The following is a 44,552-nucleotide window of genomic DNA, read 5'->3' as shown; positions in this document are numbered from 1 at the left end:
ACTCTTTCACATCACCCACAGGAGTAGAAGTGCCGTGTACGTTCATGTAGTCAATTGGTGTATCAACGCCGTCCATTGCCATCTTCATGCAACGTACTGCGCCTTCACCTGATGGGGCCACCATATCAGCGCCATCTGATGTTGCGCCGTAACCCACAATCTCAGCATAGATATGTGCGCCACGCGCCAGCGCATGTTCCAACTCTTCAACAACAACCATACCGCCGCCGCCAGCAATGACGAAGCCATCACGGTCTTTATCATAGGTACGGGATGCTTTATCTGGAGTTTCATTGTATTTAGTAGACAATGCGCCCATAGCGTCGAACTCGCAGGACATTTCCCAGCACAGTTCTTCACCGCCACCGGCAAACACCACATCCTGTTTGCCCAGTTGGATCAGTTCCAACGCATGGCCAATACAGTGTGCTGAGGTGGCACAAGCGGAACTGATGGAATAGTTTACGCCTTTGATTTTAAAGGGTGTTGCCAGACACGCGGAGACACCAGATGCCATCGCTTTAGTCACCATATAAGGGCCTACGCCACGCAAACCTTTCGCGCGCATGCCATCAGAACCGGCAACCTGGTTACGTGGTGAACCGCCACCAGAGCCGACGACCAGCCCACTGCGGAAATTGGAGACTTGTTCTTCCGTCAGACCAGAATCTTCAATGGCCTGTTTCATGGAAAGATAAGCATAAACAGAGGCATCGCTCATAAAGCGCAGCACTTTACGGTCGATATTTCCTGTAATGGTCTCAGGTGCGAGCTTTACGTCGCCCCACACATGGCTGCGCATGCCTGCGTCTTTAAATTCCTGAGAGAAAGTAATGCCAGAGCGGCCTTCCTGTAAAGATGCCAGAACTTCCTGCTGGTTATTACCAATGCTGGATACAATACCCAAGCCAGTAATGACTGCACGCTTCATTCAATACCTCTTCCACTTATTTTACATTCGGGATTTTGCAACGCACTTTAGCGTACAGTTGTACGCCGAACAAGTCCGATCAGCGTAATATACCCAGATAATTTTACGATTTGCACGCAGCGGGTCACATAGTTAGAATCGCCCTACCCCTTGAGATATGAGTCTTTCAACGTGAGCCACCCCCCAATTCAAACGGCAACATTAAGCTGGAATGAACAGGGTACACCTGTATCGGAACAGTTTGGTGACATCTATTTTTCTAATGAAGATGGATTAGAAGAGACTCACTACGTTTTTCTCAAGGGAAATGGCTTTCCCGAGCGCTTTGCCCAACATCCGCGTGATAACTGTATTTTTGCCGAAACTGGTTTTGGTACTGGGTTGAATTTCCTGACATTATGGCGTGACTTCGCCCAGTTTCGCCAGCTTCATCCCGCAGCTAAACTGCAACGTTTACACTATATTAGTTTCGAAAAATACCCACTTCAGGTCGCTGATTTAGCCGCCGCCCATCAGCGCTGGCCAGAACTGGCCTGTTTTGCCGAACAACTCCGTGCTCAATGGCCGTTACCGCTGGCCGGATGCCACCGCATTTTACTGGCTGAAGGAGCTATCACGCTGGACCTGTGGTTTGGTGATGTGAATACCCTGCTGCCCCAGTTGGATTCCAGCTTGAATAATCAAGTGGACGCGTGGTTCCTTGATGGTTTTGCACCGGCTAAAAACCCTGATATGTGGAATGATGCGCTGTTTAATGCCATGGCACGGATGGCAAGGTCCGGCGGCACATTCGCCACTTTTACGGCGGCAGGATTTGTGCGCCGTGGCTTGCAACAAGCAGGGTTTGATGTCGCTAAAATAAAAGGTTTTGGGCAGAAACGTGAAATGCTGACCGGCATACTGCCACAACGCCTTAATACCCAATCTGAACCTTGGTATCACCGGCCATCGGCCACCCGTTGTGATGATATCGCCATTATCGGCGGAGGGATTGTCAGCGCCTTAACCGCACTAGCGTTACTGCGCCGTGGCGCTAAAGTGACACTTTATTGCGCCGACGCACAACCTGCCCAAGGTGCATCAGGCAACCGACAAGGCGCACTCTACCCACTGCTTAACGGCAAAAATGATGCACTGGAAATCTTTTTCACCAGTGCTTTTACCTTTGCCCGCCGCCAATACTCTCAATTGCTTGAGCAAGGTATCCACTTTGATCATCAGTGGTGCGGCGTCAGCCAGTTGGCCTTTGATGCTAAAAGCCGTGGCAAGATTGATAAAATGCTGCAAACCGATTGGCCGGCATCACTTGCCGCAGCGATGAGTCGCGAACAACTCAGTGCGCTGGCTGGGTTAGATTGCGCTCACGATGGTATCCACTACCCCGCCGGTGGTTGGCTTTGCCCATCAGACCTCACCACAGAGCTCATGGCGCTGGCACAACAAAATGGTATGACCTGCAACTATGAGCATGAACTGCATCAGCTAGAGCGGATTGACGGGCAATGGCAGCTCACATTTAAGCAATCGATAGCAAACAATAAGCAATCAACAGCAAACAAGCAACCGCAGGCAAGCAGGCAACATGCCACTGTGGTGCTGGCCACCGGCCACCGCTTACCCGAATGGGAGCAAACACAGCATCTGCCGCTGTCGGCTGTGCGCGGGCAGGTTTCACACATTCCCACCACGCCGGTACTCAGCCAGTTGCGACAAGTGCTGTGCTATGACGGTTACCTGACACCAGTAAACCCCGCCAATCAGCACCACTGTATTGGTGCCAGTTATCAGCGCGGTGATGTTACGACTGATTTTCGTGCCGACGAACAGCAAGAAAATCGGGATCGCCTGTTACGCTGCCTGCCTGATGTCAGTTGGCCGCAACAGGTGGATATCAGTGATAATCAGGCGCGCTGTGGCGTACGTTGTGCTATTCGTGACCATTTGCCGATGGTGGGCGCAGTACCGGATTACAGTGCCACACTGGCGCAATACCAGGATTTGCCGCGTAAAATTCAGCATGGCGAAGACATTCCCCTCGCGCCGGTGTGGCCAGAGCTATTTATGGTAGGTGCTTTGGGGTCACGCGGTTTGTGCAGCGCGCCATTGGTGGCAGAGATTCTGGCCGCACAAATGTTTGGCGAACCGCAGCCATTAGATGCAACCACGCTGGCGGCCCTGAATCCTAACCGATTCTGGATTCGAAAATTACTGAAAGGCAGGCCGGTACAACAGCGTACCTCGATATTATCTTAGCCGGAGAATCGCGTGGCTAACTCCTGCGACTCCAAGGACACATGAATCCCCAAAGTCATTGACGTCGCAGGTAGGCAGCAAGCGAGCAAATCCCGATGAGCTTACACCGGTAAGTGATTCGGGTGCGTGAGCGTAGCTAACACCCCTGCGGCTTCAAGGACGAAGGGGGATTTTGGGCGTTTTCCAATAAACGATCCCACAACCCCAATACTAAAGCCTGATCCGGAGGGGAAAGCTCACCGGCTTTGATGGCTTTATCCAGACTGGTTTGGACCCTTGCGTGTAGCTGCTCAGCGGTGTGCTCACCAAACTCTTCAGATTCAGCCACTGCCAATGTCAAATGACCGCGCAGGTAACCGCCAGCAAATAAATCATCATCACTGGCGTGCTCTACCATGTCATCAATCTGCGCCAGGATGTGCGCTTCAAACTCTGCGATCATCGTTTCCTCAATATATTCATTTTTTATATCCAAAAATAATGGATGTTCAGTCAAACAGAAAACTAAGCTAAATCTTCCGGGTAAGGGAAAAGCTCTGCCGCGAATGATGGCGTATTGTAAAACGATTGTAGCGCCTGAATAAAGCGCGCAGGTCGTGGGGATATTCCGTTTTCCAGATGCCACAATACCTGTTCGCGCACTTTTCGTTGAAATGTGATGCGGTCTGGCTCGCAATCACCTTCCAGATTGTCGCAACTGACATTGAACGGGAAACCTGCTGCCACGCAAAACATCCATTCCAGTGCCTGTGGCTTGATCTCAACCACTTCAAACTGGCTTTGAGTTAATGCATCGCGCCCATCGGGGCAGTACCAATAGCCAAAATCGACTAACTTGCGGCGCTCTTCCCCGGCAATACACCAATGAGAGATTTCATGCATACCGCTAGCGTAATAACCATGAGCGAAAATCACCCGATGATAAGAAAACTGTTCATCGGCGGGTAGATAGATGGGTTCATCATCGCCTTTCACCAATTGGGTATTATATTCATCACTAAAACAGCTATTAAAAATATCGATTAATTGTTGATAATCATGAGTCATGCTTGAGTCCGTAAGAGCGGTATCAGCAGCGGCATTCAAGCTCACTGTTCTGTTTGATACTTTCAGTTATGCAAAACAAATTATTAGGCAAAAACGTGTAATCCTAGCCAGGCGGAAATCTCAGCACCGTGGCTGTCATACAGTAGCTTGCAGCTCATGACGAATGACACCACGACAATCATTGGGCGAATCAATTTCTGCCCTTTGGTCAATACCATGTGAGCCCCCAGGCGTGCCCCCAGGACTTGCCCCACCAGCATCACCAACCCGATACTCCACACCACTTTGCCGCCGACAATAAAGAAAATCAGGCTACCGAGATTGGACGTGAAATTGAGCACTTTGGCGTGAGCAGTGGATTTCGCCAGATTAAAACCACACAAGGTCACAAAGGCCAGAGCATAGAAAGAACCGGCTCCAGGGCCAAAGAAACCATCATAAAAACCCACACCACCGCCCGCTATTAGGGCGAAGGGCAGCGCAGACAGACGGCGTTGTTGGTCAACTTCTCCGAGCTTGGGGGTCACCAGAAAATAGACCCCAATACCTATCACCAACAGTGGCAAAATTTGCCGCAGAATATCGGCCCGCATATGCTGGACTAAAATGGCGCCTAACATTGATCCCACCACAGTGAGAGCAATGGTAAGCCTTTGTTCCTTCAGATTAACCGCTCCACGGCGGATAAAATAAAGGCTAGCGGAGAATGATCCACCAACAGATTGTAGCTTGTTGGTCGCCAACACCTGCGCCGGAGGTAACCCCACCGCCAGCAGTGCCGGAACGGTTAGCAACCCGCCGCCGCCGGCGATGGAATCAATAAATCCGGCCAATAAAGCGACTAAAAATAATATCCCTAAAACCGCAGGACCTAGGGTAAACCAATCCATGATTTATTCCGCAGCGAAATGGTTATCCAACAAAGCCTGACAGGAAGGTGGCAATGGTGGTGGTAAGGTTTTGCCCGGTTTAGCACTTGGCTGATGAGGCTGGAACCAACTTTCCAATTCAGCACCACACCCATCACCCGGTGGTGGCGTATCTTGGTCCAGACATTCCAGGCTATCGGCCGGGCAACGCAAACGCACATGCATATGGGCACGATGCCCAAACCACGGCCGCACCTTATGCAGCCAGGTACGATCCGCACCGGCATCTAAACAAAGCTGCTTTTTAATCGCCGGATTAACGAAAATACGTGTTACTTCATTATCATTAGCAGCCAGTTTAATCAGGCTTTCAACTTGCGGCTGCCACAATGCTGGCACCACGCGTTTACCGTCGGCGGCAACCAAATCAATGGGTTGTGGTTTTAATAATTGCTGCTGGCTCCAACGTTGCTTCGGCAGTTGCAGCCAAATATCCACATCCAGGCCAGATTGATGGCTGGCATGACCGCTGCTAAAACGCCCGCCAGCGGGCATCGCCATATCACCAATCAACAGGGTACCCAGCTGATTTTTCTGGGCTTTATCACTCAGGCGATGGATAAAGTTCAACAAATCCGGATGTCCAAAATAGCGGCGCTGATCCGGGCGCATCACCTGATAATCGGCTGACTCAAGTGGCAACGGCATCGCACCAATAACACAGCCATTGGCAAAACCACCAATTGCCTGCGGAGATCCTGCCACCGGGTGAGTAATCTGTTGCCATGGCGTCGCTGCCATAACCGGGCTGATGGCAATCAGTGCCAATAAGCCCGCTATCCATTTTTTCATTGTGCTTACCAGCGCGGAACGTCTGAAACCACATCGCCACACTGTGCACGCTGGCGCAGTAGGTGATCCATTAACACAATAGCCATCATCGCTTCGGCAATCGGCACGGCGCGGATGCCAACACAAGGGTCATGACGACCACGGGTAATCATCTCAACCGCTTCGCCCTGCCGGTTAATAGTTTGCCCCGGAACCGTGATACTGGAGGTGGGTTTCAACGCGATATGTGCGACCACTGGCTGCCCACTGCTGATGCCACCTAAAATGCCGCCAGCATGGTTACTTTGGAAACCTTGTGGCGTAATTTCATCGCGGTTTTCGCTACCACGTTTGGTCACCACAGCAAAACCATCGCCAATTTCCACCCCTTTCACCGCATTGATACTCATCAGCGCATGGGCTAAATCAGCATCTAAACGATCAAATACGGGTTCCCCCAGACCGACAGGCACATGTTCAGCCACCACGGTAATTTTGGCACCAATAGAGTCACCCGCCTTTTTCAGCTCGCGCATCAGGGCATCCAGTGATTCCAATTTGCTGGCATCCGGGCAGAAGAAAGGATTTTGTTCAACTTGATCCCAGTCAACCACGTCACAACTGATATCACCGATTTGTGCCAAATAACCACGCACCTGCACGCCAAATTTCTGCGCCAGATATTTTTTCGCTATAGCACCGGCAGCAACACGCATCGCCGTTTCACGGGCAGAAGAGCGACCACCGCCGCGATAATCACGCACCCCGTATTTCTGCTCATAGGTGTAGTCGGCATGGCCTGGGCGGAACACATCTTTAATTGCGCTGTAATCTTGCGAACGTTGGTCGGTATTTTCAATCATCAAGCCGATACTGGTACCGGTGGTGATCCCCTCAAACACGCCAGACAGAATGCGCACTTGATCCGGTTCACGGCGTTGAGTGGTGTAGCGAGAGGTACCTGGCCGACGTCGGTCGAGATCCAACTGAATATCAGCCTCGGTGATAGGAATGCCCGGTGGAACACCGTCTATAATACATCCCAAGGCGATACCGTGAGATTCACCAAAAGTGGTGACGCGGAAAAACTGCCCTATACTGTTCCCAGCCATCACGGCTCCTTGAATTCTCGAATAAGCACTTTATCAGGGCAATACTCGTCACCCTGACAGGTTTAAAAGTCAATGATCAATCGCGATACATGCTGAAATGTGACGCACAATCAATTAGTTGCTGTTTGGTCAGCATAAAGACGCCATCACCGCCATTGTCAAACTCCAGCCAAGTGAACGGCACATCTGGATATTCATCCATCAAATGCACCATGCTGTTGCCCACTTCACAAATCAGCACGCCATCATCTTGTAAAAAGTCTGGCGCACAAGCCAGAATGCGACGGGCCAGTTTCAAACCATCGCTGCCCGCAGCCAGACCCAGTTCAGGCTCGAAGCGGAACTCCTGTGGCAAATCAGCCATATCTTCAGCATCAACATACGGCGGGTTGGTGACAATCAAGTCATATTTGATAGGCGGTAAATCGCGGAACAAGTCAGAGCGAATAGGCGTGACCTGATGCTCCATGCCGTGCTGCTGAATATTGTGCTCAGTCACCGCTAACACGTCATTGGAGATATCGACAGCATCCACTTCCGCTTCCGGGAAAGCGTAAGCACAAGCAATAGCAATACAGCCGCTGCCGGTGCACATATCCAAAATATGCTTAGGTTGCTGACGAATCAGCCCAGAAAAATTGTTATTAATCAGTTCACCAATCGGTGAACGTGGTACCAATACACGCTCATCAACGTAATATTCCATGCCACAGAACCAGGCTTTATTAGTCAGGTAAGCAACAGGAATGCGCTCATTTACCCGGCGAATAACTCGCTCAACAATACGATGACGCTCGCTGGATGTCAGACGCGCACTGCGCATATCTTCTGGAATATCTATCGGTAAAAACAGGCTTGGAAAAACCAATTGCACCGCTTCGTCCCACGGATTATCAGTACCGTGACCATAAAAAATATTGGCCGCGTTAAAACGGCTGACGGCCCAACGCAACATATCCTGAATGGTGTGCAGCTCATTTACTGCTTCATCGACGAAAATCTTGTCCAAGGTATTCTCCAACTGGGGCTTAAAATCATTATCTATGCCCCTAGTTTGCCATGAAGCCCGCCACAAATCAGCAGCAATACATCAGTTGAATGATAACCAAATAATGAAATAGACATTAAAGCCATCAATCCTACCGTTACATTTATTTAGACAGATGAATCTCAACAGGTAAACTGGGGGAATTGCATAAGTACGATGAACAGATAATGAAAAATAAATATCACCTGACAACAGATGAATTACAGCTATTTAAAGAGTCGATAGCCGGAGCAAAGAAGCTAAAACAAGACACGATTGTCCATCGCTCGCCACCCAAACTGGGTAAAAAAATTGCACCAGAGCGGTTGCTGCAAGAACAAGTGGATGCCAGTTATTATTTTTCCGACGAATTCCAACCGCAGTTGGATACCGAAGGCCCCACACGCTATGTGCGACCCGGTGTTGACCATTTTGAAGTGAAAAAACTGCGACGCGGCGATTACTCACCCGATATGTTTTTGGATTTACACGGATTAACGCAGAAACAAGCCAAGCAGGAGTTGGGAGCATTAATTGCGGCTTGCAAACGCGAACATGTACATTGTGCCTGTGTGATGCATGGGCATGGCAAGCATGTTCTGAAGCAACAAACACCGCTATGGTTGGCGCAACATCCAGATGTGCTGGCATTTCATCAGGCCCCGAAAGAATGGGGAGGCACGGCAGCATTATTGGTATTAATCGAATTAGAACAGTAGCCGAATTGGCTGGTGGGATGCATTTTTGCTAACGCTGTATACATACAATCTACCCGTTACAAAGAGTAGAAATAACAAGAGCGCGACAGTGACGCCGCGCCCATTGATCATTGGCTCAAATGATACTTAGCCGTGACAGGCTTTAGCTAAAAGCTGTGTCGGGCTAACCTGCCAGTCAAAAGTCCCTTTACCCGTCTCATCATCCAAATCAACACAAGCGATGGCCGACGTCGCAAACATCGGCGGGCATTGCCCCGGACAAAGTTCAGCAACTAAATAGCCGACCAGTGGCAAGTGTGAAATGACTAGCACCGCAGCGCAGTCTTCTTTTGCCAATGCTTGTAAATAGCAACTAACAAAAGCAGCATCCCCACCTGGCGTTAATTCTGGCATCACTTCCTGTTCAGCCGGAAGGGTCAGCACTTCACGCACCACTGCCAATGTCTGCCCTGCGCGTAAATAAGGGCTAACTAATACCCTATCAACATCAACGGACTGGTCGTTTAACCAGCTCGCGATCTGACGTGATTCATCTTGACCACACAGAGTCAGAGGCCTTTGCGCATCACTGGCTGCGTCAAGAGCCGCGTCGCCGTGACGCATAATGAAAACTTGCATATTGCACCGTTTTTGTTAACAAAATAACGCTATACAGAAACGCTTTGCGTGCTGTACCGCCGAAACCTTTGCTTGAGAGCAAAGAAACTTCATAACGATAACGCGCCGTCTCTCTATGGCGGCCGGGCATTTTGCCTGAAACTTAAGGTAAAGAAAATGGCTGTTTTTACACCAGTAACACCGACAGCCAACCTTGATTGGTTACAGAGTAACCATATCAACAGCTTAATCCAAACTCTATCACCTATGCAATAAGTGACAATTCATTCATTTTGGCATGAATAGTCACTTTACGTGATTCTAATTTAAGGTAGCGCGGGTAGCTCCCGATGTATAGCGGCCTTATCCGTTAGAATTGCAGGTGGTGATCTTGTTCACACTCTTAATTATGTGCGGTAATAGCCTCTTCATCCATACTGTTTTCAGGCGGATAAAACCTTTTTTGCTGTTCAGCCATCGTGACCAATAATGAGCAAGGCTCAAAACGCTCGCCATATTGCTGGGCAAGTAAATTCAGTGTTTTTACCACTTTATCTGCGCCCAGCCTGTCCATATAGCGGAAAGGCCCGCCCAAGAACGGAGGGAAACCAATCCCGAACACTGCACCAATATCCCCATCACGCGGATTACGGATGATGGATTCATCCAGACAACGCGCGGCTTCATTCAGCATCATCATCGTGCAACGCTGTGCTATCACCGCAGATTCGAGATGCGTCTTCGGTGTGACACCCAGTAAGGTATACACGCTGGTGTCCACTTGCTTACCGGGGCTTCTTTTCCACTTAAAACCGCTACTTTTAGCGGGATAAAGGTAGAAACCGCGACCATTTTTACGCCCTTTCCGCCCATCCTTCAATATGACATCAAAAGAAGGCGGTGCGGCAAAACGTGCCCCTAATTTCTCCACCAAAATAGGCATTATTTTGGTTCCCACATCAATTCCCACTTCATCCAGCAAGGTTATCGGGCCAACCGGGAAGCCAAAATCGATCAGCGCTTTATCAACTGAATCGATAGGTTCACCGTCTAATAGGCAGCGGGCTGCTTCATTGATATACGGAGCCAAAATACGGTTTACATAGAACCCGGCACGATCAGAGACCACAATCGCTGTTTTGCCCTGTTTGCGCGCTAAGGCAACCGTGGTTGCAATAGTTTCTTCACTCGTTTTTGCATGCGGAATAACTTCCACCAATGGCATTTTATCCACCGGACTAAAGTAATGCAGGCCGATAACCTGCTCCGGCCGCTGTGCCTGTGCCGCTATGTCGCTGATTGGCAGAGATGATGTGTTTGAGGCGAAAATAGTGTGAGGAGCCGCGAAATGCTCAATATCTGCCACCATCTGCTGTTTCAACGATAAATCTTCAAATACCGCTTCAACCACAATATCCACATTGCCAAAACCACAATAATCTGTGCTGCCGGAAATCAGCATCATCTGCCGTTGCCGCTCAGCCGGGCGCATCCGTTTACTGCGCACCCGCTTGCCTAAAGCATCCCAGGTATATTTCAGCGCCTGATTAATTCCAGCTGGATTGATATCTTTAATCCGGACTGGCAAACCCGCACGGGTTGCAGTGACATTAGCAATACCACCGCCCATCAAGCCCCCCCCTAAGACCCCTACACGATGGATCGCACGAGGCTTCGCTTTGCCACCGGTCTCTTTTTTCAGCGAGGTGGTGGCAAAAAACAAGCTGCGTAATGCGGCTGACTCAGGGGTCATCGCCAGCTCACCAAAAGCTTTAGCTTCGGCTTCATAACCCGCAGGGCCGCCGTGGTCTAACCCTTTACGCACCACATCAATAATACGCTCGGTTGCTGGATAATGGCCTTTGGTCTTTGCCCGCGTTTTCTTACGAACAATATTAAATAACAGTGCCTTACCTAGCGGGCCGCTGAGTAAACGTTCCTGCCACGGCAAGGCAGACTTATCAAGCCAACCAGCTTTTGCCCGCTGAATAGCCACATCCAGCAAGATGTCCTGTGGCACTACATCGTCCACCAGCCCCATTTTAAGTGCCTGTCGTGCACGAACCTGCCTGCCCGTTAATATCATATCCAGCGCCTTACTGACCCCCACCAGGCGCGGCAAACGCTGAGTACCGCCAGAACCCGGCAGCAGCCCCAATTGCACCTCTGGTAAACCGAGCACGGTTTTATCATCCTGTGAGCAAATTCGGCTATGGCATGCCAGCGCCAATTCCAGACCACCACCAAGACAAGCGCCGTGGATAGCGGCGACTACCGGCACAGGAAATGCCGCGATTTGTGCCAGAATGGATTGACCTTTCTGGGCCAAAACTCGAGCATCCTGCGCAGTGCGACAAGCGGCAATCATGGTGATATCAGCACCAGCGATAAAAGAGTCCGGTTTGCCAGAAATAATCACTAAGCCTTGTAATTGGCTCAAGGCCTGTGCTTGTTGCAGTATTTCAGCAATTTGTTCTGCGAATTCAGCTTTTAAGGTGTTCACTTTATCACCGACAACATCAACAGTAATGATACCAATATTGTCGGGCCGAACACTGAGGGTGAATACAGAATGGGCCGGAGCGACAGCTTCCACCTGGGTCATTTCATCACCACTGTTAAGCGTATTTTCCTGACTCATTACTCCACCTCCACAATCATTGCTGCACCCAAACCACCCGCAGCACATGCGGTTGTTAGCCCTAATCCCCCACCGCGACGACGTAATTCATGCAGTGTTTGAGTAATCATACGCGCGCCAGTTGCCGCAAAGGGGTGGCCATAAGCAATAGAGCCACCTAATACGTTGAATTTGCTCATATCAACTTCACCAATCGCCTGGCTGCGCCCCAGTTTTTCCCGTGCGAAGCTATCACTGGCAAACATTTTCAGATTCGCCAGTGTTTGTGCAGCGAATGCTTCATGCATATCGATAAGGGTTAAATCTGCCAGGGTGATTCCGGCGCGATCGAGTGCTAATGGTGTGGCGTAAGAGGGGCCTAATAACATGTCTTGCCAGACATCAATGGCCGAAAAGGCAAAGCTGCGCAAGTAACCTAACGGCTGGAGACCCAATTCCTTCGCTTTTGATTCACTCATCATCATGACGGCGGCTGCACCGTCAGTCAGTGGTGTACTGTTCGCGGCCGTGACACTGCCGTGTTTGCGATCAAATGCCGGACGTAATTTGGCATATTGCTCCATAGTGGAATCTTTGCGGATATTATTATCTTCAGTGATGGCATCACTAAAAGGTGGAATATAAGCCGTCATCACCTCATCGTGTAATAACCCTTGCTGCCAGGCCTGTGCCGCCATTTGGTGAGAACGCAGCGCTAACGCATCCTGATCCTGACGGCTAATTCCATAGGTTTTTGCCATCTGCTCGGCCGTATCCCCCATGCGCAAGCCCGTTGAATACTCAGCAACCGCAGGTGCTACCGGCAGTAAATCGCGCAGTTTTAAGCGGCTAAACAATTTCAATCGTTGGGATAACGTTCGGGCTTTATTGACGTCAACCAAGGTTCGTGCCAGTGCTTTGCTGACACCAATGGGCAAAACAGAAGAGGAATCCGCACCGCCGGCAATCGCTACCGTCACGGAGCCAGCAATGATGCTTTCCGCCACATTGGCCACCGCCTGAAAGCTGGTCGCACATGCGCGCGAAACACTGTAAGCGTCGGTATGCACACTCATGCCCGTGCCCAATACTATTTCACGGGCAATATTTGGCGCTTCTGGCATCTGTACCACTTGGCCGAATACCAGTTGATCAATCAATTCAGGAGCAACACCACTTCTGGCTAATAATTCACTGACCACAATTTTGCCTAAATCTACAGCTGGCACACCATGATAAGCAGTTGCCTGCTTGGCAAAGGGGGTTCGCAGGCCGCTGACTATGGCAATGCGATCGCCCTGGCGCGTCACTAGCGGTAATGGCTTACTCATAAATGCTCCTGATAAGTCAAAGTGGCTTTGATTAAAACTATAACAAATAACAGGTCTGACCTGATCTAATTATTGTTAACCAAATATTTACATTTGGTAAACCTATAGAACAGGAAAGTGAGAGCAGGAGCAACTTTTCGGACTAAAAATGGGAAGTGAGAAGAACTGACAGGCTAATAACTTATCTGGAGGTGATATATCAAATGTGATGAACTCAGAAGGCAAATCATCCAAAAACAAACGCGAAGCCAAAAGCTCCGCGTTTTTAGGTATTCAGCTGAACTGAATAAACTCACAGCAAGGTGTGAATTAACGCAGACCTAACTGGAAAATCATGGTTTCAGCCTGGCAGGCAAAAGTGAAATCGACGGTTAAGCGCACGCCACCATCAGTTTCTTCCAGCTTATGCTCGATTAGGCAAGGCTCAGATTCCACAGCACGCGCTTTTTCAGTTAGCGTTTTCAGCATCGCTTCAGCTTCTGCACGATTGTCGAATACACAGCTATAGGAGGCGGTGCAATCGGTGTTGTCCATGATAGTACCTACATCGATACAGCAGCAGGCTGCGGTTTCTTCTGCGCTACAGCGGTTGTTTGTTGATCCAACAGTTGCATCTGACATCTTCAATTCTCCTCAACGGACATTTCAAAATAGGTGCAAATTGCCTATCAGATAGCGCAAATAACAATTGGCGCGAACAAATAAGACATAGTGCAAAAAATATTTTCTCTGACGCTATTTTACTACCGTCAGTCATCTGGCACTAGGACTTACTGTTTATAGGCCTATTAAGTGACGGAAATCACACTCAAATTGTTTGTTCAATCATCAATAGTGTAATAATTGCTACCAATTTGTGAGTTTTTTGTTAACTACGTCTATTTTTTGCAATCAAATCCGCTCAAATGTAAAAACATACTTGCAACACCCTCGCTGGTCAGACCTATACTTCAGCCACTGGTCTGCTTTGTCTGACCGATAACGGACCCTACAATCCCGCATTCTCTTGTTACGGTATGTAACATTAATTAAAACAATGAGGTTTTGGTCATGAACCAGAAAAACCTGTTTACCCGATCAGCTCTGGCAGCTGCAGTGGCAATAATTTCTTCAAACGTTTCTGCGGCCGGTTTTCAGCTGAATGAATATTCAGCAGCTGCATTGGGCCGCTCTTTCTCTGGTGAAGGCGCTGTTGCTGACAATGCTTCTGTTGGTAGCCGCAACCCCGCCGCAATGACCTTATTCGACCGCCCTTCATTCTCCGGCGGTTTCGTGTATGTCGATCCTAATGTTGATATCAGTGGAACATCGCCAAGCGGCAGAAGTACCAGCGCCAAAAACATCGCGCCATCAGAGTGGATCCCCAATATCCACTTTATTATGCCACTGAATGAGCAATGGGCAATTGGGGCTTCCGGTACCTCAAACTACGGTTTGGCCACTGAATTTAATGATGATTATACAGCTGGTTTACTCGGTGGTCAGACTGACCTGAAAACCGCAAACCTCAATTTAAGCGGTGCTTATCGCCTGAATGAAAACTTCAGTTTCGGTCTGGGCTTTAATGCCGTTTATGCCGATGCCAAAATTGTGCGCCATCTCGGCGAGGCCGGTGCACGTGTAGGCCTACCAGCCAGTACTGAAGCCACCCGTATGGAAGGAACCAAGTGGGGCTATGGGTGGAATGCGGGTGTTTTGTACGAAGTGGATAAAGAAAACCGCTATAGCTTTACCTATCGTTCAAAAGTGAAAATAGACTTTGATGGCGATTTCAGCAACCAATTACCACGAGCTGTTGGTGGCACAGGTGGTGCAGTAGTTCCAGGCGCCCTAACCCTAAACCTGCCAGAAGTGTGGGAAGTGTCTGGCTACAATAAAGTGGCACCGCAATGGGCGATTCACTACAGCCTGGCCTACACCAGTTGGAGCCAGTTCAAAGAGCTGAAAGCCACCGGAACCAACGGTAACACTCTGTTTGAGAAGCAAGAAGGCTTCCACGACGCTTACCGTATCGCGCTGGGTACCACCTATTATTACGATGATAACTGGACCTTCCGCACTGGTATTGCTTTCGATGACAGCCCGGTTCCAGCAGATAACCGCACTATTTCGATTCCAGACCAAGACCGTTTCTGGATAAGTGCGGGTACCACCTACGCATTTAACAAAGATGCATCAGTTGATGTGGGTATTTCCTATATGCATGGCCAGAACGTGCACATCACGGAAAAAACACCAGCAGCATTGGGCGGAACAACTTATGAGTTCGACTCTAAGGGAACCGCACTGCTGTATGGCGTGAACTTCAACTACGCCTTCTGATAGCTATTATTAGCAACGTTGTTTTCCTAACAATAGTTGCCCACAAAAAAGCGCCTCGCGGCGCTTTTTTATTTATTCAATCCCTGAGAAGAGAGTAGGTGTTCACCGCCAATGAGCGGGATAAGCCTCGCTAACACCTCATTATATAAACCTGATTCTGATTCAATCAGAAATTTAGCCTTACGCTGACGCCAGTCAAAGGTTTGGATTAGGGTCGTTGCCACAACACAAGGCTCATCAAGGTTGGTAACCGGAACTTCGGTAGGTGAGCCACGGACACTGCTACTCACACGGCAACACATCACCAATCCGGTTAAGCGGTTATATGTTTCATGTGAAAGAATAAGAGCAGGACGATATTTGCCAATCTCTTTCCCTTTCGTTGGTTCAAAATCCAACCAACAAATATCGCCTCGCTTTGGTATATACATTAATAATCAAGCTCCCTCTCCGTGGGATGTGTAAGTTCATCAGCATGTGCCGTGTAAGCGCTAAGTCCGGCAAGCAGGCTTTCTTCGGTCAATGGCTTTTTGACGACTTTTTGAATCACTAATCCTTGTTCGCTGATATCGATATCAACAATGTCACCCACCTCAAAATTAGGGATAGTTTTAAGATTACCCGACAACCGTAAGGCAACACTATTGCCCCATTTTTGTAATGTGGCTTGAGCTCGCATAATCACCCCTTCACTTTATGTATCTACAATGAGTATACACCCTTCAACTACGTAGATACAGCAGCAACAAAAAAGCGCCTCGCGGCGCTTTTTTAATTGTCGGAATAGCACATCTATCAGTTAGGTGAATCGATACTTTCCAAATCACCCTCAATAGCTTGAGCATTCGAGTTTGCTTCTGGTTTCAATTGCCCGCCGTTCGCCAGGAAATCATTCCGTTGGAAGTAAGCTTCGCGCACCATCAGATACGGGTCGGAAGAGTTACGCAGCAAGCCATCTGAATCCAATAGCTGGGCACGGGTTTCAACACCATCCAACATCCATTTGCCTGCCGACATCCAGAAAGTCAGATACCCCAGCACTGGATAGACGTAATCAACCGCATTACCACCATCTTCACGGATCGTGAAGCTGCCATAGCCCGGTAATACAACGTAAGGCCCATAGCCGACATTATAGTGCCCCAACGTGCTACCAAAGCGATTCGGCACTTTTTTCGCCAGTTTTGGATTCGCCATACCGGCTACATCTATTAAGCCCCCCATCCCCAAAATAGTGTTGAGGAAGAAGCGGTTAAAGTGCTTCATAGCGTTGTACGGGTCACCGACCAGGAAGCTGTTGACCATGCTGGCTGGCTCTTCAAGGTTACCCAGGAAGTTACTCATCCCATTACGCGCAGGTTGCGGCACATAATCGCGCCAAACAACAGCGACCGGACGCACGACATAAGGGTCAAGAACCTCATAGTTAAAATTGAACATTGCCCGGTTAAAACCTTCCAGCGGATCTGAGCGGCCCTGCTCCATTTGATCCGGCGAGCTACTGGCGCAGCCTATTAACAACATGGTTGCAAAAGCCAGCCCAATCAGGCGGTAGTTCATATCTTTCTCCATGAAATTCTTTCCAGCCCCTTATATTTAAGGGATCTGTTTGTTTATCTGAACATGAATAGTTTGGGGCTGCCCTTTGGTGCCAAAATCCTGCACACCGCTTTCACCAAACCAATCACCTGGCTGCGAATTAGCAGTGCCATCCAGTGAAATACGCGCACGCACTTTCACCTGTTGCAACGAGGAGGGCAAACGCTCCGGCATCATTGCATTGCTATCATCCAGTGTCACGGATAGCGGGAATCGGCTCAAAGGTAACTGTTTTACCGCAACGGGGATCGGGTTTGCGCCATCCGTTACCGAGATAATCAGCGCCCCTTGCTGGGGTAATTTCTGGGCAGCCTCTGGTGACAACGAGATCTCTATTCCCAGTGTAGCTGTTTCCTGCCCTGCCTGTGATTTCGCTTGCGCAATACTGCGTTTTATCACTTCGACACGAGAATCACCAGCAGGCAGCAATTTTAGCATAACTTCCCATGCACCAATGGCTTGTTTGAAATCACCCTGCTCAAAAGCATTAAAAGCTAACAAGCTCATGGCACGTAAGTTGGTGTGATCCTGCCCAACCATAGTACGTAACATCTTGGTTGCCAGCTGATTATCTTGCGGATCATTGGAACGAGTCAGCACTTCAGCATAGCCCAGCCTAACGTCATCATTATCGGGCGCTAGTTGGTAAGCTTTAGCAAAAGCTTGCGTGGCGGTGGTGGCATTATTCAGTGCCATGCCCACTCTGCCAAGCATCATCCAATCATTGACGTTGCCGCTATCTCGTTGCAACGAGGTACGCAATCCCAGCCCTAAACGAGCGACTTCCTCCATAGTCAAAGGCTCTGCCCGCTCATTGGCCACTCTGGCGCGTAACTCTGGCATCTGAGCTTCAACCTGATGCCACGCCTGCACTTGCGCTAAGCCGCCTGTTTTCACATATAACCCGACCGAAACCACCACCAGAATGACTACGCCCGGTAATAAAACCCAACGGTTGATTGGACTGGTGTCTTCAGTGGATTCATGTGGGATATCTGTTAGCAGATTTTGCTGTAATTCCTGAATCAATTCAGGCCGCTGTTCCACTACGCCCTGGGCTTCATCTTCTGCCAATTCAGATAACCGGTCTTGATAAATCGCCTTATTTAGCTCATCTCGGGTAGTTACCGATGAATTGCTCTCTTGTCGCAGCGCCGGAATGACCAACAAGGCACCCGCGACCGTCAGCAAAATAATCACTATCAGCCAAAAAACCATTATGGTTGTTTCCTGTTCGTCTTTTTGTGTGAAGCCGAAGGTTGTTTTTGTTCAGCCAGCAGAATGTCTAACCGCTGCTGCTCCTGCGGTGAAAGTGAGGCCTCTTTTTCCACCCGCCGCCGGGCGCGTAGCACCACAATCACCGCACCAATCAAAACAAACATGGCCGGGCCGACCCACAAAATCAAAGTTGCTGCCGTCACCGGTGGCTCATAAGTGACGAAATTACCGTATCGGGCCACCATATAATCAATAATTTGCTGCTTAGAATTGCCCTGCTGCTGCAATTCGTACACCTTGCCGCGCATATCGGCGGCAATGATGGCATTGGAATCAGCAATGCTGTTGTTTTGACATTTAGGGCAACGCAATTGCTCGGTTAACTCACGATACTGCTGTTCCTGCTCCACGGAGCTAAAGGTGTAAGTATCAATGGCTGCAAAAACATTGGTCGCAAAAATACTCCAACCCAATATCAGGCCCAGTACCAGACTGAATAATCTCATGCGCCCCCCTGATACTTTTTATACAGTGGCAGGATTTCCTGCTGCCAGACGCGATCATTAAGATCACCGGCATGGCGATAGCGAATAATGCCCTGACCGTCGATCAAGAAAGTTTCCGGCGCGCCATAAACCCCCAGATCCAGCCCCAACATGCCATCGCCATCATACAAACTCAGCGCGTAAGGATTACCCAGCGAATTAAGCCACTGCACCGCTTTGGCGCGATCATCTTTATAGTTCAACCCCACCACGCGAATACCCTGCGCCGCCAGCTTATTCAGATATTCATGCTCGGCGCGGCACGTCGGGCACCAGGTCGCCCAGACATTGAGCAACATGGGTTTGCCGTCATGCAATACCGCCTGATCGAAAGTTTTCCCCGGCTGCTCAAGGGGTTCCAGTTTAAAAGCCGGTACCGGTTTGCCAATCAGCGCTGACTCCAGCATGGTGGGATCATCGCCATTAGCATTGCGGGTCAATTGCACCAGAAAAGCCACAACCAGCAGCAGAAAGAGCACCAGTGGAATGAACATCAGCTTATTGAATGAAGATTGAGATTTCATTATTTAGCCTCCGTCGCCGCGCCGCGTTTTAACTTTTTGCTCATCCGATAGCGGGGATCAAACATACAGAAAATGCCACCGATGGCCATAAACACCCCGCCATACCAGATCCAACGAACGAATGGCTTGTAATACAAGCGCACCGCCCATGAGCCATCATCCAGCTCTTCACCCAGTGCAGCATACAGATCACGTGTCAGGCCACCATCAATGGCGGCTTCCGTCATCATCGAGCGAGCCACACTGTAATAGCGTTTTTCTGCATGCAAAGTCGCTTCAGGTTTGCCGTTTCGGGTGACATCAATAATGCCCACACCGCCGGTATAGTTTGGCCCTTTAACGTCATGAACATCGCGGAATACGAAGTGATAATCGTGGATATCAATGCTATCACCGGCTTTCATGCGCACATCACGTTCGACACTATAATTTTGACTGAAGGCAATACCGATCACCGTCACCGCTACCCCAAGGTGCCCCAGCACCATCCCCCAATGACTACGGGAAAGATGGCTCAGACCACGCCAGAAACCATGACGATGCGTGGCGCGTTCGTGCAACTCCATCACAGTCAGGATAATCACCCAGATAGCCATCATCAGGCCAACTACGGTCATTCCGGCAATAGTATCTTGCAGTAACCAAGGGACTAATATCGACATGAGCAAAGTGACCACCAGCGCCACACCCAAGCGCTTGTAAAGCTTGCTCGGCTCATCGCGACGCCAGCGAACTAATGGGCCAATCCCCATTAAGAGCGCCATAGGAGCCATCAGCCAGGTAAACATGGTATTAAAGAAGGGTTCGCCGATGGAGATGCTGCCCAATCCAAGCTGTTTGTGGACCAATGGCAGCAATGTGCCGAGCAATACCACCAACATAGCAGCAATTAACAGCACGTTATTACCCAGCAGGAATGTCTCGCGCGAGAACACTTCATGCTGGGTCCGGCTGCGCACTTGTGCGCCTTTAACCGCATACAGCAGCAAAGAGCCGCCGATAACTATCACTAAATAGGCCAGAATAAACATGCCGCGCGCGGGATCAGAGGCGAAAGAGTGCACCGAGACTAATACACCGGAGCGCACCAGGAATGTTCCCATCAGGCATAAAGAAAATGCGGTAATTGCCAGCAATACTGTCCACGCTTTGAATGTTCCGCGTTTTTCAGTGACGGCCAATGAATGAATCAGCGCCGTCCCTGCCAGCCACGGCATAAAGGAAGCATTTTCTACCGGATCCCAGAACCACCAACCGCCCCAACCGAGTTCATAGTAAGCCCAGGCGGAGCCGAGCACGATCCCCATAGTCAGGAATACCCATGCGGCCTGAGTCCACGGGCGTGACCAGCGAGCCCAGGCACTATCGAGCCTGCCGGCCATTAAAGAGGCAATGGCGAAAGCAAATGCTACCGAGAAACCGACGTAACCCATATAAAGCAAAGGTGGATGGAAAATCAGCCCGACATCCTGCAACAGCGGGTTCAAGTCATTACCATCAATGGGGAAATCCGGCAAAGTGCGGTTGAACGGATTCGAAGTCAGAATAATAAATAGCAGAAAGCCGCCAGTAATCATCCCCAAAACCGACAACACTCGGGCGACCGCATCATCCGGCATGGAGCGGCTAAACAGTGCCACCGCCAATGACCAACAACTGAGTAGCAATACCCACAACAGCAATGACCCTTCGTGCGCGCCCCAAGTTGCCGCAATGCGGTAATAGACCGGCAGATGTGAATTTGAGTTCGCCGCGACATAAGAGACGGTGAAATCATTTACTACAAACGCATATACAAGGCATATAAATGACAGCGCGATGGTGGCAAACATACCGTAGGTCAATGGCCTGCCGGTTGCCATCATACGGGTATCCTGGCGAGCAGCCCCCCACTGCGGATACAAACTCAGCAATAGCGAGATAGCCAGCGCCAGACATAACAAGAAACTGCCAATTTCGGGCATCATGAGGCATTACCTTGCGCAGCGGTGCTGTTGTCGGCCTCAGCCGGGCGGGTATGATTTTCTTTCATCGCCTCTTTGACTTCCGGTGGAGTGTATTTTTCATCATGTTTTGCCAAGACTTCTTTGGCATTGATGGTATTTCCTTCAGCAAACACCCCTTGCGCCACCACCCCCTGCCCCTCACGGAATAGGTCGGGTAGAATACCGGTATAAGTCACTGTGACGGCACCTCGCGCATCGTAAACCTTAAAACTCATTTCTAACGTTTTGTCGTCACGCTTCACTGAACCCGGCATCACCATACCGCCGATACGCAAACGCTGACCGATTTCCGGCTTCTCATGGCGCTCGCCTTTGCCCTGCAAAATTTCGCCCGGCGTATAAAACAAATCAATATTAGAACGCAGCGCATACAGCACCAGTGTGGTGGTCAAACCGATACCGATTAGAACCACCATCGCCAGATAGAGCCGACTTTTTCTACGTGGGTTCACTGTTGTTTCTCCTGCAAGCGGGCTGTATTTTTAACTGAGTGATGCTGAGCCTGATTCGCCTGACGAATACGTTGTTCTCTCGCCTCACGGCGTTGAATATCCGCTAATAATTGTTTGTGCTGCCATACCGTGTGTATCCATAGGCCAAGCAGCGATAAGACCGTTGCTGCTATCGCCAGCCAGACATAAAAGGCATAGCCCCCCATGGCAAAAAATGCCGCCCAAGAATTAAAGGCCGGATTCATACACGAGGCTCCTTACGCAACAAAGCAGCGACCCAAGGCCGATGGCGCTCTTGCTGCAAAATCAGATTGCGCAGGCGCATTAATGTCAGGGTGATAAAGAAGAATAGATAACCAAAAATAGCCCAGCGCAGCGGGGATCGCATACTCGGATCAATGCTTTGCTGCATGTTAGTCGAACCTTGATGCAAGGTATTCCACCACACGACAGAGAAATGAATAATGGGGATATTGACCACGCCGACCAGCACCAAAATACCGGCGGCGCGCCCAGCCAGTTTGCGGTCTTCAAAAGCGTTATATAGGGCGATCACCCCCAGATAGAGGAATAACAGCACTAACTCGGAGGTCAGCCGCGCATCCCAGATCCACCATGTTCCCCACATGGGTTTACCCCAGGCCGAACCGGTAACCAAAGCGATAAAGGTAAATACTGCGCCCACCGGGGCCATGGCGGCCACGACGTTATCGGACATTTTCATTTGCCAGACCAAACCGACAAACGCCGCGATAGCCATCGACATATAAATGCCCATCGACCAAATCGCCGCCGGAACATGCAAGTAGATGATACGGAAGCTATCACCTTGCTGGTAATCCGACGGGGCGAAACCAAAGCCCCACACCCAGCCCACAATCAGGCAGATAACGGCCCCGATACCCAGCCATGGAATAAATCGGCCACACAACTGATAGAGCCGTTCAGGTTTAGCGAATTGATGAAACCATTTCCACATTTTTCATTGCTCACATTAAAATTGGACGGGCATCACCGCATGGGCAATACCGGTGCAGGGAACGGCGCACAATCTGCTCTGACTGGCGTTGGCTACCGCGCTTAAGCTTCTGAAAATCGGTACTCTTTTCTCCCTATAAGGCTTTTCTTCCTATAAGGCTTTTATTACTCATACCCGCCCTAAACAGCTAGTGCACACTCACTCTCAATGCAGCGGCGGTAGCAAAAGGTGCCAGTGTCGCGCTTCCCGCCAACATCGCGCCCAAAATCGCCAGATAACCATCGATGGGTAGCGACATTGAAGCAGCGTCAATGGCCGCAGTAGCAAATATCAGCACCGGGATATACAGCGGCAGCACCAATAAGCTCAGTAAAACTCCGCCCTTACGTAATCCCACTGTTAGTGCCACACCGATAGCCCCGATAAAACTTAACGTCGGCGTCCCCAATAGCAGTGTCAGCGCCATCGCAATCGCGGTGTTACTGTCCAGGGAAAGCAATAAAGCCACCAGCGGCGATAAAATAAGTAAAGGTAGCCCGGTAACCACCCAGTGAGCACACACTTTACCTAACACCGTGAGTGTCAGCGGGCTGGGTAACAACAACAATTGCTCAAGAGAGCCATCGTGAAAATCATCACGGAAAAGTCGCTCTAGTGATAATAGTGATGCCAGCAAGGCTGCAACCCAAACTATGCCAGGTGCAATGCGCGCCAGTAATTGCGGCTCTGGGCCGATACCCAGCGGAAACAAGGTAATCACAATCAGAAAAAACCAGAGCGGATTAACGATTTCTGCACCTTTTCTGAAGGCAATTTTTAATTCACGGCGCAACACGCTAATAAACATTAATTCTCCTGCGTGTTGGTTAAACGAATTTTACGTACCTGCTGCCCGACACCATCCAACTCCTGATGAGTGGTGAGCAGCACCATGCCTCCTTTGGCGGCATGTTCCACAAACAGAGCCAACAAGGTGCTAACCCCCTGTTTATCAATGGCGGTCAGGGGCTCATCCAAAATCCATAACGGTGCCTGACTTAACCACAAACGAGCTAAAGCCACCCGCCGTTGCTGACCCGCAGATAACTGCGATACCGGCAAATCTTCATACCCCACCAGCCCGACTTGAGATAATGCCTGCCAAATAGCAGCGCTATCAACTGATTGAAATACCGATTGATAAAAGGCCAAATTCTCAAAAGGGGTGAGTACAGATTTGATCCCTGGCTGATGACCTAAAAAGAGTAAATCCTGGTGATAACGTGCGCGGTCGCGACGGATATTCTCACCCAACCAATTCACCTGCCCTTCGTCGGCATCGGCAAGGCCCGCCAGAATGCGCAACAGGCTGGTTTTGCCGGCTCCGTTTTGCCCCTCGATCTGCACAATCTCCCCCGCAGCCACACAAAAACTGAGCTGTTGAAATAAGCTTCTTTCATCTCGGATGCAGGTCAGATTTTTAGCTTCCAGCATGAAGGATTGTCTTCCACCGTAGGATTGTCAGTTCAGTAAAACCGAATGATAACATAAAGGCTTAATCCTTACGTAGTATGGGCCCAACGCTATCCCTACCCTTATAGAGGTAATATTCGGGTTAAGATCAATATTCTGTAGAAAAAACCAACAACATGAAAACCAACTGACCTTTTACTTCCATCTGCATGACCAAAAAGTCGCGAATAAAAATTTGCAACTATGCTTATGGCTTGGCTATTGCCTTTTTCCTCTACTAATCAGGAATCCCTTATGAGTAATGAAAAACGGTCTCAAGATAAGGGCGAATTAACCGTGGAAAGTGATGAGCCGCATGAAAAGCAAGAAATTGAAGTCAATGAAAAGAAGCTCCCCTCCAAAGCGGCAGCCATTCATGAGATTATCCGTGTCGACGGAGAGAAAGAGTTAGAGCGCGACAGCTTTGCACTATTATGGTCAGCGGTTGCGGCGGGGCTTTCAATGGGAGCATCCCTGATTGCCAAAGGTATTTTTCATGCAAAATTGCCTGAAACTCCGGCCAGTTTTCTCCTGGAAAATATCGGTTATACCTTTGGTTTTATTATTGTCATTATGGCCCGCCAACAGCTCTTTACCGAAAATACCGTCACACCCGTATTGCCAATAATGCAAAAACCGAGCCGCCAAAACTTCATTCTATTATTTCGCCTCTGGGGGCTGGTGCTATTGGGCAACCTGATCGGCACGGGAATTGCCGCCTATTCCTTTATTCATATGCCAGTATTTGATAATGCAACACGCGCGGCGTTTGTCACTATTGCCCAAGGGGTGATGGAGAGTTCTGCGGGAGAAATGTTTGCTAAAGGCATATTTTCCGGTTGGATTATTGCCACTATGGTATGGATGATGCCCTCGGCAGGTGGGGCCAAGATATGGGTAATTTTCCTGATGACTTATTTAGTTGCTTTGTGCGATTTGACCCATATTGTCGTCGGCTCAGTAGAAATCTTCTATTTAGTATTTAACGGCTCAATACCCTGGCAGCAATTTATTTACCCGTTCGCGATCCCGACGCTGGCAGGTAACATTATTGGCGGCACCTTTATTTTTGCCCTAATAAGTCATGCACAGATTCGTAGTGATATGGCCCATCAACCTAAAAAAAGCGAAAAAGTGGACAGTGATTCACCGCCCCCACACCCGTAGCAGCTCGTATTTTGCGGCTATGTCTGATGTTTTTTGCCAACAAATACTCATTATTCACCACCAGTTGGTGACAGAGTAACCAAACAGACAGCTAACTGCTTATTATCTGGGTCAAAATGCGTATAATACTCCGGCAGTACACTTCATCGGCAGTAACCCTGTCGATGAACAGGTCCCCGTAGTTAAACGGATATAACAAGCCCCTCCTAAGGGCTAGTTACTGGTTCGATTCCAGTCGGGGACACCATTAGCACTTCTCACAGCGTGCCATTCAGATTCAAATCACTTAAAGTCTAATAAAAACAAAGACAATTTAGCTAGCCATCTTCTCAGTACATCTCAACCAGGTTCTCCAGAGCTCATTTTGATTATGGTATTGTTTTACGACTTCAATCAACCAATAGGTTTAACATGCCTAGACGCTATCGTTGCTCGCTCCAAGTTAAAACCTCGTTTCATCCCTCCTGTGGATAGAATTAGTGGACATATGCACCGATACAGATTCCCGTAAACCACTAAATAGAGCTTACGGGATAAAATGTTAAGAACTGAAAAAACATTAATTATAAATTATCGCATCGGCATTATACTCGCTGGAATCACCAGCAGTTCCCATTGCAACGATATAATAATATCCAGCTCCAAGTTTATCTGCTTTTTTGTTAAGCGCATTTTTTGCCGCTTCGGGAGAAAGAACTGTAGGATCTCCATGTACCGATATATGCCCCATTTCATGTAAACTATGGGCTTGAGTTTTACTAACTTCCACAGCAGAAATTGAGTAAGTTGCGTAAGTCATTAATAGTAATAAAAACATAGATTTTTTCATGAAATACTCCTTGAATAGTATTTAACAGTTTTATAAAAACAGATGTCATCAATGATATAATTACCCATACCGTAATTACTCATTAAATGCGCCTCTGCATAAATCGTAAGCGTAATTGATTTCTTTTCCGATATATAACCTCACCAATAGTCAGATATATACTGCCAAGAATAAACATAAATAGAATTTCCTTTGCTACATCATTTAGTGGCAGAGACATTTGATTAATACCCACCATCGCTTTGGTTGCCCATGTTGATGGAAGTAAATATGCTATAAAACGTACAGCGACTGGCATTGCCTGAAGTGGCCAAATAGTACCAGAGATAAAAAACACAGGAAGAGTTATAAAAGGTAATGTTAGATATATTAATCCAGAATGCAATAAACACTCAGTTATAATACGACTTAACCCTATTACAGAAAAAATAAACGGAATAGTTATGACTAAAACTTCCGTGATACTTGCAGTTTGTCGGTAACCAAGAACATTCGGTAAAATAATATATACGACGAAAGATAAAATAATCCAGATCGGAAATGTAGCACTAACACCGCCCAAAAACTCCCGAAATAACATTAAGTCCCCATCCTCCCTTTTTAATCCTAAAGTAATAGTTACGCAGGCAACAAGAAGAGATTGCTGAAGGATCATCGAAACCAGTCCTGGGAAAATAATGGCAGAAAAACTAACACCTGCATTATAGAGATCAATAAGCGTCGGATTAATTGGTTGGAAAAATGAATCAAAATCTTTACTGCTCCAATTACTCTTCATTGCCAAGGATTTATTGTATTCAAAAATAGTATCCTCATATACTGATAATATATCCTTCTGTATAAGCCCATTCGGTAATCGATTAGTCGCATCACCGGATGCCTGAATAGATATATCCTCACCTTTCAGAATATTTTTTTCCGTATCCTTTGGAATAATAATGACAGCAAATATTTTTTTGTTTGCAAGATCTTTTCGAGTATCCATTTCAACTGAATAGTGAATTATCTCAAGTCTTGACATTGAATTGAGCTTTCGGGCTAGTGAGCGGCTCATATTTGAATGATCTAAATCCACCAGTGCAACAGGTAATTTCCATACATGATTTCCATAAACTAAACTCATCATAGAAAGCGATATCAATACCAGCAGCCATAACGGCTTTTTTATCAAATGTATCAAGACATGGCAGAATGTCTTCCAATATTCAATCATTATGCCCCCACAAGATTCAGTTTGATTCTAAAATAGAGTCGACGGCGAATAAGAATAAAGGTCACAATGGGATAAATAAGGAGTATCCCGCATGACTTCATAATGGCCGTTGCGGATACATGACGTAAAAAAATATCGAACATTGTTTTAAGTGCATGAGTTAAGGGTTCTAGCTCTGAGACCAATTTTCCTGGACTACTGAGAGAAAATTCCGGCATAGCCAGGCCAGAGAAACTCAATGCAATACTGACCAGCAAGCCAATCAGTGTAAATGCCATGTTAGTCGAGGGCGTGAAAGTGTAAAGTATTAATCCCAAGCTCTGGGCCGCAAGAATATAACAGAACCCTACGCACAATATATAGAGTGGATTCCCATTAATTTTCGCATCAGAGAGTGTAATAAGAATCGCTAGTTCTAAAACTAATAATAGAGTAAAAATAACTGTATAGGGGATTATTTTACACAGTATCATAGTGTTGAAACCAACCAGCGAATTAGTTTTCCTTGTGTGCCCAAGAATATAAATAGTTGTTGTAACAACAAATAATTGTATAAGATGTATAGTGGCTGCAAATTGTTGATAGTATACGAAACTACCACTAGGATTAAAAAGGCTGCTATAGACAAGATGAAGTTTAGATAACTTTATTGCTGGCTGTTCATTATGTGCATTTAGTATTGGACGATAAGTATTATTAATCTCCGCAACTAATCCTGAGAAATCCTGAGATGAGTAACTACCTGAAGCATAGAATAGCGCGTTGTATAAGAAAACAACATTTGGACTGTTACCTGAAAGTACATTTTTCTCGAATTTAAGTGGGATATAAAGTACGGCGTAAACATCCCCATGTTCAAGAGCACGTTTGGCATTTTCCAGGTCATCACCATATGAAATTATCTGCGCATGAGAAGCAGCATTAAGTTGTCGCATAATCTTTTTAGATAAATGACTATGGTCATTATCTACAGCGGCAACAGGTATATCCAACAGTGTTCCTTTAGAGAAACTTGCATTGATCAATGCAAATAAAAGTAATGGAAATATCCAGCATAGCCAATGATATATCGGCTTTTTAAAGGAGTTTTTTAGTTCTTTAATAACTAACTGAAAACAGACTCCAATATTATATTTTATAACTTCCATGACCATAATGCGCTCATACCAGGGCGTAGCCCTTCTACTGGATCTAATGGATATAACCTGATCTCAAAAGTTTTCAAATCAAAGTCACCGGTTGCGCGTGTTGCTCTTTTCGTTGAAAAGTCACCAAGTGGAGCGATATATCTTATTGTAGCAGGGACTAATTTATTATTTAATGCCGGGATGCGTAGTGTAACATTATCACCTTTATGAATACCCGAGAGAATATCCTCACGGATATCAAAAACAAAATAGGATTGGTCGAGATTAATTAAAACTAAAAGAGGGGAAAGTGCATTCAATAAATCGCCTTTCTCAGCAGGCATAGTACCCACTTCACCATTGATAGGTGATGTAACAAGTAAATCGTTGACTATTATAGAGGCTTCATTTAATTCTTGCTCTGAAGCGCGTAATGTCGCCTCAAAAGCTTCGCGCTGCTCAATTCGGTCACCATTCAATGCTTCATCTAAAAGTGACTGGGCCGATTTTAGCTTCTGCCTGTCAGATTCTTGACTACGAAATGATTCATCTAATTCATCCTGAGAAACATAGTTTTTCTGCAGAAGTTTGCTGAATCTTTGGTATGTCTGTGCGGAATTTTTAAAGTTCTGCGTTGCTTCTAACAATTGAGCTTTCGCATAACGAATCTTTTCTTCACGTGTGCCGTTTTGCGACATGGCTAAATTTGATTTTGCCTGATCTCTTAATGCTTCATATTTTTTCAGTTGTGCGAATAATTCTGGGCTCTCCAGAGAGATTAAATTTTGACCTTTAACAACATCATCACCTCGCTCGACAAAACGCTCTATAACTCTCCCTTTAGCCTTGGAAGAAATAACCACTTCTGGTGCATCAACTTCCCCTTGTAACCATATTTCACTGCTATATGCCCTAAATAGTAATGCCATTGCCACTACTACAATGAAAAAAAACAGTACACAAACAACGATGGTAAATTCTTTTCTTTTCATTAAATAACACACCTATAAAACTAGCGCCGCTAAGCCAAATAACTACCGAGTTATCTTATGTATATAAATATTACGAGTTTAATGATGGCAAACATTGATCAAGATCATTAGCGTGCTATTTATAACCAATGTAGATTAATAGCGCGCTAATCATTGATGCGCATAAAAATGGCCTTAAGGATAGAGACTTTCCGTTCAGTACAGAGGCGCAAACCAAAATCAATCTTTGTAGATTAGGAGTCAAAATGAAGATTAATGCAGTGGTGATCTTAGGTTTAATCGTAACGTCGACCTACTTTCCTTCGGTAAATGCTGCCGAAATTTATAATTCTGATGGTAACAAATTGGATTTGTACGGAAGATTCGATGCAATGCATTGGTTCTCGGGTGACAATGGAATTGATGGTGATCAGTCTTATCTACGCTTTGGTTTTAAAGGGGAAACACAGATCAATACTCAATTAATTGGGTATGGACAATGGGAGTATCAAGCTAATCTTAATCGGCCTGAAAGTGAAGATAACAAAAACTTTACTCGAGTAGGCTTCGCTGGGTTAAAACTACAAGATTATGGCTCTATCGACTATGGCCGAAATTATGGCGTACTCTATGATGTTGCGGCCTGGACCGACGTTATGCCAGAATTTGGCGGTAACACCTACGGCGCTGATAACTTTATGTTTCAAAGAGCGAATGGTCTGTTAACTTATCGGAACAATGACTTCTTTGGCGTAAATGACGATCTCAAATTTTCCCTCCAGTATATAAACAGCAATGGCGGGCCAAGTGAAACAAATAACGGTCGCGATGTATTGGCTCAAAATGGCGATGGTTATGGTATGTCTATTGCTTATGATATTGGAGCTGGCGTCAGTATATCGGGCGCATTCTTTAATGTTAAAAGAACGGATGAACAAAATGGGGCAAACAATAAGGATATTATCGGGCGTGGCGGCAATGCTGAAGCTTACAGTGTTGGATTAAAATATGATGATAATTCATATTATGCCGCAATAATATACACACAAGCATATAATGCAACACGCTTCGGTAACGTTGATAGTGCCGCCTATGGTTTTGCTGATAAATCACAAAATATTGAAGCTGTTATTCAATATGGGTTCGATAGTGGGTTTAGGCCATCACTTGGTTATCAGCAGTCCCGTGGCACGAAAATAGATGGATACGGCGATCAAGATATTTATAAAGATATTAATATTGGTGTTTTTTATTACTTTAACAGCAATATGTATGCCTACGCTGATTACCAAATCAATTTACTTAACAACAACAACTTCACAAGAGATGCACATATTGCAACAGATAACATGGTTGCTGTTGCCTTAAATTATCAATTTTAAGGAAAGGGATACTTTCATTTGATGTTCCATTCTAAAATGGACGAAAAGTAATGCCATACAATAATATATTACTGATTTCAGATTTCTGTAGAGGTTCAAGTGATTTACTTGAACTGGCAATATCCATTGCCACTCCATATCATTCACATATCTCTATTGTCATAGAAATCTATGAACCAGAATTATTTTTATTATGTGAACGCTCTATTTTTGAAGAATACAAAAATATACTATTTGCTGAGGCTCGTCTATTTTACAATAATATAACAAAGAACGTAGACTATCCGACATCTATTATCTACACATACAGTAATAAGTATCTTGAAAGCATCCTAGAAATACAGCCAAATTTTGATCTCATCATTTTTAGTAACTGTTCTTATAATCTCGGAAAGAAGTCTGACATTCTCATTAATGGAGGGAGCATGCAATTCAGTAGTGATGTATTAATTGCTCATATATAAATCCATAAGTGTGGATGTCGATATGTGCCACTAAAATTGTATTACTTGTTTATTTTTAGAGTGCTTTTTAAAAGCACTCTTTTTTTATCATCGGATATGAGAACGAATGACAGCCAATTTTAATGCAATCAATACTATTTAAATTTAATAAAAATATTTCAGTTCAACGTTTGAATTGTACTAAGTAGTGCCAGAGAAATAATTTGATGGTGTCAATAATTTACTTTAAATACAAAAGGATAAATTGAATTTCGATTCCAATCGAGGACACTATCATCACTTCTTACTCCTGCCTTTCTCCTGAAAATTCTTATCCCTCCTGTTGACTTATTTTGCTGAAAGTATACTTTTCAGGACATGAATAAAATTCTCATTATTGTTCCTGACGGCGGCATGCTGTTCGAGTCTGCCGGTATTGCTGACATTCTGATGCAGGCTAACCAGTTGCATACGGAAGGCCTGGATCGCCCTCGTTATCATGTTGGCATTGCAACAACCCAGCCGCATCAGGTGATCCACGGCCAGTCCGGGTTAAACTTGCTTGCCGATCATCGCCTTCATGAGCTGGATCCCCGTGAGCCGTTCGACACCATACTCATTACTGGTCGCGGCCAAAATGAGCAGGAAGGCACTGCCATTGTCGACTGGCTGCACCTCGCCGCACCGCATGCAAGCCGTATTGCCTCCATTTGCGGCGGCGCGATGCTGTTGGCGCGGGCCGGATTACTTAATGGAAGACGAGCAACGACCCACTGGAAATTGCTGGAAACCATGCAATCGGCATTTCCTGAGGTGAAGGTCGAAGGTGGGCCGCTGTATATTCAAGATGGGCCGATCTGGACATCCGGTGGCGTCAGCTCCGGTTTTGATCTGACACTGGCACTGGTTGAGGAAGATTACGGTTTTAGCCTTGCCCGCGATGTCGCACAGGATTTAGTGATGTATCTTCGCCGCCCCGGCGGTCAATTACAGTTTAGTCGCTACGATCTGCGGAAAAACAGCGGTTCTGGCCCGATAAGCGATCTACAGTCGTGGATCCTGGAAAACATTACCGCCGACCTCTGCGTTGAAAATCTGGCAGAAAAAGTGGCAATGAGTCCGCGCAATTTCACTCGCGTTTTTACCCGTGAAACCGGCGCATCTCCGGCGCGCTATGTTGCCGAAGCTCGCCTCGCTGCCGCACGGCAACGGCTGGAACAAACTACTGATATGCTGGACGAAATTGCCGCGCAAACGGGTTTCGGCAGCAGTATCAATCTGCGTCGCATGTTTGAAAAACAGCTGAACCTGACTCCGGGGGAATATCGCCAGCGCTTTCATTGTCGCAAAATGGCGTAAAGTGATCCTTTTTTGTCATTTACGCCAAACTGCTCTGGGCCTAAAGTCACTCCTAAGACAACACATAAGGAGTTCATCATGGTCAAGGTCGGTATTAATGGTTTCGGGAGAATCGGGCGCAACGTATTACGCGCAGCACTGGGCAATCCGGATATTCAGATTGTGGCAATCAACGATCTGACAGACAGCAAAACGCTGGCTCATTTGCTGAAATACGACTCTCTACTGGGTACGCTGGCATGTTCAGTAGATGCAGCCGATGGGCAACTGAATGTCGATGGTCGACCCATCGTGGTATTCAGTGAACGCGATCCGGCCCGTATCCCTTGGCGGGATGTGGACGTAGATATCATTATCGAGGCGACGGGTTTCTTCACCGAACGCGAAAAAGCAGCGGTGCATATTCACAGCGGTGGGGCAAAACGCGTCATCATCTCCGCACCGGGAAAAAATGACGATTTAACCGTAGTGATGGGCGTAAACCATCAGCTGTACGACCCGCAAAAACACTTTGTGGTCAGTAATGGTAGCTGCACGACCAACGGTCTGGCTCCTGCCGCACAAGTGCTGCACCAACATTTTGGTATCAAGCACGGTCTTATGAATACCACGCACGCATATACTAACAGTCAGGTATTGCACGACCAGCCCGAACAAGACTTACGCGGCGCACGAGCGGCAGCGCTTTCGATTGTGCCTTATTCCAGTGGTGCCGCCAAAGCGTTAGGCAAAGTGATCCCCGAACTTGATGGCCGGCTGACAGGCTACTCGCTGCGGGTGCCCGTTCCGGTGGTGTCGATTGTCGATCTCACAGTAACGCTTGAGCGTGATGTCACTGTGCAGCAAGTCAACGATGCATTCCGCCAGGCGGCAGCTTCCGGGCCGTTGCAGGGTATTCTGGGTTATAGCGACGAACCCTTGGTTTCGAGCGATTATCAGGGCGATCCGCGTTCATCTATTATTGATGGATTATCGACACTGGTTATCGGCGGAAATATGGTCAAAATCCTCGCTTGGTATGATAACGAATGGGGATTCTCAAATCGCCTTGTCGATCTGGCATTAATGATGAACCAGCGCGAACTATAATCAATGCGGCTCTCGAACACCCGATTTTATCGGGTGTTTACATGGCTCTACCGGCACACACTGTTCTGAACAGGTAAAAAACTCACAAAAAATAGCAAATTAGGGAATAACTGAATGATAGTTATTTTTATCTTACGCCGTCGTGCTTAAATTGAATATAAAGCCCCATTAAGTTATTTACATTATATTTCCTGTAAATTTTCATTCGGTGGGCACTGGCTGTTTTATGACTAATACTCAATAACTCCGCGATATCAGCATTAGATATCCCGGTTAAAATAAGATGCATAACTTCCTTTTCCCTTGGTGTTAACGGGCAGTCACCTTTTAATTGACTGCTGATTTTTAAGTCACGCTTCTTTACCCGGCGATCCAATACAAAATCTTCCAAAATTCGTTTTAATAGTTCTAATGGGGCATTTTTGTATAAAAAAACTGTGGGTATCTTTCTCATTTCGCCGAGAGAATTTAAGGCATTCTGTTCTTTGATAAATAAGAACATATTGGACTTTTTAGCTTTATTACTAATCAGACTAAAAATATAAAGCAAATCTAATTTATTGAGGTTGTCAGCATCAAGAATTATTCGCGCATTATCTACTTGCGAGATTGATTCATAAAAATCTGACAATGAATAACAGATGGCAATTGAAACATCAGACTTGTTACTTTGATTGTTAAAAATCTCAGTTATTATTTCATTAAAAAAATATCTAATTAGATCATATTTGCTGAATATTATTATATTAGACATGCATTAGCTCAATTGTTGAATTTTAAATATGGCAATACACCGAGCAATGTATTATTACAGCTCAAAGAGTGGTGTTGATGGCAAAAAATAGTGGCTCTGTTGAACAGCTCAAATGCGAGTTTTATATCCATTTGAGCTGTTGCTAAATATCATCTACGGTAATAAGTGGATTGCGGGCAGTTAATTAAATGTCACCAGCATTTCCGCCGATGCGGTTACATTGCCAATGGGTAAACTGGTGCCACCAGAGCACAAACGCCAGGTCACCTGATTATTGATAACTTTGGTCGCTTCAGTCGCCAGAATATTGCCTATTTTGACCACTGAATTATCAAAAGGCAGCCCGCTGGTGCCAGTACATACGCCACTGCCCGTCACGCCATTATTGATTTCACCGGTGATATAGCCGCCACCTTGCGCCAGCGCCAAACGGGTCGGTTGATTTTCGTATAAACTGGTTAATGCTCTGAATTGCAGATTAATATTGGCATTGATTCGGTCAGATGCTTGCGAACAAGCCGTGGTTATGGCAGAAGAATAAGTGGCTAACTCGGCCCCCGCCTGCGTCAAACGCTCAACGCTCCCAAAATTAATCATGGTGGGTGTTGAGACGGTACATTCCAATGTAGAGATACGTAATGTGATACTTGGCGGTAAAATAGTGACGCCCTTATCTCCAGAAGAAACATTAGAAAAACTACCAAAATACATTGCCGGTATAATGGCCTCACTGCTTACTTGGGTCCCGTCTGCGACTAATACCCATGACCCTGCAAGTTGGGCGATTCGCTCACCATCAGGCTTATAAAAGGTATGGCTCCCGAAAAATGATGGCGGTAAGCACCACTCTAATCCACTCGGACTGTACACCGTCATACCGCTGGCTACCTTACCCTTAGTCTCGGGTAAACCAATGGTCCCGGTGATACTATCAGGCGTTCCATCGTATAGTACAAAACTCACGGTCCCACTCGCCCGAGGAACTAATCCCACGCCCGGCGCTATCTGTAATGCCTTATAACCACCAATATTGGTAATCATGGCGGCACTCCTCGCACAGCCCCCAAATACATTGCTTATGCTTAACAAACCGTAAGCTGGCACCAATGTCGGGTTATTCAGTGGCCCAGATAATGTTTCATTAAAAGGCAGCCCTTCCCAAATAATACCGCTGCCCTTACCAATAGTAATGGTCTCTGCTCTAACCGACTGAGCTGTGCCCATTAAAACGAGTAATAGCGTTAGCAGGTATAAATACCCTTTTCGATATAAGTCGCCAATCTTTGGTCGTTGGGCGTTTATTATTGCTGTATTCATTTGATCATATTCCGTGCTGTTTTCAGTAACTGATGATGTCAGGCGCATATTTATGCTCCCTCACAGCGAGCGGTCACTGTGCGTATTGGGTTATTGGCTGATGGCGCTTCAACTTTATTTAGATTAAATATCGCCCGGCACTGTTGTTCGGCACTGCTGCCCCACTTCACCTTCAGCTGGCCTTTTTCCGGTAATCCGCTCAGATACACTTGCCCGTTATCGCCAACAATACCGGTATTAGTTTCACCATCGCTGGCGTTATCAACTGTCACCAACGCCCCGAAAGGCAGTGGCTGATGGCCTTGCTGCAAGGTGACCAGCGCCTGATAACCGACGCGGGTGGCAAAATTCGCCATCACCACCGCCCCTTTGGTTGGATAGACATTCAAACTGGAGTGCGTGATATCGACATCGTCCGGCAGGGTGGTCGGGTTCAAACTAATGCTGTTGTTTTGGTAGTTCGACAAGTAAGGCACCACCGCATAGCCGCGACTGTCAGTACGCACGTTGCCGTTCATCACACTCACGCCACCGGCCCCCGGCGCACTCACAATCGCTGCCGAACTGCCCAACATCTGGCTGAGTGTCACGCCGCCCGGATGGACTACTACCGCACCATTGCCGCCCATGTTTAATGAGCGCGACTGGCTACCATAGCTGTAACCCATATTGGCCATGCCTTTGCTGCCCTGATAACCGGCATTCAATGTACTGGTGCTCGGAGCATTGCCATTGGACCAGCCTTGCATCGCGCTATAAGAGAAACGATCATCCAACGCGCTGCCGCTGATACCGGCCTGTTGCTGTACCTGCCCCTGATTATTGTGGGTCATCTGGTAACGGGCATAACTGCGGCTGGCCGACTGAGCCTGGCTAAACAGGTTCAACGGAACTTGCATATTCAGCGCCAATTGGCGATCTTCCGGCCAGTTGCCATCGCCTTTGACCCGATTAATGCTGTAAGCCATCCCATAACTCACGCCACGGTAGCTGCCGTTATAGCCCGCCGATACCGTATTCATTACTTTATCATTACCCCAAAAATCATTGCGTTGTAATGACAAATAGGTTGAACCCCATGACCCCAGTTGCTGATTAAGCTGCACCTGGAAATTAGAGCGCTGTCGCTCCAGCGCCCACGGCACCTGCCCTTCACTAAGCTGATAGCCCTGACTGTTAAAATCGGAAAAACTGTAATAATGGCGGGTGGAATAGCGATAAGCCGCCAGATCTATCGAGGTGCCGGTTTCCAGCAAACTCTTGGCATAACGAATCCGGTAAGAGCTACCTTGTTGGCGGCTATCTTGACCGGCCAACGTGGTGCTTGAAGTGGTGATATCCGCCGACAGCGCACCGAAACTCCCCAGTGACACGCCGCTACCGGCGACCATAGAGGCATAGTCCTGCGCTACCAACCCGCCGCCATATAAGGTGACGTCGTAAGGCAGGCCATAGATTAAGGTGCCGAGCACAAAGTCGGATTCTTTCGAGCTGGTGGTGATCCCACCGTTGTAACGCCCGGTGGTGAGCTCATATTTGAGGCTACCGGGGCGGCGCATCACTGGCAGAGATGACAGCGCCAGTGTTTGGGTACGAACGGTGCCATCAGTTTCGGTGATGGTTACCGTCAGGTCGCCGCCCTGCCCGGTCTGGAACAGGTCATTGATACGAAAAGGCCCCGGTGCCACAAAAGTCTGATACACCACATTGCCGTTCTGGCTGACAGTCACCCGGGCGTTACTTTGCGCAATACCGGAGATGACCGGCGCAAAGCCGCGCAGGCTAATCGGCAGCATATCGTCACTGGAATTAAGCTTGACGCCGCGGAACGGAATACTGTCGAAAACGTCATTTTCAGTATTGCTTTCCCCCACCAATATTTCTGAACGCAGAGCGGCGATATCCCGTTGCAGATAAGTGTTGGAAAACTGGGTCTGCTGGTTGCTCTGGCTGTCAATATTGCCACCACGACTCTCGTTGTAGGTGTAAGTCATATCACTGCGCAGCCGCCATGCCTGCCAGTTCAACCCACCGCGCACGCTGGCAAACAGGTTGGTTTGAACTGTATTCCCGCCGTCGTATTGGCCATCCTGCCAGTTGCGCCCGCCGTTGGCGCTGTAATTAAGCAACAGGGCCGGAACGCCCTGATCCCATAAGGCGGGATCAACTGCACCTTGGCTATTAGCCTGCATCGCTATCTGTGGAAAGCTGAGCTCCAGCCGTTGTTGTGGAAAATCAAACCGGACGCGTGCCTCGGGGATCAGCTCATTGATATTGTCGATGGCAACATCCGGCGGCAACCCAACAAAAGCGGGCAGCACCTGCGTGTTCACGCCCATTTCATGCAGAAATGCGGGGGTTAACTCCGGCGCCACTTTCCCTTGTTTATCGGCTTTAAACATCAGTTGGTGCTGGCCTAAATCCACCTGATTGACAAACAGTGTCACCAGATAACTTCCCGCAGGGATCTGGCCTGCGGTTTCAAAAGCACTCAAGTCCGTGGTGGCAGATTGCCCGCCGGTCAGCGCCAGCAAACCAGGGTCAAAGTAATCCCGCGCGCTCGCAGGCGTCGTTGCTGTCAGGAAAGCAACGCCGACCAACGAGGGCAGTATTGTTAATTCAGCGTGGCGGATTTTCATTTTTCTTCTATCCATTACAAAGTCAGGCCATTACGAAAGTCAGAGGTCATATCAAAGGACTACAAATTTTGATGCTTGAAAGGCGTATCCCAACCATCTTCATCAATTAACTGCCAGCTCACCTTGCCGGTAGCGCCTTCTGGCAAGCGGTACTGGCGCTGCCCTTTAGGCGGAACCATCAAGCGAAGCTGGGCTTTATCCATTTCGCTCGCCCCGACGTGAAGCCGGGAAAAAGTCAGCCAGTAAGGTGTCGGATTTTCTGCAATCAGCACATTGCCTTCGCGGCGAAAACTCAGTTGTGACGCCACATCGGCCACCGCGCGTTTAGCCAGCCCTTCAGGCCGATAGAAGACTTTCATATTGCTCACCACGGTGAGTGCCATCTGCCCGGCTTGCGCATCTTTGTTAGTCTCTTGCTGTGCAGGGATGGCTTTCATCGAGATAAAAAATACTGATTCGCGATCGGTCGGTAGCGGCTCACCGTTACGCCGGATACGCAATGTCAGCTCACTGTTCGCTTCCAGCCGTGCCAGTGGTGGTGTGACGATAAAGGGCATCGCCCCCTGATCTGTATTCGTCATATTCACATCACCGGTAACCGGATCGACGGGTTGTATCCAGGACTGCATCAAATACGGCGCGGCACTTTTGTTATAAGCCGTCAGGCTGACGCCTTTCTTCTCGGTTTCGGGATAGATAACCCGCAACACGTAAAACGAAATCCCCGGCTTATTGGGGGCCGTTTGGGCTGCCGCAAAGCCAGAAAAAAGAGTGAATAAACACAGCCCAAAAGCAATGAGGTGTTTGGGAAAGACAAAACTCATGATGTTTCCTTGATTGACGACACCGCCTGCTGACATTGACTCGATAACCCACCGAAATCATTGATGGTTTGCCATTTAGCTTGTGTCACGGGCGCGGAGACTGAATAAGTCGCAGTGCTCATCGGGGCCACCATTGAGGGTTGGTTATCCAAATCAATAGTGGTGTGATTCAGCACCAGTTGCCCCAGCGTCTGGTAGTAAGGTGTTGGATTGTTCACGCGCACGCCTTGAGCTGTCGCGTTGAACTCCAGGCCACAAGCGGCGGCATCTTGAGAAACAGCCAGACCCGTTGGGCGATAAAACAGCTTAATCATAAAGCGCAGCCCCATAGAGACCTGGTTGCTGGCGCTGTTCTGTTCTGTTTGTGCCGGAATACCCACTACCGAGAGGTAAAACAGCGACTCGCGATCAGTGGGCAGGCCCGCGGTATCCTGCGGCAAAATACGCAGTAACTGGCGGTTATCAGCGCGCAATGGGAAAAGCGGCGGCGTGATAACAAAAGGAGCGGATGCCGTGTCATCAAGATTACGTTGCACCCGACTCTGAATAAGATAGGTTTGGTTATCACTGTTTTTGACGGTCAGCGTCTGGGCTTTGTCCGTCGCCAAAAACACCATGCGCGTCTGGCTCAGGCTGATACCGCCCACATTGGCTGCAATGGTATTTTCAGTTGCCAGCAGCAGTAGCAAAAATACGCTGATTCTGGCTGGCAAGGAGGCGCGAACCGGTAGCATAGTGACCTCAGCGATAAACAAGATTAAAGAGCACCCGGGCGTTCAATTCACCAGGTTGTAAATTGCTGCACTCTGCACCGTTGCCGCAGGTCACACCGGCATAAAACGTGATGCTCTGGTTAACTGGATTTACCCCTTTGGCTGCCAGTGGGATATCGTCACCATTCTTGACTTCGAGTTGATTGTAATTAGGGGTTGTCTCAGTTTTTACCAACATCACGCCCATACCACTGGCGACAGAATCACTGCTACGAAACAGCCACTTACCGCTCTGAACCATCCCTTCACCACTGACATTCACCGCTGGCGTAAAACTGGGATGAGTGCCGCTACAGGCTTGCACATTCAGAGTGAAAGGCTCGGCTCTCACCAACGCATTAGCGGTAAGTTGAGCTTGAGCAATCGGGCCCAGTGACAGGACGCTTTTATTCAGGCTCAAGGTGCAAGTCCCCGGATTCAGTACCGCCGAGAAATTGAGCGTCACCGCCGATGCCGGGGCAGCCAATAGCCCTTGCAGCCCGAGGGCGATGGCCAATAAAGAGAGGTTACGGCAGAGTCTGATTGAAGACATTAATGCCCCCTTCGTCATTGATCGTCTGCCACTGAACCTTGCCGGTGGTGACTGAACTTGGGTAGGTATGATGACTAAATGGCGCAATCATCAATGCCGCAGGGCTATCGAGTTTGGCGGCCTGATCACCTATTTTAAGGCTGGCAAAACTGACAAAATACGGTGAATTGTTGCTCACTTTAATACCGTCTTTCACCCGGGAGAATTGCAAATCCCGCTGTGCCGCGGCGGATGACGATGGCAATCCTGACGGGCGGTAAAACAACTTGATAATATTGCCGACGCCAAATTGTACTGTTCCACTGACGCCTGCACGTTGATTACCCGACTCGGGCATGGTGCTGGCAGGAATTGCGCTGGCATGAAAAAAGAATACTGACTCGTGGTTATTTGGCGCATTTACGTTTTGAGCCACGATACGAATTTGGTTAGTGCTGCCCGCTTCCAGACGAAATAGCGGTGGTGTAACCGAAAACGGTGCCGGTTCATATTTATGCTGCATACGGCTTATGCCGGTTTGCACCAGATAAGGTGTTGCAGCCAGGGTATTACGAACCGTCACACTAATACTGGGGGCACCCTGAGGATAAATCAGCCGGGTGGCGTTGATACCAAATCCTTCCGCCTGTGCCGCGAAAGACGAGGCAAATAAGGACAGCATCAAGGAAAAAAGCGGGAAGAAACGGGGCATTCTACGGCTCCTGTGGGCTAAAAAAAGCGGGCAATAATGCCCGCTTGCGAACAGAGATAAATCAGTTGTAGGCGAAGCTGAACAAGATAGGAGCGCTAACAGCGCCAATATCTGCTGCTGTTGCAGAAGTTGAAGCCAGACCCGCTTGTAAGCTCAGAGTCTTGGTATTGAAATCGCCTGCCGCAGGTGTAGAACCAGCGGTTGCAACGATCAGTTTGTCATTGTTGCTGATAAAGGCAGTTGGAGTAGCGACCTTGCTCAGCATGATGCCGGTGTTGGTGCCGGTGGTGTTAAACATGTTCGGGTTACCACCCAGTGTCTGACCGGTTACGACCAGACCGGCGGTATCACCAGCAACCAATGGATCCTGACAGTTGTTCAGGCCAACAGTGAAAGGCTTAACGCTGGCGGCAATTGGTGTGGCGACAGAAGTAAACTCGCTGCGTGTGTAGTTACCCAGGTCCAGATTATTGGTAGACAGGCTGACGTCACAGGTGGCAGCAACCACGTTGGCAGTGATAGTCATCTGGGCGTTAGAAGCCGCCTGAGCACCACCAGTAGCAGCCAGTAACAACAATGCAGCCGGAGCCAGAGTTAATAAATTCTTATGCATGATATTTCCTTATTTAATTGGTGTATCCGATTACTCGGAATTAGGTGTTATAAAAGTCATAGGCAAATAAAACCATTAATTGGCTTATTACCAATGTGTCAGCATGCAACACTTACTTATTCCCCAGACATAGCTAATGCATGAATGAGGCTTTCTTCATTTCTTGATAATATTTTATGAGTTAATACATCCGACCTCTTTAATTACTCAAAGAGTTATCAATATAAATATAATCAAAACAAACGATGAGTTATGCTCCAACTCAACTTACTGATGGAAAAGAATAATAGTTTTAGTATTAAGGTCGAATAGATGTAGGAAAACTGTATTTATCCGTACTCCTTAAGAACATAATCTTATGTAGTCATAAAAGTCATGTAGCCATAAAAACTATTGAAATGATTATACTCGATTTTTTTATCTGGTAAACACAACATGAACGGGCGATTGGACTAACAAATCAAAAACATACCACATTTTACTCTGGGAAGGTGATGATATCGGACAATTTTAGTCTGACTATTTATTTATTGCAGGGTTTTAAATTCAATTAACAAGTTAATCCCAGATAAAAAGACTTAATAAAAAAAATTTAAAAATCCTTAAAATCATACATTAATGTAGGAACAATCTAACAATTAACTATTATTTTAAATAAAATGTAATTGTAAAGTTATATAACAAATATATTTAACCTATCGCTCTGATTTGTATTTATTAATTTAAATTCAGTCAATTAATATACATATATGTAAAGTTAGGTAAAACGAAGCAATAATATAAGTGTTTGTTTTTAAATTACTTTATAAAAATTGACAATAATAAATCAAACACAGCATTCTCTATCGCCATTTTAATCTTTCATTCAATGCAGCTATCGCACGATCCCTAAGTCAGCACGCGATTGCCTTCCCCTACTCTCTGTTCGAATCCCGTTCTTACGGCGATAAACATAATACTGATAACCCCACTGCGGCATGACACTCCGGGGAATGCCAACCGAATAATGTAGAATACGGTTCATTGCAATGTAAGAAATTCATGATTTAAATCACTTTATTAGGATTATTATTAAACAAATAGACTACCGTTTCTCCATCACAAACGATGAACCGTAATTAGAATCTCATTTAACGAGATATTAATCATAATCAATTCCGGTTTGTACGATATTTCCTACGGGTTTTATAGGTTAATTCTTGGGTATTTTTTATATTATAAAAACGCATTGAAAATGACTTCTTCACGGGCATAATGCGCTGCATTATTTTATTCAGCCGTTTATCTGCCCCAACAGGGCAAATAAGGATATTCCCTGTGCTGCGTTCCCACTATTTAACATTAATAGCTGGCATATTGTTGCCTACGGTAGCTATTCCATTTGCAAGTAATAGCGCGGAATTAGCCCCCGCGCAGCAAAGTATTCATCAGCAGGAACGGCAACGGGCACTGGAAGAGCGTCTGGCACCAACCACACCAGATGTGCGCTTATCTGCGCCGTCAGCATCCGTTGGTCGCATCACTTTCCCGGCAGAGCAACCCTGTTTTGTCATTGAACGCGTCACGGTTAGTGGAACTGAACCATTGCCCCGCTGGTTGCCATTGCAACGACTCGCCGATCAAGCGCAAAACCAGTGTTTGGGGGCCAAGGGGATTAACCTGCTGATGAGCCAATTACAAAATCGGCTAATTGATCATGGTTATGTCACTACCCGTGTTCTGGCTCCGCAGCAGGATTTGAACAGCGGTACTCTGGCACTACAAGTGGTACCCGGCAAGATACGTCAGGTGACGCTGACTCCAAACAGTGACCACCATGTCACACTATTTAGTGCTTTCCCCGCACGCCCCGGTAACTTGTTGGATTTACGTGATATCGAACAAGGACTGGAGAACCTACAGCGCGTCCCCACCGTGCAAGCCAGTATGGAATTGATCCCCGGTTCCGCACCCGGTGAGACCGACATCGCCCTGAACTGGCAGCAGAGCAAAATGTGGCGGCTGGCAGCCTCATTGGATGACTCCGGCACCCGCAGCACCGGCCGCTATCAAGGTGGCGCGACACTGTTTCTGGATAACCCTTTATCCCTGAGTGACCTGTTTTATGTCTCGGCTGGCGGTTCAATAAAAAATCGCGGCGATAAAGGTACCAATAACCTAACCGGCCATTACTCGCTGCCTTTCGGTTACTGGACCGCAGGTATTACCGCCAGCAGCTATGACTATCACCAGACGGTGGCAGGGCTGAATGGCGACTACAGCTATCGGGGGGAAAGTGAGAATGTGACACTGCAACTCAGCCGTCTGCTGCACCGTAATGCCAACCAGAAAACCACTTTTACCTACGATGTGCTGA

44 protein-coding genes and 1 tRNA gene are annotated in these 44,552 nt (G+C 47.4%); 10 read left to right on the top strand and 35 right to left on the bottom strand.

The window, feature by feature from the left end; translation table 11 throughout:
- A partial coding sequence (locus ACNSO8_RS22715) for a beta-ketoacyl synthase N-terminal-like domain-containing protein (RefSeq protein ID WP_418395990.1) occupies positions 1 to 931 on the bottom strand: 931 nt, incomplete at its 3' end.
- A gap of 171 nt (positions 932 to 1,102) precedes the next feature.
- Here ACNSO8_RS22715 and mnmC point away from each other — a divergent pair.
- On the top strand, positions 1,103 to 3,184 hold the full coding sequence (mnmC, locus tag ACNSO8_RS22710; RefSeq protein ID WP_411919218.1) for a bifunctional tRNA (5-methylaminomethyl-2-thiouridine)(34)-methyltransferase MnmD/FAD-dependent 5-carboxymethylaminomethyl-2-thiouridine(34) oxidoreductase MnmC: 2,082 nt from the start codon (positions 1,103 to 1,105) through the stop codon (positions 3,182 to 3,184).
- Positions 3,185 to 3,320: 136 nt separating this feature from the next.
- On the opposite strand, the gene ACNSO8_RS22705 is transcribed toward mnmC, so the two are convergent.
- The 6 genes from ACNSO8_RS22705 to prmB form a co-directional block, all read right to left on the bottom strand.
- A complete protein-coding gene (locus ACNSO8_RS22705; RefSeq protein WP_019083575.1) occupies positions 3,321 to 3,626 on the bottom strand; it encodes a YfcL family protein in 306 nt (101 codons plus the stop codon).
- 62 nt (positions 3,627 to 3,688) lie between these two features.
- On the bottom strand, positions 3,689 to 4,231 hold the full coding sequence (locus ACNSO8_RS22700) for an elongation factor P hydroxylase (RefSeq protein WP_005171927.1): 543 nt from the start codon (positions 4,229 to 4,231) through the stop codon (positions 3,689 to 3,691).
- 83 nt (positions 4,232 to 4,314) lie between these two features.
- Positions 4,315 to 5,121 carry a sulfite exporter TauE/SafE family protein gene (locus tag ACNSO8_RS22695; protein ID WP_019081971.1) on the bottom strand — a complete coding sequence of 269 codons (807 nt, stop codon included), beginning with the start codon at positions 5,119 to 5,121 and terminating at the stop codon, positions 4,315 to 4,317.
- A gap of 3 nt (positions 5,122 to 5,124) precedes the next feature.
- On the bottom strand, positions 5,125 to 5,952 hold the full coding sequence (gene mepA / locus ACNSO8_RS22690) for a penicillin-insensitive murein endopeptidase (RefSeq protein ID WP_019083576.1): 828 nt from the start codon (positions 5,950 to 5,952) through the stop codon (positions 5,125 to 5,127).
- A 5-nt stretch (positions 5,953 to 5,957) separates the two neighbouring features.
- Entirely contained in the window at positions 5,958 to 7,043 is a 1,086-nt protein-coding gene (gene aroC, locus ACNSO8_RS22685; RefSeq protein WP_046050557.1) for a chorismate synthase, read from the bottom strand.
- A gap of 76 nt (positions 7,044 to 7,119) precedes the next feature.
- Positions 7,120 to 8,052, bottom strand: a complete 933-nt coding sequence (gene prmB / locus ACNSO8_RS22680; protein WP_019081969.1) for a 50S ribosomal protein L3 N(5)-glutamine methyltransferase — start codon at positions 8,050 to 8,052, stop codon at positions 7,120 to 7,122.
- 206 nt (positions 8,053 to 8,258) lie between these two features.
- Between prmB and smrB the strand changes: the two genes are divergently transcribed.
- Entirely contained in the window at positions 8,259 to 8,789 is a 531-nt protein-coding gene (smrB, locus tag ACNSO8_RS22675; protein ID WP_019081967.1) for an endonuclease SmrB, read from the top strand.
- A gap of 126 nt (positions 8,790 to 8,915) precedes the next feature.
- On the opposite strand, the gene sixA is transcribed toward smrB, so the two are convergent.
- The 4 genes from sixA to ACNSO8_RS22655 form a co-directional block, all read right to left on the bottom strand.
- On the bottom strand, positions 8,916 to 9,407 hold the full coding sequence (gene sixA / locus ACNSO8_RS22670; protein WP_005158598.1) for a phosphohistidine phosphatase SixA: 492 nt from the start codon (positions 9,405 to 9,407) through the stop codon (positions 8,916 to 8,918).
- A gap of 382 nt (positions 9,408 to 9,789) precedes the next feature.
- The gene (gene fadJ / locus ACNSO8_RS22665) at positions 9,790 to 11,991 is read right to left on the bottom strand and encodes a fatty acid oxidation complex subunit alpha FadJ (RefSeq protein WP_418395992.1); all 2,202 of its coding nucleotides are present in this window, start codon (positions 11,989 to 11,991) and stop codon (positions 9,790 to 9,792) included.
- A gap of 35 nt (positions 11,992 to 12,026) precedes the next feature.
- Positions 12,027 to 13,337 carry an acetyl-CoA C-acyltransferase FadI gene (gene fadI, locus ACNSO8_RS22660; protein WP_019083578.1) on the bottom strand — a complete coding sequence of 437 codons (1,311 nt, stop codon included), beginning with the start codon at positions 13,335 to 13,337 and terminating at the stop codon, positions 12,027 to 12,029.
- Between the two features lie 309 nt (positions 13,338 to 13,646).
- Positions 13,647 to 13,958, bottom strand: a complete 312-nt coding sequence (locus tag ACNSO8_RS22655) for a YfcZ/YiiS family protein (RefSeq protein ID WP_019081964.1) — start codon at positions 13,956 to 13,958, stop codon at positions 13,647 to 13,649.
- 429 nt (positions 13,959 to 14,387) lie between these two features.
- Between ACNSO8_RS22655 and fadL the strand changes: the two genes are divergently transcribed.
- The gene (gene fadL, locus ACNSO8_RS22650) at positions 14,388 to 15,659 is read left to right on the top strand and encodes a long-chain fatty acid transporter FadL (RefSeq protein WP_019081963.1); all 1,272 of its coding nucleotides are present in this window, start codon (positions 14,388 to 14,390) and stop codon (positions 15,657 to 15,659) included.
- A gap of 68 nt (positions 15,660 to 15,727) precedes the next feature.
- Here fadL and ACNSO8_RS22645 read toward each other — a convergent pair whose 3' ends face one another.
- The 12 genes from ACNSO8_RS22645 to ccmA form a co-directional block, all read right to left on the bottom strand.
- Positions 15,728 to 16,090, bottom strand: coding sequence for a type II toxin-antitoxin system PemK/MazF family toxin (locus ACNSO8_RS22645; protein ID WP_019081962.1), 363 nt, complete (start codon positions 16,088 to 16,090; stop codon positions 15,728 to 15,730).
- Positions 16,090 to 16,338, bottom strand: coding sequence for a programmed cell death antitoxin MazE (locus tag ACNSO8_RS22640; protein ID WP_019081961.1), 249 nt, complete (start codon positions 16,336 to 16,338; stop codon positions 16,090 to 16,092). The genes ACNSO8_RS22645 and ACNSO8_RS22640 overlap by 1 nt, the downstream gene beginning before the upstream one ends.
- Positions 16,339 to 16,454: 116 nt before the next feature.
- Positions 16,455 to 17,219 (bottom strand): phospholipid-binding lipoprotein MlaA, encoded by a 765-nt coding sequence (mlaA, locus tag ACNSO8_RS22635; protein WP_418395991.1) that lies wholly within the window; start codon positions 17,217 to 17,219, stop codon positions 16,455 to 16,457.
- Between the two features lie 36 nt (positions 17,220 to 17,255).
- The gene (gene ccmI, locus ACNSO8_RS22630; protein ID WP_418395989.1) at positions 17,256 to 18,476 is read right to left on the bottom strand and encodes a c-type cytochrome biogenesis protein CcmI; all 1,221 of its coding nucleotides are present in this window, start codon (positions 18,474 to 18,476) and stop codon (positions 17,256 to 17,258) included.
- Positions 18,476 to 18,982: a cytochrome c-type biogenesis protein gene (locus ACNSO8_RS22625; RefSeq protein WP_019081958.1), complete on the bottom strand. Its 507-nt coding sequence runs from the start codon at positions 18,980 to 18,982 to the stop codon at positions 18,476 to 18,478. The genes ccmI and ACNSO8_RS22625 overlap by 1 nt, the downstream gene beginning before the upstream one ends.
- Entirely contained in the window at positions 18,979 to 19,545 is a 567-nt protein-coding gene (locus tag ACNSO8_RS22620; protein WP_418395988.1) for a DsbE family thiol:disulfide interchange protein, read from the bottom strand. Before ACNSO8_RS22620 ends, ACNSO8_RS22625 begins: the two co-directional genes overlap by 4 nt.
- The gene (locus ACNSO8_RS22615; RefSeq protein WP_046050551.1) at positions 19,545 to 21,512 is read right to left on the bottom strand and encodes a heme lyase CcmF/NrfE family subunit; all 1,968 of its coding nucleotides are present in this window, start codon (positions 21,510 to 21,512) and stop codon (positions 19,545 to 19,547) included. Before ACNSO8_RS22615 ends, ACNSO8_RS22620 begins: the two co-directional genes overlap by 1 nt.
- Complete coding sequence (ccmE, locus tag ACNSO8_RS22610) at positions 21,509 to 22,003, bottom strand: cytochrome c maturation protein CcmE (RefSeq protein ID WP_418395987.1); 495 nt, start codon at positions 22,001 to 22,003, stop codon at positions 21,509 to 21,511. The genes ACNSO8_RS22615 and ccmE overlap by 4 nt, the downstream gene beginning before the upstream one ends.
- Positions 22,000 to 22,248 (bottom strand): heme exporter protein CcmD, encoded by a 249-nt coding sequence (gene ccmD, locus ACNSO8_RS22605; RefSeq protein WP_019081956.1) that lies wholly within the window; start codon positions 22,246 to 22,248, stop codon positions 22,000 to 22,002. The genes ccmE and ccmD overlap by 4 nt, the downstream gene beginning before the upstream one ends.
- A complete protein-coding gene (locus tag ACNSO8_RS22600; RefSeq protein ID WP_019081955.1) occupies positions 22,245 to 22,982 on the bottom strand; it encodes a heme ABC transporter permease in 738 nt (245 codons plus the stop codon). Before ACNSO8_RS22600 ends, ccmD begins: the two co-directional genes overlap by 4 nt.
- A gap of 187 nt (positions 22,983 to 23,169) precedes the next feature.
- Positions 23,170 to 23,829: a heme exporter protein CcmB gene (ccmB, locus tag ACNSO8_RS22595; RefSeq protein WP_011815897.1), complete on the bottom strand. Its 660-nt coding sequence runs from the start codon at positions 23,827 to 23,829 to the stop codon at positions 23,170 to 23,172.
- A complete protein-coding gene (ccmA, locus tag ACNSO8_RS22590; protein ID WP_019081954.1) occupies positions 23,829 to 24,455 on the bottom strand; it encodes a cytochrome c biogenesis heme-transporting ATPase CcmA in 627 nt (208 codons plus the stop codon). The genes ccmB and ccmA overlap by 1 nt, the downstream gene beginning before the upstream one ends.
- A 273-nt stretch (positions 24,456 to 24,728) precedes the next feature.
- Between ccmA and ACNSO8_RS22585 the strand changes: the two genes are divergently transcribed.
- Together ACNSO8_RS22585 and ACNSO8_RS22580 are read left to right on the top strand one after the other, a co-directional pair.
- Positions 24,729 to 25,640 (top strand): formate/nitrite transporter family protein, encoded by a 912-nt coding sequence (locus ACNSO8_RS22585; RefSeq protein ID WP_050160800.1) that lies wholly within the window; start codon positions 24,729 to 24,731, stop codon positions 25,638 to 25,640.
- A gap of 172 nt (positions 25,641 to 25,812) precedes the next feature.
- Positions 25,813 to 25,887: transfer RNA gene (locus tag ACNSO8_RS22580), tRNA-Arg, on the top strand.
- A gap of 312 nt (positions 25,888 to 26,199) precedes the next feature.
- Here ACNSO8_RS22580 and ACNSO8_RS22575 read toward each other — a convergent pair.
- From ACNSO8_RS22575 to ACNSO8_RS22560, 4 genes are all read right to left on the bottom strand, one after another.
- Positions 26,200 to 26,469 (bottom strand): DUF1471 domain-containing protein, encoded by a 270-nt coding sequence (locus tag ACNSO8_RS22575; protein WP_019081952.1) that lies wholly within the window; start codon positions 26,467 to 26,469, stop codon positions 26,200 to 26,202.
- Between the two features lie 82 nt (positions 26,470 to 26,551).
- Entirely contained in the window at positions 26,552 to 27,682 is a 1,131-nt protein-coding gene (locus ACNSO8_RS22570; RefSeq protein WP_057630192.1) for an ABC transporter permease, read from the bottom strand.
- Positions 27,682 to 28,836: an ABC transporter permease gene (locus ACNSO8_RS22565; RefSeq protein WP_418395986.1), complete on the bottom strand. Its 1,155-nt coding sequence runs from the start codon at positions 28,834 to 28,836 to the stop codon at positions 27,682 to 27,684. The genes ACNSO8_RS22570 and ACNSO8_RS22565 overlap by 1 nt, the downstream gene beginning before the upstream one ends.
- On the bottom strand, positions 28,818 to 29,801 hold the full coding sequence (locus ACNSO8_RS22560; RefSeq protein WP_019083590.1) for an HlyD family secretion protein: 984 nt from the start codon (positions 29,799 to 29,801) through the stop codon (positions 28,818 to 28,820). Before ACNSO8_RS22560 ends, ACNSO8_RS22565 begins: the two co-directional genes overlap by 19 nt.
- A 245-nt stretch (positions 29,802 to 30,046) precedes the next feature.
- Here ACNSO8_RS22560 and ompC point away from each other — a divergent pair, with 245 nt between their 5' ends.
- The 4 genes from ompC (at position 30,047) to gap (ending at position 34,053) form a co-directional block, all read left to right on the top strand.
- Positions 30,047 to 31,162, top strand: a complete 1,116-nt coding sequence (ompC, locus tag ACNSO8_RS22555; RefSeq protein ID WP_418395985.1) for a porin OmpC — start codon at positions 30,047 to 30,049, stop codon at positions 31,160 to 31,162.
- 50 nt (positions 31,163 to 31,212) lie between these two features.
- Positions 31,213 to 31,626 (top strand): hypothetical protein, encoded by a 414-nt coding sequence (locus ACNSO8_RS22550; protein ID WP_019081948.1) that lies wholly within the window; start codon positions 31,213 to 31,215, stop codon positions 31,624 to 31,626.
- A gap of 357 nt (positions 31,627 to 31,983) precedes the next feature.
- Positions 31,984 to 32,964, top strand: a complete 981-nt coding sequence (locus ACNSO8_RS22545) for a GlxA family transcriptional regulator (protein ID WP_418395984.1) — start codon at positions 31,984 to 31,986, stop codon at positions 32,962 to 32,964.
- Between the two features lie 78 nt (positions 32,965 to 33,042).
- Positions 33,043 to 34,053 carry a type I glyceraldehyde-3-phosphate dehydrogenase gene (gene gap / locus ACNSO8_RS22540; RefSeq protein ID WP_019081946.1) on the top strand — a complete coding sequence of 337 codons (1,011 nt, stop codon included), beginning with the start codon at positions 33,043 to 33,045 and terminating at the stop codon, positions 34,051 to 34,053.
- Positions 34,054 to 34,180: 127 nt separating this feature from the next.
- On the opposite strand, the gene ACNSO8_RS22535 is transcribed toward gap, so the two are convergent.
- The 8 genes from ACNSO8_RS22535 to ACNSO8_RS22500 form a co-directional block, all read right to left on the bottom strand.
- Entirely contained in the window at positions 34,181 to 34,807 is a 627-nt protein-coding gene (locus ACNSO8_RS22535; RefSeq protein ID WP_418395983.1) for a response regulator transcription factor, read from the bottom strand.
- Positions 34,808 to 34,987: 180 nt separating this feature from the next.
- Positions 34,988 to 36,172: a hypothetical protein gene (locus tag ACNSO8_RS22530; protein WP_229694754.1), complete on the bottom strand. Its 1,185-nt coding sequence runs from the start codon at positions 36,170 to 36,172 to the stop codon at positions 34,988 to 34,990.
- 2 nt (positions 36,173 to 36,174) lie between these two features.
- Entirely contained in the window at positions 36,175 to 38,763 is a 2,589-nt protein-coding gene (locus ACNSO8_RS22525; RefSeq protein WP_418395982.1) for a fimbria/pilus outer membrane usher protein, read from the bottom strand.
- Between the two features lie 59 nt (positions 38,764 to 38,822).
- Complete coding sequence (locus ACNSO8_RS22520) at positions 38,823 to 39,587, bottom strand: molecular chaperone (protein WP_046050539.1); 765 nt, start codon at positions 39,585 to 39,587, stop codon at positions 38,823 to 38,825.
- Positions 39,584 to 40,321: a molecular chaperone gene (locus tag ACNSO8_RS22515; protein ID WP_050160779.1), complete on the bottom strand. Its 738-nt coding sequence runs from the start codon at positions 40,319 to 40,321 to the stop codon at positions 39,584 to 39,586. The genes ACNSO8_RS22520 and ACNSO8_RS22515 overlap by 4 nt, the downstream gene beginning before the upstream one ends.
- Positions 40,322 to 40,328: 7 nt before the next feature.
- Entirely contained in the window at positions 40,329 to 40,892 is a 564-nt protein-coding gene (locus tag ACNSO8_RS22510) for a fimbrial protein (protein ID WP_019083598.1), read from the bottom strand.
- The gene (locus ACNSO8_RS22505; protein ID WP_019083599.1) at positions 40,867 to 41,583 is read right to left on the bottom strand and encodes a molecular chaperone; all 717 of its coding nucleotides are present in this window, start codon (positions 41,581 to 41,583) and stop codon (positions 40,867 to 40,869) included. Before ACNSO8_RS22505 ends, ACNSO8_RS22510 begins: the two co-directional genes overlap by 26 nt.
- A gap of 61 nt (positions 41,584 to 41,644) precedes the next feature.
- On the bottom strand, positions 41,645 to 42,196 hold the full coding sequence (locus tag ACNSO8_RS22500) for a fimbrial protein (RefSeq protein WP_019081938.1): 552 nt from the start codon (positions 42,194 to 42,196) through the stop codon (positions 41,645 to 41,647).
- Positions 42,197 to 43,513: 1,317 nt separating this feature from the next.
- Here ACNSO8_RS22500 and ACNSO8_RS22495 point away from each other — a divergent pair.
- Positions 43,514 to 44,552 (top strand): ShlB/FhaC/HecB family hemolysin secretion/activation protein (locus ACNSO8_RS22495; protein ID WP_418395981.1); only part of this gene is annotated, 1,039 nt, incomplete at its 3' end.

The organism is Yersinia sp. LJYL362 (assembly GCF_048323875.1).
The sequence above is the reverse complement of the archived record's forward strand: the minus strand, read 5'-3'. Positions and strand labels throughout refer to the sequence as shown.

Coding starts and splice junctions, on each gene's coding strand:
- ACNSO8_RS22705 (WP_019083575.1), bottom strand. CDS start 3,626: ATGATCGCAGAGTTTGAAGCGCACATCCTGGCGCAGATTGATGACATG.
- ACNSO8_RS22700 (WP_005171927.1), bottom strand. CDS start 4,231: ATGACTCATGATTATCAACAATTAATCGATATTTTTAATAGCTGTTTT.
- ACNSO8_RS22695 (WP_019081971.1), bottom strand. CDS start 5,121: ATGGATTGGTTTACCCTAGGTCCTGCGGTTTTAGGGATATTATTTTTA.
- mepA (WP_019083576.1), bottom strand. CDS start 5,952: ATGAAAAAATGGATAGCGGGCTTATTGGCACTGATTGCCATCAGCCCG.
- aroC (WP_046050557.1), bottom strand. CDS start 7,043: ATGGCTGGGAACAGTATAGGGCAGTTTTTCCGCGTCACCACTTTTGGT.
- smrB (WP_019081967.1), top strand. CDS start 8,259: ATGAAAAATAAATATCACCTGACAACAGATGAATTACAGCTATTTAAA.
- sixA (WP_005158598.1), bottom strand. CDS start 9,407: ATGCAAGTTTTCATTATGCGTCACGGCGACGCGGCTCTTGACGCAGCC.
- fadJ (WP_418395992.1), bottom strand. CDS start 11,991: ATGACCCAGGTGGAAGCTGTCGCTCCGGCCCATTCTGTATTCACCCTC.
- fadI (WP_019083578.1), bottom strand. CDS start 13,337: ATGAGTAAGCCATTACCGCTAGTGACGCGCCAGGGCGATCGCATTGCC.
- ACNSO8_RS22655 (WP_019081964.1), bottom strand. CDS start 13,958: ATGTCAGATGCAACTGTTGGATCAACAAACAACCGCTGTAGCGCAGAA.
- fadL (WP_019081963.1), top strand. CDS start 14,388: ATGAACCAGAAAAACCTGTTTACCCGATCAGCTCTGGCAGCTGCAGTG.
- ACNSO8_RS22645 (WP_019081962.1), bottom strand. CDS start 16,090: ATGTATATACCAAAGCGAGGCGATATTTGTTGGTTGGATTTTGAACCA.
- ACNSO8_RS22640 (WP_019081961.1), bottom strand. CDS start 16,338: ATGCGAGCTCAAGCCACATTACAAAAATGGGGCAATAGTGTTGCCTTA.
- mlaA (WP_418395991.1), bottom strand. CDS start 17,219: ATGAACTACCGCCTGATTGGGCTGGCTTTTGCAACCATGTTGTTAATA.
- ccmI (WP_418395989.1), bottom strand. CDS start 18,476: ATGGTTTTTTGGCTGATAGTGATTATTTTGCTGACGGTCGCGGGTGCC.
- ACNSO8_RS22625 (WP_019081958.1), bottom strand. CDS start 18,982: ATGAGATTATTCAGTCTGGTACTGGGCCTGATATTGGGTTGGAGTATT.
- ACNSO8_RS22620 (WP_418395988.1), bottom strand. CDS start 19,545: ATGAAATCTCAATCTTCATTCAATAAGCTGATGTTCATTCCACTGGTG.
- ACNSO8_RS22615 (WP_046050551.1), bottom strand. CDS start 21,512: ATGATGCCCGAAATTGGCAGTTTCTTGTTATGTCTGGCGCTGGCTATC.
- ccmD (WP_019081956.1), bottom strand. CDS start 22,248: ATGAATCCGGCCTTTAATTCTTGGGCGGCATTTTTTGCCATGGGGGGC.
- ACNSO8_RS22600 (WP_019081955.1), bottom strand. CDS start 22,982: ATGTGGAAATGGTTTCATCAATTCGCTAAACCTGAACGGCTCTATCAG.
- ccmB (WP_011815897.1), bottom strand. CDS start 23,829: ATGTTTATTAGCGTGTTGCGCCGTGAATTAAAAATTGCCTTCAGAAAA.
- ccmA (WP_019081954.1), bottom strand. CDS start 24,455: ATGCTGGAAGCTAAAAATCTGACCTGCATCCGAGATGAAAGAAGCTTA.
- ACNSO8_RS22585 (WP_050160800.1), top strand. CDS start 24,729: ATGAGTAATGAAAAACGGTCTCAAGATAAGGGCGAATTAACCGTGGAA.
- ACNSO8_RS22575 (WP_019081952.1), bottom strand. CDS start 26,469: ATGAAAAAATCTATGTTTTTATTACTATTAATGACTTACGCAACTTAC.
- ACNSO8_RS22570 (WP_057630192.1), bottom strand. CDS start 27,682: ATGATTGAATATTGGAAGACATTCTGCCATGTCTTGATACATTTGATA.
- ACNSO8_RS22565 (WP_418395986.1), bottom strand. CDS start 28,836: ATGGTCATGGAAGTTATAAAATATAATATTGGAGTCTGTTTTCAGTTA.
- ACNSO8_RS22560 (WP_019083590.1), bottom strand. CDS start 29,801: ATGAAAAGAAAAGAATTTACCATCGTTGTTTGTGTACTGTTTTTTTTC.
- ompC (WP_418395985.1), top strand. CDS start 30,047: ATGAAGATTAATGCAGTGGTGATCTTAGGTTTAATCGTAACGTCGACC.
- ACNSO8_RS22550 (WP_019081948.1), top strand. CDS start 31,213: ATGCCATACAATAATATATTACTGATTTCAGATTTCTGTAGAGGTTCA.
- ACNSO8_RS22545 (WP_418395984.1), top strand. CDS start 31,984: ATGAATAAAATTCTCATTATTGTTCCTGACGGCGGCATGCTGTTCGAG.
- gap (WP_019081946.1), top strand. CDS start 33,043: ATGGTCAAGGTCGGTATTAATGGTTTCGGGAGAATCGGGCGCAACGTA.
- ACNSO8_RS22535 (WP_418395983.1), bottom strand. CDS start 34,807: ATGTCTAATATAATAATATTCAGCAAATATGATCTAATTAGATATTTT.
- ACNSO8_RS22530 (WP_229694754.1), bottom strand. CDS start 36,172: ATGCGCCTGACATCATCAGTTACTGAAAACAGCACGGAATATGATCAA.
- ACNSO8_RS22525 (WP_418395982.1), bottom strand. CDS start 38,763: ATGAAAATCCGCCACGCTGAATTAACAATACTGCCCTCGTTGGTCGGC.
- ACNSO8_RS22520 (WP_046050539.1), bottom strand. CDS start 39,587: ATGAGTTTTGTCTTTCCCAAACACCTCATTGCTTTTGGGCTGTGTTTA.
- ACNSO8_RS22515 (WP_050160779.1), bottom strand. CDS start 40,321: ATGCTACCGGTTCGCGCCTCCTTGCCAGCCAGAATCAGCGTATTTTTG.
- ACNSO8_RS22510 (WP_019083598.1), bottom strand. CDS start 40,892: ATGTCTTCAATCAGACTCTGCCGTAACCTCTCTTTATTGGCCATCGCC.
- ACNSO8_RS22505 (WP_019083599.1), bottom strand. CDS start 41,583: ATGCCCCGTTTCTTCCCGCTTTTTTCCTTGATGCTGTCCTTATTTGCC.
- ACNSO8_RS22500 (WP_019081938.1), bottom strand. CDS start 42,196: ATGCATAAGAATTTATTAACTCTGGCTCCGGCTGCATTGTTGTTACTG.